The following is a 42,624-nucleotide window of genomic DNA, read 5'->3' as shown; positions in this document are numbered from 1 at the left end:
GTTGGAACGCACACGGCAAGGCGTTCGTTTGCCACCAATATGTACAAGCACTACAGGCTTCCCACATTCACCATCATGAAGATAACGGGGCATACCACGGAAACCAATTTCTTTAAATATATCAAGATGACCCGTGAGGAAAACGCACAGCTCATACTTGATACGGTGACCGCAAAAATAGAACTGGATAAGGCAGGATAACCAAAACAGAACCCACATGAATTTAAAGGATTTAAAACACCTAAATAGCCTACTTGCCGACTTCACTTGGTACGGTCGCACGTTCCTGCAAACGGGTACGGGTTTGGAATGGGATGCCATCGGCGGACAGGATTACTTTGCCACCGCTTGGATGGAATTTTTCAAGGGCATCAACGACGGCACATACCACCGATTGGCAGAGGCCATAACCGACGCACCATACATACCCCACTTTCGGGAGGAAGTACAGAAACAACTGAACCCCTTGCTTGCCGAACTGGAAGCTATGGCCGTAGAGCATGGCTTGCACAAGATAAAGGTGCGCATTGACGTGGAGAAATTCAAGCGTTACGAAACGAAGTTAAGGCAATTGAGTGCGGACGGCATTGTCTTCGACATCATACAGGACGATGACGATATCCGCGACACCTACTTCATAGACGGCGACCCCGACCAAATCCGTTCCTACCTCATGCACGGTATAAAGGGAGTTATCGACCGTTACACTTCCGCAGAGCAGGAGAAAATAAGAGGGCTTGAAAGCAGGGTAAAAGAACTTGAAACCGAGTTACAGGAAAAAAATGCCCTTTTGGCCGTGCTGGATGCTGGGCGCATGGAACTTGCCCGAACCGTAAAGGAACAGCAGGACGAGATAACCGCCGTTACGGAGCGCAACCGCACGTTGGAGGGAATACTGTCGGAATACAAAAAGGAGGAAGAAGAAGCGGACAATGGAGTAATAGACCCATCCAGCCCCATAGAGAACGGCAGGCTCCGCATGTACTTCTTTTACAAGCTGGGGTTCCTTGACAAGTCCATCTGGAACGATGGCCTGACATACGGACAAATGGGCAAGATTCTACAGAAAATCCTCGGTGGCAAACCCATCAAGGCGGACACGGCCGAACGTGATGTCAAACTGTTCAATGCGACGGGAAGTGCCAAACTAAAGGATTTTGAAGCCAAGAACGAAGATAAGGTACTTAATTATCTGAAAAGCGTTTGCCCCGATACGGATTTTCCCAAAGGCAGGTTTGTCAACGACATTAGAAAGAACACGGGCAGGAACGGATAAACACCCTTTGCACTGTTTTATTTCTGTCCGAAATTCCGTATTTTTACACTAACAAGTCTATAAAGAGAACATGAAAAAGAGAAAGATGGCAATGGTTGCCAGCCAAGTAAAGATAGACGAGGAAGACCTACGGGATATCCAGTTTTGGTTAGACCGTCCAGCTTCCGAGCGGATAGCCGAAGTAACACGCCTGCGCAGGGCATATTACAGTTGGTTGCTCGGAACATACCCCCAACACATGGAAAAAACAGTAACCCAGCGCAACGATGATATTTGAACAGGATTTTACCGACTTCGTCCAGCTTCTGAACAACCACCAAGTTAAGTACATGGTGGTAGGAGCTTATGCCCTTTCCTTTCACGGCAGGCCGAGGCACACGGGTGACCTCGATATATGGATAAAGCCCGATGCGGAGAACGCAGGCAAAATGGTCAAGGTGATAGACGAGTTCGGATTTGGCAAGCTTGGGCTTACCGAGGAAGACTTCCTACGGGAAAACTACGTTACCCAATTGGGCTATCCGCCGTTACGCATAGACATCCTTAATGCCATATCGGGTGTTGACTTCGATGAGGCGTACCATACCCGTCTTGAAACCGAAATAGACGGACTTGATATATCGTTTATCAGTGCCAATGACCTCATCCGCAACAAGCGGAACGTGGGAAGACCCAAAGACATTGGGGATATCGAAGCACTTGAAAAGCTGAAAAAGCAACAAGAGGACGAACCTGCCCAAAGAAAAAGAGGACTAAGAAGATAGCTGATATATGCCCCATATATCTTAAACAGTACCGCAGGGCATCCTATCGAACAAAAATGAAATAGTGACCAATCCCCCTTTGAATCCCCCCGAACATTGCTCCATACAAATACGTTTGATATGGCGCAGATATTCACAAGTTATTCGGACAGGGAGTTCAAGGAAATCCTATCCGAGAATGTAAAGGAGGCCGTTAGAGAGGCACTCCACGGAGAAACGGCAGAAAAGCCGACCCCACCCCCACAGAACATAGGTTACAGGACGAGAGCCGAGACACGGCTCATGCTCGGCGTGGCCTATTCCACCATGCACTATTGGGAAAAGGCAGGCATCCTCGTGCCCCGACGCATAGGCCGAAAGGTCTACTATTCGGACGAGGCCATCCGTGATGCTCTTGCAAGGAGCGGAAAGGGGGTGAAATGATGGTATATCCAAACAATGATATAGTGATATATCCAGTTATCCCCTTAGCTATTTATCCGACCAAACAGGTAAGCAGTGACCGCCATCAAGAGCAGGGTATCAGCAGGAAAGAATGGTGGAAAGACAGCAGGAAAGACCGACCATCCGCAGTCAGTTCTCCAAAGGTAAACCTTTGTCGCCCTGTAGGGAGCAAGTTTTTTTTTTGCAATGCAAAAAACCGTTCCCCTACGCTCCAGCGAGTGGGGAACGTCGGATGCTCCCGATGGTCGCAGTCCGTAAACTTGGGGAGGTTTGCCAATGAAAAAATTGGCAAAAGAAAACGGAACGGACGGCAAAAAACGCACACGTGGACGGCCTAAAAAAGCCATCACCCGAAGCGTTTCCTTAGTCGTCCGCTTGACCCCTACCGAACGGCTCGCCATAGCGAACAGGGCAAAGAGCGCAGGAATGGTTATAAGCGAATGGTTCAGAAAGACCGCCAGGACGGCGGTCGTAAGACCACGACTTTCAAAAGAGGAAGCCAGCCACCTGCGTACCCTGTCGGGGATGGCGAACAACCTCAACCAGTTGACCAAACTTGCGCATACGGGTGGGCTTGTGACAATCATGGCGGATCTACGCAGGTTACTCGGCGAAGTGGAGCGTTTAATGGAAAGGATTGGTAAAGATGATAGCTAAACTAATCGTAGGCAAGAGTTTCGGCGGATGTATCCGCTACCTATTGGAGCGTGAGCAATCAAAGGTTTTGGATTCGGCAGGCGTTAGGGATTACAGCATCAAGGCGATTACCAGCGACCTGAATGCCCAGCGCAGGATGCGTCCAAAGCTTGGCAATGCCGTAGGGCATACCGTGCTAAGTTGGAGCAACGAGGACAGGGATAAGCTCACGTTGGAGAAAATGGAACAGCACGCAAGGGAGTACATGGAAAAAATGGGCATCAAGAACACCCAATACATAACCGTACTGCATACGGATAAAAAACATCCGCATCTCCATATCGTCTACAACAGAGTGGACAACGATGGAAAGACGATAGGCAATTTCAACCACTGGCACAAGAGCCGAAAGATATGCAGGGAGATGACCGAGCGTTACGGCTACCATCTCGGCAAGGGCAAGGCAAAGGTAAACAGGCAGGCGTTGAAAGGAAACGACAAATTGCGCTATGCCATTCTTGATGCCCTTAACGACATCATGGCAAAAGCCACAACGTGGAAGCAGGTAGAAACGACGCTTGCAAAATATGGTATCGGCATCCAATACAAGTACCGTAGCGGAACAAATGAGGTACAGGGCATTTCCTTTGAAAAGGACGGTGTGAAGTTCAAAGGTTCGGCAATCGACCGCAAATACAGTTTTGCAGGGATAGAGAAACAGCTAAGCGAAAACCGAGCAATAGGAATAACGCACTCCACCACGGAAAACCGAACCCTTGCCGACGAGATACGGGAAGTACTCGGACAACAGGAACAGCGGTCAGATACATACGAAGCGGGAATGGGCTTGCTCGGTGACCTATTGAACATGCCCGCTTCGATAGAGCCCGAACCCGACCCAAATTGGCGAAAGAAAAAAAAGAAACCAGAGGAAGAAAAATCAAGAGGAATCAGCAGATAAAACACTAAAGAAATGAACGAACAGGAATTACAGACCACCCTAAAAGACCTACAGGAGGTCATGGTGAGCATGGACGGACGTCTACAGGAAATCGAAAAACAGCAGTCAGAAGCCAAGGACTATTCGGACGAACTGGCTGAAATAAGCAAAAAGTTGGATAGTAAAGTAACGGAGGAAACGCTTGTCGGGCTGAAAGACTCCATCTTACAGCACGTTAATGCAACCGACAATGTTGTCATCGCTTTGGAGGAACAGAAGAAAGAAATAAGCGAGTTGCCACAGCGGATAAAGGTCAATGTGGAGCATCGCCTAACAGGGAGACAACAACCGTATATCATTACGGGGGCAGTCCTTGTGCTTGTATCGGTATTTTCTCTTTTCGCCAGCTTTCAGCTTTGGCGGTCAAATTCGGCTCTGCACGCCAGCGATATCAAAATCCGGATGGTGAGAATATTTTATCCACCCGTATCAATGGATATTGATTCCATATACAACAGCAACCCCAAAGAACTTAAAATTTGGGTGAAGCAGGAAGAAGAAAAATTGCTTGCCATTAGAAAAGCCGAAGAAAATGCTAAACAGTCCACGGAGCAGGCAGAACAGGCTAAAGAAAAACTTGAACGGCTGAAAGAGCAAAAAGACAGGGATTAATTAAGGCATTTTGGTTTAATGGGTTTAGGATATTATATTTGTAGTGCGAATACATAGGGAGCAATCCAATGAAAACTTTAATGTTTAACAATATGCCTGACAGAGAGCAGGTGCAAGTCCTGCACATATCAAGTCTTCTTGTGTGTTCGCAGTACTGTCAGGCTACTTACTTAAAATCTTCAAAAAGTTATGCGAACACACAAGAAGAGAGTAAGCAAACGACCAGAGGTCAGGAGCTTAAAAATCCAACCAACCATCAAGTCTAACCGTTGGAGTGAAACCACGGTTCCCGTTATCAGATTAAGCGGACTATGGCTCGATAGATTGGGGTTTTCTCCCCAAAAACGAGTAACGGTCACAACAATGGACAAATTGCTCATTATTCGATTAGATGAATAATGAAATGATAAAACCGTCAGTTCAAGGGGAATTGACGGTTTTTTTATTATACCAGCTCCAACTGTGCAATAAACCTTACCCATAATCATATCTTAATGCTGAACGTCTTTTAGTTCGTCGAGGAAAGCTCTAATGTTTGACAAAAATGACGTTTGTCATTTCTATGAACGATTGTTTCTGTATATTTGACCCAAAATAATTTCCTTTTGATACGTTTTTGTGCATATATCCTATTAGTCGCTTTGACACTGCAATCATTCTATCGCAGTATCATGGCCGTGGACTATCAGATACACCTGCCCGATTACATTGCGAAATGTATCAACAAAGACAAGCCCCAGCTCCATTGTGACGGTCAATGTGTGCTGATGAAGAAAATAAGGGAAAAGGAGAAAGAGGAAACCAAAAAGAACTTGGTGGTATATGAATACAGTGCGCACTATGTTCATAAAGAACAAACCGTTTTTACCGTTTACCAACCGAACGAGGAAATCAGCGAAGAAATCTTTTCGCCCTATCTGATTGATTATAGGTTTACCTACAACAACCCTGTATTCCGCCCCCCAATCGCTTAACGCATACCAGTAGCATTAGGCTTAAATTCAATTCGACATATTTTCGTATCGTAGGGTACAGCGTTGAAATTGATATGCCGTGTTAACCCGATACGTTTCCGAATATTTCAGTAAACATCTGCGATAGGTATTATTACCGTTTGCATTCATATTTGGGTGATACCATAAACTTGTCCAAAGTGGACAACTGCCTACTGGATTTCAATCATTTTTCATCTGATATAACTTAATTTTTAAAGGTGATGAAGCTATCAGATTTCCATTCCACTACGTGGCCTGAAAATCGTGATGGTTTCACAACACATTTGTTAATAACAATGAAGAAAATAATACTTTTTCTCACCGTATTATGCTTTGTGGTGGTGTCCTGTACAAAAGAAAAAACGGACTACGAAGCGGAAATCGACACGGAAGTTACCGAACACCACGAGTTTAAAGAGGTTTATGCCATCAACAGCGATGGATATAAAATCAGCATTGAAGCCTTAAATGGAACATTCTATAAGGGCTACAACGAAATCCGCCTGAAGATTACGGACAGTCAGACCGACGCAGAAGCGGATGCAACGGCAGTAACATTCCTGCCCATCATGTCCAATGCCAATGGCGACAGAACTTCCTGCCCCCATCGGTACGATTTGGTGTATAGACAGGACGAAAGCTATTTTTCGGGATATTCGGTATTTACGGACGAGAGCGGTGCAGAAAGAACTTGGGAACTTTATATCAGTTTCACGATTGCAGGGCAAACCCATACGGTCAAACAAAATATCTCCGTTAGCGAACAGACGAACCAAAATCTGAACATGACCACGTTCACGGGAAAGGATGAACAGCAGTATTTCATAGCTTTGGTATCACCACAAAAGCCCAAAGTTGGCGAAAACGAACTGGTCGCCGGAATTTACAGGTACAATAGACCGACCAATCCCCCGTCCGGAGATTTTCCCGATGCCTCACAGTTTTCCTATACCGAGGTAAGCGGTTTTACCTTGCAGTTAGACCCACGGATGCCCGAACCATCCATGGGAAACCATTCCTCGCCCAACAACGAAGATTTGACTCAGCAAGATGATGGGCTGTACCACGGTGTTGTTAACTACACCATGACAGGGAACTGGACATTGAATTTTATCCTATTGAACCAACAGGGGCAGATACTGAAAGGCACGGTCGTGCCGACCGATTTCACGCCGGGCGTGGAGGGTTTGAAAAGCGAATTGCATATTGATATTTTATTCTAAGACTATGAAAAAAACAAGTATTGCTTTTTTGGCTCTCTTTCTTGGAATAACGGCGAATGCACAACACACGCACAGGCAGGAACAGAGCGACAGTACCAAAACCCTTGAAGAGGTAACCATAACGGCCATTGCCAAGCGGAAAATCGAGACAGAGATGAAAATGGCTGTTTCTGTGGATGAATTTTTGGCATCTTCCGACAATATCAGCTTCATCAAACGGGGTGCATACGCATGGGAGCCGTTGCTCAACAACATGAGTACGGAACGCTCCACCATTACCATTGACGGAATGCACGTTTTTGGGGCGTGTACGGATAAAATGGACCCCGTTACTTCATACGTGGAGAGCAACAACCTTTCCACCATTGATATTACATCGGGGCAAGAGGGCAATATGCATGGGGCAACCGTGGCAGGGAGCATCGACCTAAAAAGAAAGAGTACGCCGTTCGGCCTTGAAAAAACATGGAACGGAGCATATCAAACGGGATTTGAGACCAACAACAAACAGTTTTTCAACCTCGGAAACCTTTCCTATTCCAGTGATAGGTTCGTGGCAGACGGTAGTATCGCTTTCCGCAAGGCAGGGAATTATTACGATGGAAATAATAATGTGGTAAACCATTCACAATTCAATAAATTCAACACCTCTTTGGGATTGGCGTACAAAACGGGGGAACTCTCGTCGATAAGGGTTGATGCCATCTACGATAAGGCGAAAGACGTGGGTTTCCCTGCGCTCCCCATGGATTTATGGCTTTCCCGTGCTATTATCACATCGGCATCCTATAAGCAGTTGTTTGAAGATGGATTGTTGAGGGTATGGGATAGCAAGGTGTATTTCAATGCAGTGGAACACTACATGGATGATACCAAGAGACCCGAAAATCTTGTCCACATGGATATGCCGGGCTGGAGTACCACCTACGGACTGGTTTCCAAAGCTAATCTGAAACACGGCGATTACAGTTCCGAAATCCAATTGAACGTTTACGACAATCTATCCATTGCGGAAATGACCATGTACCCACAGGACAGGAGCAAGAAAACAATGTTTGCGTATAGCTGGCCTTGGGTGACGACCCGTTTTGCAGGGCTTTCGATGAACAATTCATGGGATATGTCGGATATGAGCCGAGTGAATTTCGGAGGTTCTTTGGGATGGAACTATAACCGTTCCAAATATGTGGAGTTCAACTGGATTTTCCATCCCGGCACACCGCAGGAAAAAAACAGGATATTGCCGGGCTTACATGCCAGTTACGAACTCCATATCAATCAATTTGATTTCTCTGTCGGAACAGGGTATGGGCATCGTGCGCCATCCGTTTCGGAGGGGTACGGATATTATATCTATAACAGTTTTGACCGCTACGATTACATTGGAAATCCCGATTTGAAAAATGAAATTTCCTATGAGGCCAATGCGAGTGCAGGATATAAAAACGAACGGATGGGCATAGAAGCCAAGGTAAACTATTTCCATATTGAGAATTATATCGTTGGTAGGATTTTGAGTTTGGGAAGCCCGATGAACTATCAGTCGGTCGGTGTGAAAGGTTACACATCATTGAACCACACCAAACTTTTCAACATGGCATTGAATGCCAATTACGATATACTGCCACACCTGCATTGGAAAGGGATGCTTACCTATGCACGGGCAACGGACGACAAAGGAGGCAACCTGCCTTTCATCCGTCCGTTGAGCTATCAGACCTCACTTTATTATATGCACAGGCAGTTTGGCATTCGGACTTCGGTGAACGGTGACCTTGCACAGGAGAATTACAGCCCCGAATATGGTGAAGACCTTACTCCGGCATATATGGTGTGGAACATATCTGCGGATTACACGTTCAGCTTTAGGAATTACAAAGCCGTTTTACAGGTCGGTGCGGAGAACCTGTTCAATGAGCATTACAGCACCTATGCCGATTGGGGGAATATACCAAGGATAGGGCGCAATATTTTCACTTCATTGAAATTCAATTTTTAGAATGATGAAGCAGGTTTTTAGTGTTATGATGATGGTCTTGTCCTTGCTGGTTGGGTTTCAGCAAGCCATTATCGTCATGCACTTTAAGCTGAACCAAGAGGCAATAGAACAGGAGTTTTGTGTCAACAAAAGCAAGCCCGAACTGCATTGCCACGGAACTTGCCATCTGAAAAAGCAGTTGCAAAAAACAGGGAACAGTGACCCGGCTTCCATCGGTATTTACCAAAGGGTTGACATGCTTCCTATTTCATTCACGGAGTTTGAATTAAAGAGTTTAATCATTGAATTGCGTAAATATACCCCCATTTACAAGGCAATCCACTATTCAGAACCTTACAGGGAAATCTTTGTGCCACCGCCCATTGCTTGACTTATGAACATGGACTTATTGAAAAGCAATATTAAATCAAGAACAAAATTTAACTTTTAAAAATATCATAATGAAAGCATTAACAAAATACTTCTTACTGTTCGTTTCTTTATCGGCATTGGTGTCCTGTGGCAAGGATGACAATCCTGTCGCCAATAACATTACCTTACATTTCAACAACACATTTAAAAATACGACTATCGTGCTTGGCGATGCCACATCTTCCACGGCTACGGTGAATACTTCGGCCGAGGGGCAAGCGCACCACTTTTCAGAATTGAAATATGTGGTAAGTAATATCCGTCTTGTAAAAGCGGACGGTGCAGAAATCCCCTACAATATCAACGATTTGGACAAGGGGGCAACCGTTGTAAACCATTCCAAACCGCAGACCTTGGATTATGTACTGACCAATATTCCAGTAGGTGAATACAGACAGCTGAAATTCGGTTTGGGGGTAAAGCCCGAACTGAATACATTGGATGAGGCAAGGTTCCCTGATTTTTATGCGGAGGCAGGGGCAAATGATACCGAAATGCATTGGGAATGGGGAACAGGGTATCGTTTTACGAAGATTGAGGGTTTTTACGACACGGATAACAAAACGCTATCTATCCATACCGGAAGCACCGTGGAGGGAACGAACGGCGACCCAGACACCTATACGCAAGGGGTCGATGCCTATAGGGATATTACCCTCACGCTTCCGAACAATGCAGTTGTCGGCAGTAATGCGCCACGGATTACCATCAATGCTGATTTTGACAAACTGTTGAGTGGAAAGACCAATACGATTACGTTAGGGGCAGGGAACGCAACGCCAAGCATCCATACCGCCGTCAATATGGTCAAATTTGTTGACAACTTGGGTGGAGACGGTACAAGTGACATTACGGGAATGTTTTCTATCGGTAGCGTAGATAACTAACATTGGATGGAGAGCCACCTAAATCCACGGACAACGGTGGCTCTTTTTCCGTTATATCACTCAGATACATGAAAAAGGTACTCATAATGTTGTCCATCTTATTGCTGTTGCTATCCTGCGACAGGGAGGATAACATTGGGCCGATGCCTCATGACAACCCCGAAATCCCATTGGAGATACCGTATGGTTTTCCGGCATTGAACCCATCCGTGGATAGGAACAGACCCACCAAATATGGTGTGGAATTAGGCGAAAAATTATTCCACGAGAAAAAATTCAGTGGCAATAACACGATTTCATGTGCCAGTTGCCACAACCAGTCGAGTGCTTTTGCCGACAATAATATCCAAGCCATAGGGGTTTATGGCAGGGTTGGACTTCGGAATACGCCACCAATCCAGAATTTGGCATTCATGAAGTTCTACAATTGGGATGGAAACAAACTTACACTGGAAAGCCAGCCCTTAGTTCCCATCATCGCGCACGAAGAAATGAACTCTTCCATTTTGGAAGTCATTGGAAAATTAAAGGTTGAATATGAATACAGGGAGTTGTTCAGGAAAGCATTCGGTGATGAAGACATTACCCCCGATAGGATTTACCGAAGCCTTTCGCAATATCAATATACACTAATCTCCGCCGACAGTAAATACGACAGAGTAAAACGGAACGAGGGAGAGACATTCACGGAAAGCGAAGCACGGGGCTATCACACGTTTAAAATGAAATGCGCAAGTTGCCACAGCACCGAACTGTTTACTGACCAAAGTTTCAGAAATGTAGGCTTTCCCGTGAACCCAAGGACGGACGAGGCAGGACGTGCAAGGGTAACAGGAGTACCCGATGATTTGATGCGTTTCCGTGTTCCCTCTTTGCGGAACGCCGAATATACCGCACCGTATGGGAGTTTTGGTCAGTTTCCGACCTTGAAAGCTGTTTTGGATTATTTCGACAATGGCGTTTTGTATGCTGATAACCTTGACCCCATTTTGAAAGAGAATGGCAACAGGATACCGATGACCGAACAGGAAAAAGAAGATATTATCGACTTTATTAAAACGTTAAGCGACAGTTCGTTTGTTGGCAAGTGATTTATCGGAAAGTATCTCCTACATCTAAAAGAAAAAAACAAAAAAAAGAAAGCTGTTCTACCAACGGATATTAGGATAACGAAGCACTATAAGCCCCAAAGGGTGACCCTGCGAGATACGAGCTGGGGCATTATGCGTGTGCAGTCAGCCTATATCCGCTAATTTTGCTGTCCTTTTTGTTTGTTATTTCCCCTCGCTCATTTGTGGCCTGCGAAACCCCACCGCTCTTAGCCCTTGCTGTTCTCGCTTTGGGCTGTTTACGGTGAATTTCTTTCGTGTCAGTCTTTCTCCTTTCTTTCGCCAGCCGATAAAATTAGAGGGAGTTATCTCCTTTATGTCGTCAGAAACCTGTACATTTACATCAATGACCGAACAAACATAGGGGGTACTTAGCACTGTCTAAAAAGAACCACAAAAAGAACCCCCGAATTTTAAAAATCGCTGTTTTTGTCACGATAAAGCAATATTTTGAATCCCCCTACGGGCTACTAAAAAAGCATCAGTCACACACGATTGGTGCTTTTTTTATGTAGTAGGGCTAAAAATAGGGCAAGTTTTGAAGATCAGGGATCAATTACAAAACCTGTGAACTAACCAATAACTTCCCCCCTACCGTTTCAGTTTGCTCTGTGGTAATTGCCATTAAAAACCTAAACTTCCGCCATTAGGACATACATATCGCCACCTGATATTGAGGAGGTCTGTCAGATTTTGCAGGAAAGTGAAGGGTTCCTGATTCACATATCGGTTCGGCAAGACCAGGAGATAAAACACTATATTTGCTTAACCCGCTGTGAAATCATCGGTGTCCGCGTTAAAAAAGAAAGAGTTACCTCCGGTTGCACCATTGAGGTGCTTTATTAAATATGAGTATGTAAATTTGCGTATAAAATATAATATGATTTCCAAAGACATATTAGCATACAACGATGCTAAGGACGCCACAGATAAATCCATTTGTGAATTGCTGGCCAGCGAAATCACTAAACACCTGCCCGAAGCTGAAAACAAAATATGGCATGCACACCCCGTTTGGTTTCTGGATGGCAATCCGACGGTTGGCTACAGCAAACAAAAAGCGGGCATCAGACTGATGTTTTGGAGCGGAGCAGACTTTGAAGAGGAAGCGCTGAATGTCAAGGGCAAAAAATTCAAAGACGCATCAATCTTCTACAATTCGGTCGAAGAAGTCAATGTGAAAGACCTGCAGCGATGGTTAGACAAATCCAAATCCATTCAGTGGGACTATAAGAACCTCGCAAAAAGGAAGGGGAAGTTGGAGCGCCTGAAATAAGCCGTGTAGCACGCATCTTACCGCTGGATCGCCCTACGGGAAAAAACAGATTCGTGTTAAATCTTATCTATTTTTAAAGTTCATTAAACTTCTGGCCTATCTTTGCCCATTCAACGGAAACATCCATCAGGCATGCAAGATACCACCGGCAATACTGCAATTATCAAAAAGCTTAAAACCGGCGACCAGACAGCATACAAAGAACTGTACTTACGGTATTACCCGAAACTGATTGGGATAGGACGGAAATTCAACTTCAGCTTGTTGTCTCCCGAGGATTTTGTACATGAAACATTTCTAAAACTGCATAAAAACCGCCACTTGCTGAAGGAAGATGTCTTGCTGGACAAACAAATCTTCGTCATATGCAAAAACATCATCCTGAACCATATTAAGAAGGAGAAGCGGAACACCGCCCTGGACACCTCCGATTTCCTTTTGGAAACCGACGGACGCGCCCCGAACGAAGCGTTGGAAACGGCACGCGAAGCTGCTCTGGAAAGGCTGATAAAAAAGCTACCGGAAAAACAGGAACAAATTTTCCGGATGCACAAAATAAACGGATATTCTTACAAAGAAATCGAAGCACTCACCGGACTTTCGCCGAAAACCATTGCCAACCACCTGTACCTGGCCAACAAATTTCTAAGAGCGCATGCCCAAAACGAGGCTTCATTGCGGGATCCGTAGGAACACGGTTTCAGGTCCCTTAAAGGGCTCGCTCGTGTTAACAAATTGTTAAATTTCACCAAACCATTAGGAACTTCCCGGATCCAAGTTGTCAAGTGGCTGTGATAACAATCAAAAAGCAATATGGTAGTTGAGATTTTCAAGACCGACGTGTCCGATCCCGGGCAGGCCGAAGCCCTTATGAAGTCGCTGAAGCCCTTGGCCACAAACGGCAGGGTTACATTCGATCTGGAAGACGTTGACAAAATTCTGCGTACCGAATCCGACCGGGGGATCGCCGGGCAGGTGATCCGGTTGATGGTTGACAGCGGATTTTCATGCGAGCTATTGTACAGCAAAGAAACCTCAAGACATGAAACTGAACGAGTACCTCAATAAACTTTGGCGCGCCGACTATCCCGCACCGCAACACGAGGAAGCGGAAGCTTCCTGGGAACGCTTCGCCAGCAAAGCCTTTGAAAAACCCACAAAGGTTGTTTCATGGAAAACCCATTGGAAATACTTTTCCGCGGTGGCGGCGTCAGTGATGTTGGTCATTGCGGCCCTGCAATGGGCGATAAACGCCGGAGCCGGAACCAATTTCCTGCTGGTGGAAAACACCGGCGCAACCATCCGCGTGTTTACGCTGCCCGATCATTCGGTAGTCAATCTCCTACCGGGCTCAACGCTTCATTATGCCGAAAACTTTCAACGCGATAGAACCATCAAATTGGAAGGCGAGGCGTACTTCGAAGTCACGAAAGACGCGCACGCGCCGTTCAGCGTGGCCTGCAATCGTACGATCACCACCGTGCTCGGCACCTCGTTCAACATAAAGAGCCTTGCCGGTGGCAGTATCGAGGTGGCGTTGTATGAAGGCAGCGTAAAAATGGAAGTGGAAGGCGCAGAACAAGATTGGATGCTGTCGCCGGGCGAACTTTTTGTGTACCGCGATGCCAAAGCCGAGATCCTCCCCTTCCGTAGCCGGCAACGTGCGGCTCCGCTATACGTCGATTTTGAAAAGGCGAGCCTTGCAGAAATCGCAGCCTATATACAACAGGCCTATGGCTACACGGTAATGGGCGAGTCGGGGATTCTGGAGGAGCGGGTAACCATGCGTATCCGCAAAAATGAACCGTTGGACAATATCATGAAGACCATCACTACCATTTATGATGTGCGTTCAAACATCGACACCTTAAGGAAGGAAATCACACTCACACACGAACGATAATTTTAATCACAACAGAATATCTCATAGCTCACATCCGAAAACAAATGAAACTTACCTTCGTCTGGTTGTTTTCACTCGTGTTTTTATACCACGGCCAAGCACAGGAAAACAGCATCATTTTAAACAACCCAAGTCTTCAACAGCTATTCAGTACGATTGAAGCCCACAGTGACTATAAATTTGCCTACGACAATAAGCTGGACATCGCAGAAAAAATGGGATTTACGGTCACCATCGATCCGAATGACATCGAAACGACAATCGCAGCGCTTGAAAAGAAGTCTCGCTATACGTTCGGTCGCCAAGGCCACAACATTACTGTAAAACCTATTCCCAGCCAGGGGCAGGAAACTTATACGTTATCCGGAACGATTTTGAATGAACAGCATCACCCCGTTTCCGGCGCCAATATTTCGATTAAAGAAAGGCGGACATCGGTCCCTACCGACGATGAAGGCCGCTTTTCTGTCCGCCTGCCCAATGGGCACTATACGTTACGGATTAGCCACATGGGGTATTTGGATATGGAAGACCAGGTCTGGCTCCGCAGTGATATGGCAAAAGACTACACGCTTTCAGCGGACAGTGAAACCTTGGAGGAAGTAGTGATTACCGAAAAAAGGAAAAACATCGCTGAAATCAAAAAGCCGCAGATGAGTGTGAACCGTCTTTCGATGGAGCAGATAAAACGCACCCCGGTGGTCCTTGGCGAGTCCGACCCCCTGAAGTCGCTCATGCAGCTGCCAGGCGTCACCAGCGCGGGTGAAGGAGCGTCGGGATTCAACGTGCGGGGAGGAGCAGCAGACCAGAATCTGATGCTGCTCGATGGCGCACCCATTTACGGTGATTCCCACCTGTTCGGCTTCTTTTCGGTATTCAATGCCGACGCCATCAGTGGGTTGGAGCTGTACAAAGGCGGGATCCCTTCGAAGTTCGGCGGACGGGTTTCGTCCATTTTGGACGTCCGTCAAAAGACCGGCGATTACCGGGATTTTCACATGAACGGCGGTATTGGACTGATTTCAAGCCGACTGACGGCCGAAGGCCCTCTCGAAAGGGACAAAGGATCATTTATGCTGTCAGGCAGAAGTTCCTACGCACATCTTTTCCTAAAACTTGCCAACCAGGATAATTCCGGGTATTTTTTTGACCTCAATACCAAGCTTAATTACACGCTCAACGAAAACAATTCCCTGTACCTCTCCGGCTACTATGGACGCGATGTGTTTGACATCAACGATTTGTTTTTCAGTTCGTACGGAAACGCAATGCTCAATCTACGCTGGAGGCACCGCTTTTCCGAAGACCTAACCGCTGATTTGACCACGTTCTATAGCGATTACCGCTTCGGCCTGGAACTGGATTTCGCCGACTTCATGTGGAACAATGCGGTTGAAAGCTACGGGTTGAAATACGACTTTTCACACCGCTTTTCGGACGATTTCAGCCTGCAGTACGGTGTCAATTCATTGTACTACGATTTTAACCCCGGTACACTGGAACCCAGCGGCCCGGCGTCGATCATCAATTTTATGCAGCTGGATAAAAAATATGCATTGGAACCTTCGCTGTACATCGATGCCGAACATACACTATCCGAAAAGCTGACTGTCCGCTATGGACTGCGCTACAGCCAATTTTACCGGTTTGGGCAGGAGGATGTCAACCGCTATGAACACAACCGTGCTGTAGTTTTCAACCCCGTTTTTGGAATCTATGAAAAAGGGACCCCAATCGGGTCGACAAGCTACGGAAGGGGCGAAAAAATTGCTTCCTTTAGCAACCTGGAGCCCAGGATTGGGATTTCGTACGCGCTGGATGACAACACCTCGTTGAAGGCCAGTTATAACCGGATGACGCAGTACCTGCACTTGCTTGCCAACACCCAGTCACCTACGCCGGTAAATATCTGGACGCCCAGCGGACCCTTCGCCCAGCCCCAATTGCTGGACCAAGTGGCCATGGGGTATTTCAAGAATTTTGCGGACGACACCTACACCATTGAAACCGAAGCGTTTTACAAAACCGTCCAAAACCGCATCGATTACATAGACGGGGCCGAGCTGATCGCCAACAACGCTATCGAACAGGTCATCCTGAACGGGGAAGCCCGCTCGCTGGGATGGGAGTTCCTGCTCCGGAAAAATACCGGAAGGCTTACCGGTTGGGTAGCCTATACACTGTCGCGGGCAGAACAACGGACGCCGGGCCATACGCCCGAAGAACCGGGGATTGCCAATGGCGCATGGTACCTCTCCCCTTACGACAAGTTGCACAACGTGGTCATCACCAGTGTCTATGAACTTAACGACAAGTGGTCTTTTGCAGCCAATTTCGCCTTGCAGTCGGGACGGCCGGTGACGCATCCAAACGGACAATACCAGATAGGGGGCATCACCATCCCCAGCTATGGCTCACGGAATGACAGCAGGCTTCCCGCCTACCACCACCTGGATGTCGCTGCGACTTATATCCCCAAGCCCAAGCGAAAAAAAGGTTGGCAAAGCGAATGGGTATTTAGTATCTATAACCTGTACAATCGCATGAATGCAGCTTCCATCCGGTTTGCGACCAATGAAGATACAGGTATCAACGAGGCAACCCGGCTTTCCATTTTTGGTATTATCCCCGGCATTTCTTACAATTTTAAGTTTTAAAAAGATGAACACTCAATCGTTTTTGCGCATCGCATTTTCCCTCACCTTTATGGCATTGTTTGTGGCCTGTGAAAAAGTAGTTGATATCGACCTGGATACGGCCGAACCCCGGTTGGTGGTCGATGCGGCGATTTCCTGGGAAAAAGGCACTGACGGAGCTATCCAGCGGATCAAGTTAAGCACGACAACCGACTATTATGCAACGGAGATTCCAACCGTATCCGGGGCAACGGTGTACGTGACCAACACCGCTGGCCAACGGTTTGATTTTATTGAACGTCCTGGTACGGGTGAGTACATATGCACCGATTTCGTCCCCGAACTTCACAGCACGTATGAACTCCGGGTAGTTGTCGGTGATCAGACATATACCGCTACCGAAACCTTGGTGCCCGTGCCCGAAATCAGCCGCGTAGAACAGCGGGTGTTGAACATTTTCGGAGACAACATCGAAGTCCGTTTTTACTTTAACGATGATGGCAATGCACCGAACTTTTACCTTACGGAAATAACGACCGGTTTCCTGCTGTTCCCTTCCTATGAGATATTGGACAATCAATATACACAAGGCAACGAACTGTTCCAGCCGTTTATACACAGTGATCTTGAAAGCGGAGACGAAATACGGATGAGCCTATCGGGCATCTCTCAGCAGTTTTACAGCTTCATGGGCCTGATTTTAGCGAGCGCGAGCGGAGACCCGTTCAGCACGCCACCGGCTAATATCCGCGGGAACATTGTCAACCAAACCGATGCGGGAAATTACGCCCTGGGTTATTTCAGGCTTTCGGAAACCGATACCGCCGTATATCGGGTGGAGTGATTCGGTGCGGAATTGTGGCTCGCCATATTTGCCCCGCTCACTGCACATAAAACCGAAGCGATACCCCGCCGTGCAGCCAGCGATACCGGTCATTCCGCAACCGCCCAACGGGAATCCCGACATATGGAGCTATCACGGTATTGTACCGCTGCAGGAATGGTGGCGTTACATAACCGGATAGCTGGATGAATCCCCAGTAATTATTTCCCCGGTAAATCGAGTCCGGCCGATTCGATTCGGTCCTTTCGCTGATGATGCGCCTTGTCGTATCGCCCGAAAGCATATCACCGTGCACCCATCGATTGGACTGGAACACATCGGTTCGTCTATCCCTTACCGCGCTGAAAGGCGCAAGGCCCAACGATACAGAGAAACGCTCGGTGAACGCATAGTTCAGGGAGACTGGGAGGGATACCATCCCTATCGTGTTCCGGCTTTCCACGACCTGGGAGCCGGTGGTATCCGACATGTCCGCCGCCCAGCGCTTTCCTGCTGTCATGGAGGAATAGCTTAGCCCGATTTCGGCAGACATCCGATTGGTGAATGCGATTTGCGCGGATAGCCCACCTCCCAATACCAACCCTTTGTCCGTCAAGGCAGAATTGAGGTTTGCCCCGAATTTGATATCCCCGAGATTCAACCGATTTTTGGTCGATAATCGCAGGGCCGGCAATTTGATGTCTTCAACCCGATGGGAAGTTCCGGTCTGCGGTTTCCAGCCAGGTGCTACATGCTTCGACATCGGCACGGTTTCAATTTCACCTTTGTTGATGGATGGCAGGCCATCCAGTGAGCCAGGCGTTGACGCCCCTGCATCCGTTGGTCCGGCAAACACCGGATCCCCCAGCTGCATATCGCTTACTGCACGGCTTGTCTGCGGCATCCGCGTAGGCGGTGCATCGATTTGCTCCTTATTCTGCCCAGCAGCGTCGACAGCGGGCGGTATCGAATCCACGATTACCGAATCGCGCTTATATTGGCCTGCGTCTTCCATGGGGTCAGGAGCCTGCTTCTGCACCGGCGTTTTCCTGTTATCAATTCCATCCAACAATGGAAGGTACTTTACCGAGGCATAAACCATGAGGAACAACGAAGCTGCAATGCCGGCAAGCTTGACAAAACGTGGTATGGATTTCCGTTGCTTCTTTCTGTAGCGTTGGAACTGCGCCCATTCCCGGTGGTCATATGGCTGCTCAAAATCCCGAAGGAAATCCCGGATGCCAGCTATCAATTCTTTCTTATCTCGCTTATCCATCATACCTCCCCCCGAAATATTTGATATATAATGACCGCAATTCCTGTTTTGCCTTGGTCAGGTAAACGCGGCTCGAACTGGCTGGGATCTGCAACAACTCCGCTATTTCGTTGTGCTTATATCCTTCCAATTCATAAAGGTTGAAAACGATGCGTTGGATATCCGGCAGTCCTTCCAGAAGACGGAGGATATCATCCAGTTGCAGCCTGTCATCCATTTCCACTGCGGGATGGTTTTCCAGTCGGTCAACGGCTATCGGTTCAGGCATTGTCCGCTGTCCTCGCAAACGATCAATGGCAGTATTGACGGTGATACGGATCAGCCAGGCACTGAATACCGCCGGTTTATCCGGCCCCTGCCCCCTGAAGTCAGCAAGCCTGCCGAAGGCCTTTACAAAGCTATCGTTCACGACTTCCCTGGCCGTCTCCGTATCCACCACATACCTTCTGGCCACGCCCATCAGCTTGCCCCAATATCGGCGATAAACCTGCTCCTCCAGCTGGGCGGTAAGGTTTAGCCGTCCACTCAAGATGTCGGCTAAAAGCCCGTCTTCCTTTCCGTCCACGTAAAGTAGCTGTCCTGTCTGTTTAAATCCAAATTCATATGTACCCATAGATATAGACGGAAATCTGCTGCGAAACGCTAATAAAAATATTGCTTTTTCCTCTTTTTTTTACTTTTTCCGTTAAACGGCAAGAATCGTTTAGCATTGCCATCAAAGGCTACGTCTTGATTCAATAGAAGAACATTTCTCCCTTTTTTAACCCGATTCAAATTGCCGCGCATGCAGTTATCCATCATCATCCCCGTTTTTAACCGTCCGCAGGAAGTAAGGGATTTACTCGAAAGCCTCACCAACCAAACCGATCCTGATTTCGAAGTGCTGGTTGTCGAGGATGGTTCGACCGACAGATGCGAATCCGAAGTGGATGCCTTCAGCACAAGGCTGCATATCAGATATCGCTATCGGGAAAATTCCGGTCCCGGACGGGCACGCAATGCCGGAAGCGCATTTTCCTCGGGCGATTACCTTATTTTCCTCGATTCCGACTGCGTCCTGCCGCCGCATTATGTACAGACGGTTCGGCAATCACTCTCGCAGGACTATTCAGACGCTTTCGGCGGCCCGGATAGGGCAAGAGAAGATTTCTCGCCGATGCAACGGGCCATCAACTACTCCATGACTTCGTTCTTTACCACAGGAGGTATCCGGGGCGGAAACGAGCGATTTGAAAAGTTTCATCCCCGGAGTTTCAACATGGGCTTTTCCCGCATCGTGTTCGAGAAAACAGGAGGATTTGCGGCAATGCGTTTCGGTGAAGATATCGATATGAGCATCCGGATTATCGGCATGGGCTTCACGACAAGGTTGATCAAGGAAGCCTATGTTTACCATCGGAGGCGTACGACGCTCCGGCGATTTTTCAAGCAAGTATACAATTCAGGCGTCGCACGAATAAACCTTTATAAACGGCATCCCTATTCCTTGCGTGCTGTGCATTTCGCACCCGCGGCATTCACCGTCGGCGTAGCGCTGATTTTGGTTTTGGCCGTATTGTTATCTCCTTACTTTTTGCTGCTGTTGGGTGTGCATGCGGCCTTCATCGCTGCAGATGCAGGGGCCAGGAATCGAAATCTTTTCATCGGCCCACTGGCGGTTGTGACAAGTTATACGCAGTTGATCGGATATGGACTCGGATTCATGCATGCCTTTATGGCGCGGATCATCTTTGGACAACAAGAATTTTCCATGTTCCAACGATCTTTTTACAACTAAAAAGCTCAAGAAAAAAATTTGGAAATCTCCTAAGTATATCGTAATATTGCGATATAAAAATACTACCATGGGTGCCACAAAAACAGAACACTTTACCGCGCAGCAAAATCGGATTGCGACGATTTGTAAGGCCCTTGGACACCCTGCAAGGATTGCTATCATTGAATATCTACTGAAGGTAAACCGCTGTATCTGCGGCGATATCGTAAACGAGTTGCCATTGGCTCAACCAACCATTTCGCAGCACCTGAAAGAACTTAAGAATGCAGGATTGATTAAAGGAAATATCGAGGGCAATGCTATCTGCTATTGCATCGATGATAAAACGTTTGATATCCTGAACGATTATTTCTCCAACATCATTACTACGGTGACCAACCAAAAATGCTGTTAATGCATTTTTTTTGGAAACACCCATCGCAATATTACGATAGACATTATGGCTTTTAAAAACAAACTATTTATACATGAAATTATCAGAAATAAAATCTTTGTTGCCAACATTAGCTAACGTTAATTTCCAGCTGGAAGACGGGACATTTGTTCCCGAACATTTTCACGTTACCGAAATCGGGATGGTTTCCAAACATTTCATTGATTGTGGCGGGACAATCAGGAATGAAAACGTCGTGAGCTTCCAATTATGGGACGCCGATGATCATGACCATCGCTTAAAACCCATAAAATTGCTCAACATTATCAAGCTTTCAGAAGATAAATTGGGTATCGATGATAGGGAAATCGAAGTAGAATACCAAAGCAATACCATTGGCAAGTATGGTCTGGATTTTGACGGAACAAATTTCGTACTGAAAAACAAAGCGACCGCCTGCCTGGCACAGCACGCATGCGGAATACCGCCAGCGGCACAAAGATCCTGCTGCACAACCGACAACACGAACTGTTAAACTCAAATCCAGTCAGGTATGTATCCGCAATTGTCTCAAACCATTGAAAAACTCCAACAGCAAACCATTAGCCCGGAGCGCAAAGCTATTTTACAACCGCTCATTAATTTCATTCAGCAAAAGGTAAGCGCACGAAAAAATGCAGACATCAATTTCATCTGTACACACAATTCGCGCAGAAGTCATTTGGCGCAGGTGTGGGCACAAACTGCAGCGCACTACTTTAATATCCCGGAGGTATACTGCTACTCGGGTGGCACGGAAGCTACGGCTTTGTTTCCTAAAATAGTTGAAACACTCGTTGAAGCTGGTTTTCGTATTTCGGTGATTGCCTCAACCGACAACCCCGTTTACGGCATAAAATACAGCGAAAACACATTACCCGTCATCGGTTTTTCAAAACGCTATGATGATTCGTTCAACCCCACTTCAGCGTTTGCAGCCGTCATGACCTGTTCACAGGCTGATAGTGGTTGTCCATTTATTGCCGGCGCCGGGCAACGAATTGCCATTACTTTTGAAGACCCGAAAGTTGCGGACGACACGATGGAGCAAGCACAGGTTTATGCGCAAAGGAGTTTGCAGATAGCCGCCGAGATGTTCTATATCTTTTCCATGATTGAAAAATAACCATGCAGCCGAAACTACGATTCCTTGACCGCTACCTGACATTTTGGATTTTTCTTGCCATGCTCATAGGCGTGCTGGTGGGCTATTTATTCCCCGGCCTTGCCAATATTACCCACTCGCTTGCTGTTGGTGCCACCAACATACCGCTTGCTACCGGGTTGATTTTGATGATGTATCCACCATTGGCCAAAGTAGATTATTCACTGCTGCCCAAAGCCCTCCAAGACAAACGGGTGATGTCCATTTCGCTGGTTCTGAACTGGGTAATCGGCCCTGTCTTGATGTTTGTATTGGCCGTCGTTTTCCTGAGAAACGATCCGGATTACATGGTTGGACTCATTTTAATCGGTTTGGCAAGATGTATCGCCATGGTTATTGTTTGGAATGATTTGGCAAAAGGCAACCGGGAATACGCTGCGTTGCTGGTTGCATTAAACAGCATCTTCCAGGTAATATCATACAGCTTCTATGCTTGGCTTTTCATCAATGTACTTCCGCAGAAACTGGGGCTGGGCAATTTCAATATATCAATCCCCATGCGGGATGTTGCCGAAAGCGTCATGATTTACCTGGGAATACCATTTTTAGCCGGATTCCTGACTCGTTACGGGTTGGTGAAAGCGAAGGGAAAGGATTGGTACAATAGGAAGTTCATTCCTGTAATATCGCCGATCATGCTGTATGCCCTGCTTTTCACCATCATACTGATGTTCAGTTTGAAAGGCGACCAGATTTTAGCGTTGCCATTGGATGTACTACGGGTGGCGCTACCGTTGATTATTTATTTTGTCCTGATGTTTTTCATCAGTTTCTTTATCAATAAATCGCTGAACATACCATATGACAAAAATGCCGCGGTATCTTTCACCGCCACTGGCAATAACTTTGAGTTGGCGATAGCCGTCGCAATCGCAGTTTTTGGCATCCATTCACCGCAGGCATTTGTCGGCGTAATCGGTCCATTGGTCGAGGTACCCGTTTTAATGCTTTTGGTGAAGGCAAGCCTCAGATTAAAGAAAAGTAAGCCACCCCATTCAACGTGACATTCAAACGAGGTGGTTTGATTAAAGACCTAGTCGTTATCGCTTGTGCTCAAACACCACCTGGCCGTCTTTTGTCAGCTGCAGCTCGCCATGATGTTCGGTATAGGCGTAGAACGACTACAGGAAACTGCCCACGTCTTTCCGCGAACGGGGAGCCAAGCTATCAATTTCTTCAAGAACTTCCCGTGCCGCCGGCTTTCTCGGTACCGCGTCATATTGGGATGTTCCCCAGGGATGGCCGCGGGCAAGCCGTTTCAACCTGGGAGACACTCCTTTCCACACTCCCCATTCCGTAATGGTCTCCGCCATGTACTGCGGGACAGGAGAGCACATACCTGCAAAAACGGCGGAGCAGTGGCGAATAAGTTAACCGGTTCAGTACCCCGACACCCCGCCGCATGTAACCGTGTGGTTCGAAATTCCGTAAACCTCCGTATTGGTTCGCTCTCTTTATATAGTTTGTGGAAACTCATCCTTCCAATGTGTGTATTGCCAGTCATCAGCCTCCTCTTCGGTAAGCAAGCACTTTTCCAGATCGCGCAGGTGCCTGTCTTTGTCGAGGTTCTGCCCGATAAAGACCAGCTCCGTCTTCCGGTCGGCCCATTGCGGGTGCCAACGGTCCTCAATGGATTGACGATGTTCGATATAGTCTGCATAGCGATACCGCTCGACTTCGGGTATACTGCACCACCACGATCCGGCACTTTCGATGCGGAGGCTGCCGCCGGCCTGGCTGAAACCGATGGCCATATTGGGTCGCGAAGCGATCCAGAACAGTCCTTTCGCCCGTATCATTCCGCTGGGATCCACGTAGCTGAATGTCTGCGCTACGGGGATTGGTTCGGAAATTCCCGTATTTTCGATCAGCAGGTAGTCGAACCGGTTTTCCTTTGCCAGCCGTTCAACCTCCACCATGAGGTCTTCCCGCAGGGTACAGCAAATGCAGCCGTTGCTCATTTCCGCCAGCTTCTCATCCGTGCGCGAAAGCGTATGCTCCCGTTCGACCAACTGCGCGTCGATATTCACTTCGCTCATATCATTGACGATAACCGCCACCTTGAGGTTTTCCTTGTTGTGCAATACATGGTTCAATAATGTCGTCTTCCCCGCTCCGAGGAACCCGCTTAATACAGTTACAGGTACTAATAAATACTGCGGTGGCAGCACATTCACGATCCAACTACGTTATTCATTGATTCGGTTAGGTGGAGCATTCTTTTCATGGCCAACTTTGTACCATTGTTTAATCATAAAATGTTAAAAAAGATGGATACAAAAAAAGTATGGTTCGTTACCGGGGCTTCGAAAGGGTTGGGACTTGCCCTGGTCAAAAAATTATTGCAGGACGGCTACCGTGTAGCGGCAACGACACGGAATGCACAGCCTTTAAAGGACGAAATCGGGGAAGGGTCAGACGTGTTTCTTCCACTGGAGGTAAACTTAACCGACAACAACGATGTACAACGTGCTATTGAAAAAAGCATCGCACACTTCGGCAAAATTGATGTCGTGGTCAACAATGCGGGCTACGGACAAATAGGCACGTTAGAAGAGCTGACGGACGAAGAAGCCAGGGAAAATTTTGATATCAATGTTTTCGGTGCGCTGAATGTTATCCGGAATGCAATGCCTTATCTCAGGAGTCAGAAATCGGGTCATATCTTTAACATCGCATCGGCAGGCGGCTTATTCGGAGGTTTTGCGGGCTGGGGGATTTATTGCGCCACAAAATTTGCCATGGCGGGCTTTACGGAAGCATTGGCCGCGGAAGCTGAAGCGCTTGGCATAAACGTCACTGTCGTCTATCCCGGGTATTTCCGGACCGATTTTCTGGCCAAAGGCTCGGTAAGAACGCCCAAACAAACCATTCCGGACTATGAAGCTGCCCGGCAATCCGAACAGGCACACCTGGGCAGCATCAACGGCAACCAGCCAAACGACCCCGAGAAAGCGGCAGATGTACTGATGGCCATCAGCAATGAAGACAAACCGCCTGTTCACTTGTTATTGGGTAACGATGCGTACGACATCCTGAAAAACAAGATTGACATCATCACCAAAGACGTAGAACAATGGAAAAGCTACACGTTATCCACCGCATTTTAATCGGGATTGTCTTATGGGGAAATACAGGCTGTTCGTCAAAAGCGCAACAAATGGAACATCCGGAAACCAAAGCGGCAGCGGAAATAGTAGCCGTCCGGTTTGAAAAATGGAAAAAAGGCGAAGCCGACTTTTTCGGACTGTTGGCCGATGATGTGGTTTGGACAGTCAGCGGCAAATCACCCGTTTCGGGTACTTATCACGGGAAAACCGATTTTTTGGAACGTGCCGTTAATCCAATCATCGGCAGACTCAAAACACCACTGAAGCCCGAATTGATTAGCCTTACGGCCGACAGTTTTTTTGTGTGGCTTCACTTCAGCGCAAGAGCGACCACAAAAACGGATGAAATTTATGAAAACACCTATATTTGGAAAATGCAGTTGACAGACAACAAGATAACGAACTGCATTGCGTTTCTGGACACGTACGAATTAACAGATTTGATGAATAATAAAGAAAAAACGATGAACCAAACCATAGCGGAAACTAAAGAGTACATCGGAATGTGGGTAACTAAGGACGGCTATATCCGCCACGAGCTATTGCCCAACAACCGATACGACGAAGCACGGGGCAATCGCAAAAGTGCCTATCAGGGTAGTTACAAGGTAACAGGAAATCATATTGATTACAAAGACGATACGGGATTTTCCGCAGACGGTGAGTTTAAAGACGGCGTGCTGTATCATGCCGGAATGATCTTGTATAAAGAAAAGTAATCAGGTAAATTAGCACTTATGGAAAAGGCATTCCGCTTTAACTCAATCGCTGAATTTCATGCTTTCTGCAATTTGCCCAAGCCTGAGCATCCGTTGATCAGCTTGATAGACTACAGCATGGTCTCCTATCCTGTTGAAGAACATGAGCTGAAATGGATTCAGCACTTCTATGCCATTGGCTTAAAGCGGAATGTCAATGCCAAATTCAACTACGGACAGCAGCAATACGATTTCGACTCGGGCGTGCTCACGTTTGTCTCCCCGCTCCAGTTCTTGAAACTGGAAATCAACCAGGAAGCCAAAGCGGAACCAACGGGCTGGCTGCTGCTGGTCCATCCCGATTTTTTATGGAATACACCATTAGCCAAAAAGATAAAATCGTACGATTTCTTCCAGTACGCCGTAAACGAAGCGCTGTTCCTTTCTGACAAAGAGGAGCGGGTTATCGTAGATATACTGCAGCGAATCGAGCAGGAATATCAATCCAACCTGGATAAATTCAGCCAGGACCTTATTATTGCCCAGATAGAATTGTTGCTCATTTATTCGGAGCGCTTCTATGAACGCCAGTTTATTACGCGCAGGAAATCCAACCATGAATTATTGGAACGATTTGAAAACGTGCTTTCCAACTATTTCAAAAGCGGTCAATTGCTTGAAAACGGCACGCCAACCGTGACGGCTATTGCCGAACAGCTCAATATTTCGCCCAATTATTTAGGCAGCCTTTTACGGATACATACCCAGCAAAGCACGCAACAGCATATTCAGCACAAATTGATTGAATATGCCAAAGAACAATTGAGTACGACAAATTTGTCCATAAGTGAGATTGCTTACGAGTTGGGGTTTGAACACCCGCAGTCGTTTAGTAAACTGTTCAAAAGCAAAACCAACTTAACGCCTTTGGCGTTCAGGCAGTCGTTCAACTGATAAAAAAAACGATTAACCGGGCGGCCTCCTACACGTGGTGCCTTGCCATGGTATCCTTTCCCGATTTCAATTCCGGTATCCGGCACACACCAGGCAAGTATCAGCCAGGTAAAACACGGGTAGCACACACTTGCATGACACCGTCTAAAGGTGGTTTATACGTGGCTAATACCTGACTAATACGTGGCTAACAGGCGGGACATCGGTCAATCTCTGACGTCTTTTTTGAGCACCTTTCCCTCGGCATTCAGAAATACAGTGGCATCATCGTCATCGGACGTTATATCAATCGTGTAAAACACGCCTTCCACGGCATCTTGCACAAATAGATAGTTGTCCACTTCGTAACCTGCTCCGACATACCGGCTCACCGCAGCTGCTACCTTGGCGGGCAACTTACTTTCCGGCACTGGTTTTGAAGTGCTCAGCCATTCACCCGCCATGCTTATTTCCATGACGGAACCGTCGGAGAGGACAGCGATATATTTGCCCCGCTGCTTATCAGCAATCCATTTGTTAATTTTGTTGCCGGTAGCCTTGCCTTCTGCTATGGTTTTTACCTGAGCAGGGATATTTTCCTGTGCCTCTGCATTGTTCGTGGTTAGGGCTGCTATGATCAGCAGGCCCCTTATCATCAACTTCATCATTTTTATACGGTGTTTTACTGATGACAAAGCTACAGCGAATGTTTTGTACATACGACCGTGCCGCTACGGAGCTCGCATTCTACGTATTACTACGGTAATGTGTCCGCCACAGCTATCCCATATAGGGATAGGCTGGGCCAATTAAAGACGGTAAACCAATTAAAAAATATCGAAATTTGTTCGTATCTTTGTGACTTCCGTTCAATTAACCGTATTCAACGGGAAGCTGGTGTTGTTATGCATTCAACACTTTTAAAAAGAATAATTTGCAATTTTCATCTTTCAATCTTTCTGAACCGATATTAACGGCTTTGGAAAAAGCGGGATACCATACACCCACGCCCATACAGGCGCAGGCCATCCCCATCATCATGCGAAAACGCGATGTCCTGGCATGTGCGCAGACCGGAACGGGCAAAACCGCTTCGTTTGCGCTGCCGCTCATCCAATTATTGCTGGATCACCGCATGCACAGGGCGGCGGGCCCACAGGTACTGATTCTGGCGCCCACCCGGGAGCTGGCAATACAAATCGGTGAGAATATCGACGGATATGCAGCGCTGACCCCGGTTAAGCATGCTGTTATATTCGGCGGCGTATCAATCAATAACCAGATCAGCATGCTCCGGAAACATCCAGAAATCCTTGTCGCCACGCCAGGGCGATTACTGGATCTATTGAACCAACGTGCTGTCTCCTTATCGTCTATTGCTTACCTGGTACTTGACGAGGCCGACCGGATGCTCGATATGGGCTTTATCAAAGACATCAAGAAAATTATTGGACTGATTCCTACCACCCGGCAAACGTTGTTGTTTTCGGCCACCATGCCGAAAAACATCGAGGATTTCGCCCAATCTATCCTTACCAACCCGGAGCGGATCACCGTCAACCCGGTATCTTCTACGGCAGAGAAAATCGACCAACTGGTTTTCCCGGTGGCAAAAGCAGACAAAATCGGGCTGTTGGCACACCTTATCAAGCAGGAGAAAACAGGCTATATCCTCGTATTTTCACGGACAAAGCACGGCGCGGACAAAATTGCCAGGAAGTTAAACCAAACGGGAATCACGGCTGAAGCTATCCATGGCAATAAATCTCAGCAGGCGCGGCAAAAAGCGCTGAGCCGCTTCAAGACGGGCGCCATCAAGGTGTTGGTAGCCACGGACATTGCCGCCCGTGGCATCGATGTAGACAACCTGCACTTGGTGATCAACTACGACCTGCCGAATGAGCCGGAGACCTACGTACACCGCATCGGCCGGACCGGCAGAGCCGGAGCCAGCGGCAGGGCGTGGTCTTTTTGCGATGTAGATGAGCGGGAATACCTTTGGCAGATCCAACGGCTTATCAATAAAGAAATCGACAGGAAAGATGATCACCCTTTCCCTGCCGACGGCATGCTGTCTTACATACAGCCAAAGCCCCAACGGCAAGTGGCCTCGGCCACCAGCGCCCCGAAAAAACGGAAGAAAAAGCGAAAAAACAAACCAGCTGTCTCCGCAGCGTAAAACACCAACTTCTTTAATTATTAATTAGCATAAATGGCAAAATCCCAAGAAACATTCAACAAAAAAGAACGAGCAAAAAAGAAACTTCAAAAAAGAAAAGAGAAAGAACTGCGCAGGGACGAAAAACGGCATGACCCCTCAAGCAAAGGCAAGAGCCTTGATGACATGATTGCGTATGTGGATGAAAACGGCAACATTTCTTCCACACCACCGGACCCCAAAAAGGTCAAGAAAATAGCCGTGGAAGATATCGTCATCGACACGCCAAAGGAAGCTCCGGTCGATCCGGATGCGCTGCCCACCGGGATCATCACGTATTTTGACGCGGCAAAGGGATATGGGTTTATCACAAACCAACAGTCACAAGAACGTATTTTCGTGCATGTGAAAAGCCTGGCTGAGCCAGGCGTCACCTTAGCCACCGGAGATAAAGTGGAATATACTGCAACAAAAGGTCCGCGCGGCCTACAGGCCGAATCGGTCCGAAAGATCTAGCTCCTGCCCAGACGATAGATATGCCGGAGATGGGAGGCAAACGCGTGTCCCATCGTCCGGTGTTCCAAATAGACAACACCGAATTCTTCACATGTCGCTTTTACCAGCTTGTTAATAGCTGGGTAATGCACGTGGCTAATGCGTGGGAAGAGGTGATGCTCCACCTGGAAATTCAGCCCGCCAAGTAGCCAGGATACTATCCGGCTGCCTGTTGCAAAATTGGCTGTTGTACTCAGTTGGTGAACCATCCATTCCTGTTCGATTTTTCCCGAATCCCCGTCGGCCACCGGAAATTGGGTAGACTCCACGACGTGGGCCAGTTGGAATACCACGGCCAGGCAAAACCCACAGGAAACGCCAACGATCAACCAGCCCAGTAAGGCTGACCAGCCGACCATGAAGATCGGTATCACAAGGTATACCCCGGCATAACACAGCTTTGTACCCCAGAAGATGAGGTGTTCGCGAAGCGGCATCGATTTCCTATCAGCTTTAATGCCCATTTTGCCGGAAAAATACTTTTCAAAGTCCTGAAACAATACCCAAGCGATATACGATATCCCATAGAGTACAAACCAATAGGCAAACTGAAAGCGATGGAACCATCTTCTGGGCTGATCCGCATGCATACGCATAAACTTGATGTCGATGTCGTGATCAAGGCCATCCACGTTGGTATAGGTATGGTGGCTGATATTGTGCTTTTGTTTCCAAAAATAGATTGTGCCGCCGAGCATGTTTAATGTATAGGCAGAAACATTATTGAGCCAGGCTTTCTTCGAAAAGCTCTGGTGCCCGCCTTCATGCATGATATTGAAACCGACTGTTGCAAAGGTCACCCCCAGGAGGACACAAAGCACACAAGAAACCCAAATCGGCATGGTGAGAAAAAGTAGCGCCAAATACAGCGCCACGGCTATTGACACCAACAAAATACTTTTGATATATAGTTTTCGGTTTCCCGTACTGGATAGGCCGTGAGTCTTGAAATAATCGTGCACCCGCGTGCGAAGCGTGCTGGCAAACGGTTTGTTTGTGCTGTTGAAACTGATTTTAGACATGTGAATGTGATATAATAAATAATTACCGAAGATACAGGTTTGATCTTGGGTAATGGCATCGTGGAAGAAGGTTTAACGATTTTTAACAAAGGGCACGGGCATCTGCCCAACCCGATACAAATAAAAACCATCCGGCGTAAATTACCGGATGGCTTTATACAATATCTGAAAAATGGATTAGATCAATTTGACATTTACTGCATTTAGGCCTTTCTGGCCTTGTGCGACTTCAAATGAAACATCGTCATTCTCGCGGATACGGTCTTTCAACCCTGATGAGTGAACAAAAATCTCACGTCCACCGTCATTGGGGGTGATGAAACCGAAACCCTTGGTTTCATTGAAAAATTTTACTACGCCTTCTTGCATGGCATTTTGAATAAAAAATGAATAAAACTATTAATTGCGATAAAGATAAAAATAAAATATTGAAAATCAGCCATTTTTTATCATTATTTTTCCAAACGCACATTTTCCGCGGAAATACCTCGTTCCTGCAAACAACTAAAGAAACATACCAAAAGACAAGCAAAATTCATTAGTTTTGCATGCAGACCAGCTAATTAAATTAATACATTGGTATCTTCGAAAGCACACCCGGATAACGGCGAAAACCTACCCAACTTCATTGCCCGGTTTGAAAAAGCCCTGCATGAAGCATTTTATAAAGAGGCTGACATCAATCAGCTTAGCTTACAGCGCGGATTGCCTCCGGCCGTCTGGAAGCGCATCATGGATGAGGTCCCCCTTGCTGTAGCCATACCAGAAGCCTACGGAGGGCGGGGTGCTATTGTGAAGGAATGCCTTGCTTTATTGGCATCGGCCTCGTATGAGTCGCTGCCATTATCACTTACCTTCGGCATCAACATTGCCCTGTTTTTGGAGCCTGTCGCAAAGTATGCCGCAGCTGACGTGAAAGCACCTATTTTCGATGCGTTTTTAAAACACCAGCGCATGGGCGGGTTGATGATCACCGAACCCGATTATGGAAGCGATGCGCTCAATATGCGCACGGCCTATACGCCGCATGAATCGGGTTATCATATCAAAGGCACCAAACATTGGCAGGGCCTTACCGGACAAGCCGATTTTTGGCTGGTTACTGCCCGCAAACAATTGGCAAACGGCGAGTTGGCGCGCGATATCGATTTCTTCATCAGCGACAACAACCAGCCTGCCCAACACATCAACGTAGAAAAGCTGTTTAACAACCTCGGGCTGTATATGATTCCCTATGGACTGAATAACATAGACATTGAAGTACCGGCCAACCAGCGGCTACAACCCGAAAGCACCGGCTTAAAAATGATGCTTGACATCCTGCACCGTAGCCGGATGCAATTTCCCGGCATGGGGATGGGCTTTATCAAGCGGATGCTGGATGAGGCGGTAAGCCATTGCAGCCAGCGCATGGTGGGCAGCGGTAACCTATTGGCACTGGACTCCGTACAATTTCAGCTCTCGCGTATTCAATCTGCATATACCATCTGCTCGGCCATGTGCGCCCGGAGCAGTGCAATCAGTGGTATACAATATAATCTGTCATCCGAGGGTATGGAAGCCAATACCATGAAAGCGCTGGTAACCGACCTGATGCAGGAGGCTGCCCAATTATGCTTACAGGTGTCGGGAGCCAATGGCTATAAAATCAGCCACATTGCCGGCCGCGGCATCGTAGACAGCAGGCCCTTTCAGATTTTTGAAGGATCCAACGAAATGCTGTATACACAGATCGCTGATATCCTGCTCAAGAAAATGAAAAAAGCGAAAGTAGACAATCTGTTCCAATACCTGTCTGCTGGCGAGCTCACCAAACAAGCTGCGCCCCATTTCAAGAAATCGCTTGATTTCTCGCCGGGGGAAGTACTGACGCAGCGTAAGCTGGTCGATCTGGGCAAAATTATCAGTCGCACAACAGCTGCGGGTTATGTGCTATCCCTAGCGGATAAAGGGTTCCGCAGCGATTTGGTGGAGGGATGCCTGGAAAACCTAAGCATGGACATTGCCCATTTGGTATCCAATTTTTACCTCGATAGCCGGGCGCAAGTAATCAATGACTATACTTCGGCTAGCGACTGGAAGGCATTTGTTTAAGCCTATGATCTCCCAAAAAAAACCACCCGTCACCTCATCAAGGTATACGGGCGGCACTAAGTTGATTATTAACTAAATCGGTTATTGCGCTATCGGCGGTTCAGCGAGCCGATAGGTACTTTGTTGTGTAAACGTCCTTCCAAACATATCTGTGGCGCGCACTTCAATACGATGTTCACCTACAGGCAAATTGGTCGGGATATTCGCCCGCCAAAGGTGGGTGCTATTCACCGCATTGGACGGCCGGCGCCCGGGCATCAACTCCTCCGTCGTATCCCAACGGTATAGCAACCGTACAAAATCGGGGTCCGGTGCTTCGACGTAGTTCATGGGCTTCCAATCGCCGTTGCCGACACGGTACTCCACCTTGTTGCCTTCGTGTCCCATGAAGAAGTTGGCAAATATGCCCGACGAGGTGCTACGCCCCTGTGCAACCACTTTCGGATGGAAGAGCTTAATCTGGAACTCGTTCGGCTCGTTTGCAACCTTATAATCAATGACATATTGATTGCCACTGATGCGAAGAAAAGCATACCCCTTGGGTGTACCGTCGCGCATGGTCGATACCGGCACGCCACGTTCATCGAGCTCGCCGGAATACCAATCACCCGAGGTCGTACCTGCATTATATTCGTGGTGTGGCTTGTCTTGGCGCCAGCCTGCCTCGCGGCCATAAAAATTCTGGCGCTGCAAATGCGTATGGGCCGACATGGACAACGTATAGGGGTAGTCTTTCAATAAATCGAACAGCCGTTGGCGATCCGCATCACGGAATGCATCTTCATTGTTGTGCAACAGTGGAATATGGAAGGCCAGCACAATCAGTTTATCCGTACTTACATGCTTTAAGTTGTTTTCCACAAAATCCAGTTGGTCTTTGCGAAAGCCGCCCCAGTAGCCACTGCCATCGCGCGGGTCTGGATACAGGATGTCGTCGAGTACAATGAAATGCGCGTTGCCATAATTAAACGCGTAGTTGGCCGGGCCGAAACTCGCTTCATAAGTCTCATCGGCCAACGAATCGGCAGGAGCATCGTAATCCATGTCATGATTGCCCATCAGGTTATACCAGGGAACGCCAATCTGCGCCACGGTGTTCCGGTACGCTTCGTGCATCGACAAGTTGTCGCCAACCAGATCGCCCAAGCTCAGCCCAAAGGCAACATTTGGTATAGCCTTCACTTCGGCTACCACACCCCTATTGAAGTTTTCCATATCCTCATCCGTATAAGGTTGTGGATCACCGAAAATCAAAGCGGTAAAATCGTTAGGCTCCTCCCGCTTCGTCAACGGGAAATCAACAGCTTTCGGCAGTGCTCCGGTAGCCGCTACGCCACCGTATTTCAATGCCGGCGAACCATTCGGTTTATGGATATAATAAAATTGAGGAAGGTTGTTTTCATCTACGGGCACGGCGTATCCCGACGGTTTAATTACAAAAATGATGTTATCAGCCCCTACGGGCAGCTCATAACGCCCGCTTTCATCGGTTTTCGTCACCTGCACGCCATTACTTACCGAAACGCCCGAAATACCTTGCTCGCGGCGATCGCGCCGGCCATTACCGTTTGCATCGTCATAGACATACCCCGTTACGACCGATTGGCCGTATAACAGGATACCGCAAAACAGCGAAAGAAAAGTTAGAATTAGTTTTTTCAACATGGAATCACTTTTAGTTTCTGGCAGACAAAGAAACGGCCTAATCGCCAATTAAACATTAATCTTATGCTACCTTATTGTTAAGTTACACCCCATAGCTACGCAGCGATCTGTTCGCGTGTCTAATTTACAGATGCCCGGCTCGCCCCCGCGGTGACAGCCGAATGAAAAGGCACCACAAACCGTTCGAACAATGTAGCTTCCGGCTTTTCCAGGGAGATGGCTTCCTGGGCAAGCGTATAGTATTCGCCCACCAACTGTAGGCCCTCTTCCAGCTTTTTGACACTGATTTTGAGAAAACCGTAGCGGTCATCACAGTAATTTTCCAGCCTCACCTGATGGATGGCTGGATGGCCGTCTTCCACGCGTACATCACCCAAAGGGGCAATCGGATGCAAATCGGCATAACCACCAGCGCCAGCCACGATATAAGGCAGTACGCTGCCGTCTTCATAAGACTTGGTAAACCGCTGATAGTTGTGCACATGCCCACTGAAAACGATATCAGGCCTCACGCCGGCCAACTTGAATGCATGTTCAAGAAACGCAATCATCGCCGGGCTGGACCCGTGGTTGGTATCCGCAGAATAAGGAGCATGATGCAGACAGACGATGACAGCCTTATCCGGGCGCAGGCTATTTGAATAACGAAGTTCTTCCACAAACCAATCCTGTTGCTCGGCGGTAATAGCACCGTGCTTCATGACATTGGCATAGAGCCCGATGAAATGAGCGAGCGGCGTTTCCAAAGCCCAATACACATTGGGCTGTACCATGCTTAGCCGCTTACTGCCATTCCCAAATATGACCTTGCGTGGATAGGTATCGCAAAACACATCCATAAACGCGTCCAAGCTCTGGTAAAGGAGGTCGCTGCCCGGATTGACATCGCCATCATGATTGCCCGCAATGGCAAATATCGGCCCAGGATAGTCTTCATAAGGTACGAAAAACTGCTTCGCATACTCGCGGGCCTCGCCATGATTGTACACGATATCCCCCAAGTGAAACAAAAATGCCGGCCGCTCGCAGGCTGGCCCATCGTTATGAGCCTGTTGTGTCATTGCCGAAGCAATTAACGATTGAAACGCCGAGTGCCGCACGCTACCCGTGTCGCCAATCATGTGAAAACTCATGCCTTCCGCCAACCGTTCGTCTCTACTACGCAGTACGTCACGTATGTTTAACCGATAAGGGTATACGCCCGTCGGATGGGGCAACGGCCTGAATAGATGGGAGTCATCCGGCACATGCCGCAAAAAAACAGGTCCTGTCCGTCGTACATTTGCCATATCACAAAGTTAACATGATATTACAAAGTTAACACGGGTATATTAAACCCGTGTTAACGAACGACTAAACATCTATGTCTTTGCGCGCGGTTATTGATACCCGGTATTCTGATCCAGGTTCGGATTGAGCGTGCGTTCGCTCGTGGGTACCGGGTACAGGCGCATATTAGGATTGCTGTCCGTTTTATATCCCCAGCTATCTTCAAATCTACCGAAGCGAATCAAGTCATTCCGGCGCCAGCCCTCCCACGCCAGTTCCCGTGCGCGTTCATCCAGCAGTTCGCCAAGAGATACACTTTCCACCAGCGGCGCGTGCGCCCGTTCACGGATTTTATTGACCAGTAGCGCAGGCGTTTGCAATTCGCCATTGACAGCTGTGGCAGCCGCCCCGCGGAGGATAGCTTCTGCTTTCATCAGGTATACGTCTGCCAACCGGAATACCGGCATGTCGTTGTTTTGATAGCGCGTGCTCGGATTCGCATTCTTATCGGGATAGTATTTGATGGAACGTACACCCCGCGCTTGTCCCAGCACATCATTTCCGATATCCATGGTTGCCGGAAACCGCAACGGCATTTCGGGCGTAAATTCGAGATGCCATTCGATAGGTGCCGTGCCATCGGCACCTTCATAGGTCTCATCGAGCCCCTTCTTTGTGGTGCTGATGGTGATTGGCGTGCCGTCCCAGTTGTATTGCTTACCAGCCAACCACGTATCGTTGCGCACATCGCCCTCCAGATTAAACAGCGCATAATAGTCGGCAATGGTGCTTAGCGCAATGCTTGGCCTGAAAGGCAGCTCATATTTTTCCTGAATGGCTGTGTGCAGGCCGTAGCGATTGAAGTGATTTCCTTCCGCTACGTTGGCGTCGTAAGGCACCGCAAGGATTGTTTCCTGGATTTGCGCCCCATTGTCAGGGGCAAAGATGCTCATGTAATCGGCATCAAGACTATACCGCCCTTCAGCAAGGATGTGATCACCCATTTCTACCGATTCGACGTAACGTGGCGTACCGGTGTAATACTCCGCATTCAGATACAGTTTTTGTAGCAATGCATAAGCCGCAAACTTGGTGGGACGCCCATAGGTCAATTGCCCCACCGTGGTTGACAGGTCGGGCAAGGCCGCCTTCAATTCTTCCTCGATGTAAGCAAACACCTCCACACGTGGCGCGGTTGCCGGTGCATCGGTTTCGCCAAACGCCCGGATGATGGGAATGTTGCCGAAGAGGTCCATCATAAAAAAGTAGAAGAGAGCTTTCATCGTCCGTACTTCAGCCACGGTCATCGCCTTGGTTTCGGATTCAGGGGCCGACTCAAACAAGTTGAGTATCCGGTTGCAGGTATTGATACCGCCGAACCCCCACTCCCAGACATCCTTCACAATGATGTGGTCCGGATTCCATGTATGGTAGTGCAATGTCCGGAAGCGACCGCCATCGTCGTAGTTGCCCCCTCTCGCGGGGATGATGGCTGCATCGGTCGAATGTTCCTGCAATCGCCAGTAATCCACGGCGTACCGCGAGCGAAGCTGCGTATATATGGGGCCGGTGGCTGCCACAAACGATTCGGGCGTGGTGGGGAAATTGCCGGGTGTGTATTCCGATTCGATAGGCACATCCAAATCGGTGCAGGAAGCTGCGCCCATCAAGAGCAGTGCAGCGCATATTTTCATCGATTTCTTCATCGTATTATCTCCTTAGTTATCTATTAAAAAATCACATTCAAGCCAAAAATGAACGAGCGCGTTTTGGGGTAGTAATTTCCGTTGTCAATACCGGGGGTAAGCCCGCCCATGTTGATTTCCGGATCGATACCCCGGTAATCGGTGATAACAAACAGGTTGTTACCGGATGTATAGAGCCGCAACGTGGACGCGTTTTTCAGCTTAAACGTATACCCCAATGTCGCATTGTCCAGCCGGAGGTATGAGCCGCTTTCGATATACCGATCAGACAGCAGGTAGGCATTGTTGTCATTGGCCGCTTCGTCTAAGGTAAAGACCGGTATGTTCGAAAACGTCGCTTCACCGGGGCTATTCAGATCGGCCAGCGTAGCGTTCATGATTTTATTGCCCGACACGCCCCGCAGGAAAAAGTTGAAGTCGAAATTTTTATACCGGAAGGTGTTGTTCCATCCGTAGATAAATTTCGGCTGCGCATTGCCTGCAAAAGCGAAATCGTCTGATGTCGGTGCCGTGGTCGGATTGCCTTCCCGGTCGTAGATCAATGTTACGCCTTCTTCATTTTTGCCCGCATATCGCCAGGTATAAAACGTGCCGATGGGATAGCCTTCCTGTACAATCTGCGACGAGTTGCCCGACTGGCCTTTGCCGCCGAGGTAAGCGGTGTAGATTAACGGCAGTTCGAAGTTGTCATTCGATAGCGATATCAGCTCGTTCGTATTGTGGGAAAAATTCAGGGAAGTCCTCCACGTGAAATTGCTATTGCGCAATGGCGCTGCGTTGAGCAGCACTTCCACACCGGTATTTTTCACTTCCCCGGCATTGGCGGTCAATTGGTTGACGAAATATTGCGTGGTGGATACCGGGTACGTCCATATCAAATCAGATGTCCGCTTGTCATACCAGTCTATTGAACCGGACACCAAGCCGTTAAACAAGCCGAAATCCACGCCAATATTCAACATGCCGGTCCGTTCCCACTTCAGGTCGGGGTTGGCATTCTGGAATGGCCCAATGGCATTGATGAAACTACCGTCATAATAAAATCGCTGTGCCGAGCCGTACAGCAGCGTGGCGGTGAATGCATCAAATCCCTGTGAGTTGCCCGATACACCGTAGCCGGCCCGCAGTTTCAACAGGTCTACCGCCGTTGCATCCCCCATAAACCCTTCATTGTGCAGCAACCATCCCGCTGACACCGCCGGGAAGTAGCCCCAGCGATTGTTTGTGCCGAAAGCGGAAGATCCGTCTCTGCGGATAGACGCCTGCAAGAGGTATTTATTATGAAGGGAATAGTTTGCCCGCCCATAAAATGAGATAATTCGCTGCGTTTGTATCCGCATATTGCCATAATCTACCGGAACGCCCGCCGGTGGATCACCCAGCCCGGGATTGTTGTACCCGAGGTCATCGCTCACAAACCCTTGATTGGACGTCTGGAAGCCGTCGCCGAACTTATCTTCCTGCCACGAATATCCGGCCAAGAGCTTCACCTCGTGTGCACCAAACAAGCGGTCATAATTCAGGTACGTCTCCAGTATCCGCTTGGTGTTGTTTACCGTATTGCGTACTGCCCTTCCGTTGGCATTCTGATACAATCCGGACAGGCTGTTGTAATAAATGTTGTTACTTACCTGCTCGTCCTGCGCCGAGATATTCAGTGTGTATTTCAATCCATCAAAGATATCCACTTCAGCTTGCCCGCTGGCCAGCAGGGTCTTCACCTTGCCATCAAAGCTATTGTTGTCAATAAGCGATACGGGGTTCAGGTAGTTACGCGTACGCGACCAGTCTTCCGAGTAGGTACCATCGGGCTTTTTCACCGCCACCGTGGGCAGGTATTTGAGCATATTGGAGTAGACCAGATCATGCACATCCTCGGTGTTGGTGATGCTGTTTACCAGTGAAAAATTTAGCTTCAGGCGGTCGTCAAACTGCCGGTGCTGGATATTCGTACGGAGGTTGAACCGCTCCAGGGATGTACCCCGGATAATGCCTTCGTTACTGAGGTAGTTGATGCTCGCACCGTAAGCCGTCTTGGCAGCAGTGCCCATGAACGACAGGTTATGGTTGTGCGAAACGCCCGTACGGCTCACCTCCTTCTGCCAATCGGTATCACTGCCATCGTCATCGCTGGCAGCCAGCGACCTTCCGTTCGCTTCGAGGTATTGGCGCAACTGCGGCCCGCTCAACATTTCGATGGCATTCGACACCTGCTCAGCAGCGGTATACGCACTATAAGACAGGCGGGTTTGCCCCATCGCAGCCTTTCTGGTCGTAATCATGATCACCCCGTTTGCCGCACGCGCGCCGTAAATTGCGGTAGAGGATGCATCCTTCAACACATCGATACTGACAATGTCATCCGGAGCAACCAGATCAATGGAAGCCCCCGGCACACCGTCAATCACGTAAAACGGCTCCTGGGCACCATCGCGCAAGGTAGACGGCCCGCGCAGGATAATCGCTCCACGATTGTTCGGGTCGCCACTCTTGGTGATATTTAATCCGGCAACCTTACCCTGCAAAAGTTGTCCAGGCGAGCTGAACACCCCGGTGTTGAAATCGTCCTCATTCACGGATTGTACGGCGCCGACCAGGTTTTCTCGCTTGGTATTGCCATAGCCGACCACGACAATCTGGTCCAACTCGGTGGTACCCTCCTGTAGTTTTATAGCCAAGGAGATACGTTCGCCCCGGACGACACGATAGCCTTCGAGCCGTTGCGTCTCATACCCCAACGAGGAGACGACAAAAGCATACGGACCGCCCTCTGGGAGTTGTTCGAATTGAAACAGCCCCTGTTTATCCGTTGATGTCTGGCGATCGATGTTTGCTGCCTCATTGACCACCCTTACCGTTGCTCCAGCGATCGGTTCGCCCGTAGCGTCCTGCACAATGCCATTGACCATCGCTGCTTGCTGTGCAATGCCCCAATGGCTTGCCATTGACAGGATAAGCAGCATAAAAAATTGTCTCATCCTGCATTTTTGTTTTTGTTTTTGCATACGAATCGTTGTTTATAATGATAAAATTGACCATACTCTTCCCCGTACGCCCCAACTGAGGCGTTTGTCATCCTTGCTACCGGATAGCTTATTGAATAATTATGCGATAATGCTGTTCGTCTGTCCGTTCGAGTTTAAGGTGGTTGAGTGCACATATGATTTGCAACACCTGCTCCAACCGTTCCTGTTGTATATCTACCGTACCTGTGTAAGACACTTTGCCCAAGGCCTGCCGATCGAAATCAATATGGGCATCGTACTCCTTGGCAAGACGCGTTATCACATTGTCCAGTGCCATGTTATGAATAGCCAGCACCGTCCCATTGCGCGTGATCGACGGACGCGTATTATTGTTCTTTGGTCTGCTCACCGCAGGCTTCGAGATGCCGTGTCGCAGGTCGAAGGCACCACGGGCACCCGGTGTCGACAAATACTGTTCCTCATGATGCTCATCGGTGTGCCAAAGCTTCACCTTTCCGCTGTGCAGCCACACTTGCACCCGGCCATCCACTGCCGAAGCATCCACGGTAAACGATGTACCCAATGCCGTCGTAGCAAAGCCGCCCACCAAAACCGTGAAAGGCCGCGCGGTATCACGGGCTACATCAAACCGGGCTTTCCCCCGTAGCTGGATATCGCGCCGATCTGCATCAAACGGTTCCTTGAAGCGTATATTGGCTCCTTTGTGCAACGACACCTTGGATCGATCGGCCAACACAACATGCATCACGGTGGCCGTATCATTGGATACGGTTTTCCAAGCGGGGATTACCGGCAATTCCATGGCCGCCAAGCGTTGTTGTTCGCGTATTGCCCATCGATGTGCCTGTATTTTCCAGAAAAGTGAGAGGCCGCCCACGACCAGCAGCATACTCGCGACGGCATACCAGCCCGGAAGATAAAACTGAAAAACTTTACCGCGCTGTTGGGATATCCCCTGTTTTACCGCATTGGCTATCCGTACGCGTGTCGCTTCGGGCAAGCGGTCCACTTGCTGAAATGATTCCCAATCATCTTCTCCCAGCAAATGGTCGCCAAGCGGCTGCTTTTCGTCCAGCAGTGTACGCAGCAGTTTTTTCCGCTTATCGGCCGGATGCCTGCTCAGGTTATCCTGTTGTTCTTCACCGTTCATACCGATAATACGGCTGTCGAGGCCTTATCCCCTACCGGTTAATAATTAGTTAACACAGGTGTCAAAGCAAGAAGGTCAACAACGATTCTTTGAGGTGGCGCAAGGCCTTGGCAATGTGGTTTTCGACAGTCTTAGGGGATATGGAAAACAAGTCAGCAATCTCTTTATGGGTGAGTCCCTGTTCGCGGCTGAGGTTGAAAATTGTTTGCTGCATATACGGCAATGAGGCAATGGCTTGCTGGATGTGACGCAGCAAGTCTTTATTTTCTATCGCGTCGATAAGGCTATCGGTAAACGGAGTATGTGCTGATTCCTGGGCGTATTTCAACCGGGCCTGCTCCTTACGGAGCTCATCAATAAGTACCGACTTGGCGATCTGAAACAACTGGGATGCCAGTGGAATGGCCGGATCCAGTTTGCTTCGCCGTTGCCACAGGCGGATGAAAGTCAGTTGCACCACTTCCTCGGCCACGAAATCCGAACCAATCTGTTTCTGGATATAGTAATAAAGGCGCTCGTGGTATTGTTGAAATACCTTCTCGAAGACCTGCTCGTCTCCCTGAACGATAGCCAAAGTCGCTTCCATGCAACTGCAAAAATTTAGAACAGCTATTTGGTTAACGCGAAGTTGATGTTATGAAATTGTTATATAG

General features: G+C 48.2%; 45 protein-coding genes. 32 read left to right on the top strand and 13 right to left on the bottom strand.

The genetic code is table 11. From position 1 onward, the window contains the following. From JHJ32_RS21410 to JHJ32_RS21310, 21 genes are all read left to right on the top strand, one after another. Nucleotides 1-201 (top strand): hypothetical protein (locus JHJ32_RS21410; RefSeq protein WP_200122513.1); only part of this gene is annotated, 201 nt, incomplete at its 5' end. Between the two features lie 16 nt (nucleotides 202-217). After that, nucleotides 218-1,276: a hypothetical protein gene (locus JHJ32_RS21405; RefSeq protein WP_200122511.1), complete on the top strand. Its 1,059-nt coding sequence runs from the start codon at nucleotides 218-220 to the stop codon at nucleotides 1,274-1,276. 70 nt (nucleotides 1,277-1,346) lie between these two features. Beyond that, nucleotides 1,347-1,553, top strand: coding sequence for a hypothetical protein (locus tag JHJ32_RS21400; protein ID WP_200122510.1), 207 nt, complete (start codon nucleotides 1,347-1,349; stop codon nucleotides 1,551-1,553). Then, complete coding sequence (locus JHJ32_RS21395; RefSeq protein WP_200122507.1) at nucleotides 1,543-2,040, top strand: nucleotidyltransferase; 498 nt, start codon at nucleotides 1,543-1,545, stop codon at nucleotides 2,038-2,040. The genes JHJ32_RS21400 and JHJ32_RS21395 overlap by 11 nt, the downstream gene beginning before the upstream one ends. 120 nt (nucleotides 2,041-2,160) lie before the next feature. Next, complete coding sequence (locus tag JHJ32_RS21390; RefSeq protein ID WP_200122505.1) at nucleotides 2,161-2,463, top strand: MerR family transcriptional regulator; 303 nt, start codon at nucleotides 2,161-2,163, stop codon at nucleotides 2,461-2,463. Nucleotides 2,464-2,760: 297 nt separating this feature from the next. Continuing rightward, a complete protein-coding gene (locus JHJ32_RS21385; protein ID WP_200122503.1) occupies nucleotides 2,761-3,141 on the top strand; it encodes a MobC family plasmid mobilization relaxosome protein in 381 nt (126 codons plus the stop codon). Continuing rightward, complete coding sequence (locus JHJ32_RS21380; protein WP_200122501.1) at nucleotides 3,131-4,081, top strand: relaxase/mobilization nuclease domain-containing protein; 951 nt, start codon at nucleotides 3,131-3,133, stop codon at nucleotides 4,079-4,081. The genes JHJ32_RS21385 and JHJ32_RS21380 overlap by 11 nt, the downstream gene beginning before the upstream one ends. A gap of 12 nt (nucleotides 4,082-4,093) precedes the next feature. Next, entirely contained in the window at nucleotides 4,094-4,732 is a 639-nt protein-coding gene (locus JHJ32_RS21375) for a hypothetical protein (RefSeq protein ID WP_200122494.1), read from the top strand. A gap of 189 nt (nucleotides 4,733-4,921) precedes the next feature. Beyond that, nucleotides 4,922-5,131, top strand: coding sequence for a SymE family type I addiction module toxin (locus JHJ32_RS23270; RefSeq protein WP_200122492.1), 210 nt, complete (start codon nucleotides 4,922-4,924; stop codon nucleotides 5,129-5,131). 272 nt (nucleotides 5,132-5,403) lie between these two features. Then, a complete protein-coding gene (locus JHJ32_RS21365) occupies nucleotides 5,404-5,706 on the top strand; it encodes a hypothetical protein (RefSeq protein WP_233632792.1) in 303 nt (100 codons plus the stop codon). 317 nt (nucleotides 5,707-6,023) lie between these two features. Next, nucleotides 6,024-6,950 carry a hypothetical protein gene (locus tag JHJ32_RS21360; protein ID WP_200122488.1) on the top strand — a complete coding sequence of 309 codons (927 nt, stop codon included), beginning with the start codon at nucleotides 6,024-6,026 and terminating at the stop codon, nucleotides 6,948-6,950. Between the two features lie 4 nt (nucleotides 6,951-6,954). Further along, nucleotides 6,955-8,949, top strand: coding sequence for a TonB-dependent siderophore receptor (locus JHJ32_RS21355; RefSeq protein ID WP_200122486.1), 1,995 nt, complete (start codon nucleotides 6,955-6,957; stop codon nucleotides 8,947-8,949). Between the two features lies 1 nt (nucleotide 8,950). Then, nucleotides 8,951-9,319 (top strand): hypothetical protein, encoded by a 369-nt coding sequence (locus JHJ32_RS21350; RefSeq protein ID WP_200122484.1) that lies wholly within the window; start codon nucleotides 8,951-8,953, stop codon nucleotides 9,317-9,319. Between the two features lie 70 nt (nucleotides 9,320-9,389). Continuing rightward, the gene (locus tag JHJ32_RS21345; RefSeq protein WP_233632791.1) at nucleotides 9,390-10,247 is read left to right on the top strand and encodes an MbnP family protein; all 858 of its coding nucleotides are present in this window, start codon (nucleotides 9,390-9,392) and stop codon (nucleotides 10,245-10,247) included. A gap of 68 nt (nucleotides 10,248-10,315) precedes the next feature. Next, a complete protein-coding gene (locus tag JHJ32_RS21340; RefSeq protein WP_200122482.1) occupies nucleotides 10,316-11,338 on the top strand; it encodes a cytochrome-c peroxidase in 1,023 nt (340 codons plus the stop codon). A gap of 898 nt (nucleotides 11,339-12,236) precedes the next feature. Further along, nucleotides 12,237-12,632, top strand: coding sequence for a DUF1801 domain-containing protein (locus tag JHJ32_RS21335; protein ID WP_200122480.1), 396 nt, complete (start codon nucleotides 12,237-12,239; stop codon nucleotides 12,630-12,632). Nucleotides 12,633-12,764: 132 nt separating this feature from the next. Then, entirely contained in the window at nucleotides 12,765-13,322 is a 558-nt protein-coding gene (locus JHJ32_RS21330) for an RNA polymerase sigma factor (protein ID WP_079715132.1), read from the top strand. A gap of 123 nt (nucleotides 13,323-13,445) precedes the next feature. After that, nucleotides 13,446-13,700: a hypothetical protein gene (locus tag JHJ32_RS21325; RefSeq protein ID WP_200122478.1), complete on the top strand. Its 255-nt coding sequence runs from the start codon at nucleotides 13,446-13,448 to the stop codon at nucleotides 13,698-13,700. Beyond that, entirely contained in the window at nucleotides 13,675-14,535 is an 861-nt protein-coding gene (locus tag JHJ32_RS21320; protein ID WP_200122476.1) for a FecR family protein, read from the top strand. The genes JHJ32_RS21325 and JHJ32_RS21320 overlap by 26 nt, the downstream gene beginning before the upstream one ends. A gap of 44 nt (nucleotides 14,536-14,579) precedes the next feature. After that, complete coding sequence (locus JHJ32_RS21315; RefSeq protein WP_200122474.1) at nucleotides 14,580-17,192, top strand: TonB-dependent receptor; 2,613 nt, start codon at nucleotides 14,580-14,582, stop codon at nucleotides 17,190-17,192. Nucleotides 17,193-17,196: 4 nt separating this feature from the next. Beyond that, a complete protein-coding gene (locus tag JHJ32_RS21310) occupies nucleotides 17,197-18,015 on the top strand; it encodes a DUF4249 family protein (RefSeq protein ID WP_079715125.1) in 819 nt (272 codons plus the stop codon). 37 nt (nucleotides 18,016-18,052) lie between these two features. Here JHJ32_RS21310 and JHJ32_RS21305 read toward each other — a convergent pair whose 3' ends face one another. Further along, complete coding sequence (locus JHJ32_RS21305) at nucleotides 18,053-19,273, bottom strand: hypothetical protein (RefSeq protein WP_200122472.1); 1,221 nt, start codon at nucleotides 19,271-19,273, stop codon at nucleotides 18,053-18,055. After that, nucleotides 19,263-19,883 carry an RNA polymerase sigma factor gene (locus tag JHJ32_RS21300; RefSeq protein WP_200122470.1) on the bottom strand — a complete coding sequence of 207 codons (621 nt, stop codon included), beginning with the start codon at nucleotides 19,881-19,883 and terminating at the stop codon, nucleotides 19,263-19,265. Before JHJ32_RS21300 ends, JHJ32_RS21305 begins: the two co-directional genes overlap by 11 nt. A 171-nt stretch (nucleotides 19,884-20,054) precedes the next feature. Here JHJ32_RS21300 and JHJ32_RS21295 point away from each other — a divergent pair, with 171 nt between their 5' ends. The 5 genes from JHJ32_RS21295 to arsB all read left to right on the top strand — a co-directional run bounded on the left by JHJ32_RS21295 (nucleotide 20,055) and on the right by arsB (nucleotide 23,628). Then, nucleotides 20,055-21,047 carry a glycosyltransferase gene (locus JHJ32_RS21295; RefSeq protein WP_200122468.1) on the top strand — a complete coding sequence of 331 codons (993 nt, stop codon included), beginning with the start codon at nucleotides 20,055-20,057 and terminating at the stop codon, nucleotides 21,045-21,047. A 67-nt stretch (nucleotides 21,048-21,114) separates the two neighbouring features. After that, complete coding sequence (locus tag JHJ32_RS21290) at nucleotides 21,115-21,441, top strand: helix-turn-helix transcriptional regulator (RefSeq protein WP_079715120.1); 327 nt, start codon at nucleotides 21,115-21,117, stop codon at nucleotides 21,439-21,441. Nucleotides 21,442-21,514: 73 nt separating this feature from the next. After that, nucleotides 21,515-21,955 (top strand): DUF6428 family protein, encoded by a 441-nt coding sequence (locus tag JHJ32_RS21285; protein ID WP_200122465.1) that lies wholly within the window; start codon nucleotides 21,515-21,517, stop codon nucleotides 21,953-21,955. Between the two features lie 18 nt (nucleotides 21,956-21,973). After that, nucleotides 21,974-22,585 carry a low molecular weight phosphatase family protein gene (locus JHJ32_RS21280; protein ID WP_200122463.1) on the top strand — a complete coding sequence of 204 codons (612 nt, stop codon included), beginning with the start codon at nucleotides 21,974-21,976 and terminating at the stop codon, nucleotides 22,583-22,585. Nucleotides 22,586-22,587: 2 nt separating this feature from the next. Further along, nucleotides 22,588-23,628, top strand: a complete 1,041-nt coding sequence (gene arsB / locus JHJ32_RS21275; RefSeq protein ID WP_200122461.1) for an ACR3 family arsenite efflux transporter — start codon at nucleotides 22,588-22,590, stop codon at nucleotides 23,626-23,628. A 117-nt stretch (nucleotides 23,629-23,745) separates the two neighbouring features. Here the strand turns inward: arsB and yidD are convergent, their stop codons facing one another. Both yidD and JHJ32_RS21265 read right to left on the bottom strand, forming a co-directional pair. Next, nucleotides 23,746-23,961, bottom strand: coding sequence for a membrane protein insertion efficiency factor YidD (yidD, locus tag JHJ32_RS21270; RefSeq protein ID WP_079715113.1), 216 nt, complete (start codon nucleotides 23,959-23,961; stop codon nucleotides 23,746-23,748). Nucleotides 23,962-24,078: 117 nt separating this feature from the next. Continuing rightward, complete coding sequence (locus JHJ32_RS21265; protein WP_370584558.1) at nucleotides 24,079-24,801, bottom strand: GTP-binding protein; 723 nt, start codon at nucleotides 24,799-24,801, stop codon at nucleotides 24,079-24,081. Nucleotides 24,802-24,894: 93 nt separating this feature from the next. On the opposite strand from JHJ32_RS21265, the gene JHJ32_RS21260 reads away from it, so the two are divergent. The 3 genes from JHJ32_RS21260 to JHJ32_RS21250 are packed head-to-tail and all read left to right on the top strand — an operon-like array spanning nucleotide 24,895 to nucleotide 27,386. Then, nucleotides 24,895-25,734: an oxidoreductase gene (locus tag JHJ32_RS21260; protein ID WP_200122459.1), complete on the top strand. Its 840-nt coding sequence runs from the start codon at nucleotides 24,895-24,897 to the stop codon at nucleotides 25,732-25,734. After that, complete coding sequence (locus JHJ32_RS22945; RefSeq protein ID WP_233632790.1) at nucleotides 25,701-26,453, top strand: Atu4866 domain-containing protein; 753 nt, start codon at nucleotides 25,701-25,703, stop codon at nucleotides 26,451-26,453. Before JHJ32_RS21260 ends, JHJ32_RS22945 begins: the two co-directional genes overlap by 34 nt. An 18-nt stretch (nucleotides 26,454-26,471) precedes the next feature. Then, nucleotides 26,472-27,386 carry an AraC family transcriptional regulator gene (locus tag JHJ32_RS21250; RefSeq protein WP_200122452.1) on the top strand — a complete coding sequence of 305 codons (915 nt, stop codon included), beginning with the start codon at nucleotides 26,472-26,474 and terminating at the stop codon, nucleotides 27,384-27,386. A gap of 206 nt (nucleotides 27,387-27,592) precedes the next feature. Here JHJ32_RS21250 and JHJ32_RS21245 read toward each other — a convergent pair whose 3' ends face one another. Next, nucleotides 27,593-28,033 (bottom strand): PepSY-like domain-containing protein, encoded by a 441-nt coding sequence (locus tag JHJ32_RS21245; protein WP_200122450.1) that lies wholly within the window; start codon nucleotides 28,031-28,033, stop codon nucleotides 27,593-27,595. A gap of 266 nt (nucleotides 28,034-28,299) precedes the next feature. Between JHJ32_RS21245 and JHJ32_RS21240 the strand changes: the two genes are divergently transcribed. Further along, entirely contained in the window at nucleotides 28,300-29,544 is a 1,245-nt protein-coding gene (locus tag JHJ32_RS21240; RefSeq protein WP_233632789.1) for a DEAD/DEAH box helicase, read from the top strand. Nucleotides 29,545-29,577: 33 nt separating this feature from the next. Further along, a complete protein-coding gene (locus tag JHJ32_RS21235) occupies nucleotides 29,578-30,039 on the top strand; it encodes a cold-shock protein (protein WP_200122448.1) in 462 nt (153 codons plus the stop codon). On the opposite strand, the gene JHJ32_RS21230 is transcribed toward JHJ32_RS21235, so the two are convergent. Together JHJ32_RS21230 and JHJ32_RS21225 are read right to left on the bottom strand one after the other, a co-directional pair. After that, nucleotides 30,036-31,100 carry an acyl-CoA desaturase gene (locus JHJ32_RS21230; protein ID WP_079715107.1) on the bottom strand — a complete coding sequence of 355 codons (1,065 nt, stop codon included), beginning with the start codon at nucleotides 31,098-31,100 and terminating at the stop codon, nucleotides 30,036-30,038. The two genes, JHJ32_RS21235 and JHJ32_RS21230, sit on opposite strands and share 4 nt — an antisense overlap. A 177-nt stretch (nucleotides 31,101-31,277) precedes the next feature. After that, on the bottom strand, nucleotides 31,278-31,469 hold the full coding sequence (locus JHJ32_RS21225; protein WP_079715105.1) for a cold-shock protein: 192 nt from the start codon (nucleotides 31,467-31,469) through the stop codon (nucleotides 31,278-31,280). Between the two features lie 207 nt (nucleotides 31,470-31,676). Between JHJ32_RS21225 and JHJ32_RS21220 the strand changes: the two genes are divergently transcribed. Beyond that, complete coding sequence (locus tag JHJ32_RS21220; protein ID WP_200122446.1) at nucleotides 31,677-33,194, top strand: acyl-CoA dehydrogenase family protein; 1,518 nt, start codon at nucleotides 31,677-31,679, stop codon at nucleotides 33,192-33,194. A gap of 81 nt (nucleotides 33,195-33,275) precedes the next feature. Here JHJ32_RS21220 and JHJ32_RS21215 read toward each other — a convergent pair whose 3' ends face one another. From JHJ32_RS21215 to JHJ32_RS21190, 6 genes are all read right to left on the bottom strand, one after another. Beyond that, nucleotides 33,276-34,859, bottom strand: coding sequence for a calcineurin-like phosphoesterase family protein (locus tag JHJ32_RS21215; RefSeq protein ID WP_079715102.1), 1,584 nt, complete (start codon nucleotides 34,857-34,859; stop codon nucleotides 33,276-33,278). 119 nt (nucleotides 34,860-34,978) lie between these two features. After that, nucleotides 34,979-36,148 carry a metallophosphoesterase gene (locus JHJ32_RS21210; RefSeq protein ID WP_200122444.1) on the bottom strand — a complete coding sequence of 390 codons (1,170 nt, stop codon included), beginning with the start codon at nucleotides 36,146-36,148 and terminating at the stop codon, nucleotides 34,979-34,981. 90 nt (nucleotides 36,149-36,238) lie between these two features. Next, nucleotides 36,239-37,834, bottom strand: coding sequence for a RagB/SusD family nutrient uptake outer membrane protein (locus JHJ32_RS21205; RefSeq protein WP_079715099.1), 1,596 nt, complete (start codon nucleotides 37,832-37,834; stop codon nucleotides 36,239-36,241). Between the two features lie 23 nt (nucleotides 37,835-37,857). Continuing rightward, nucleotides 37,858-40,812 (bottom strand): SusC/RagA family TonB-linked outer membrane protein, encoded by a 2,955-nt coding sequence (locus JHJ32_RS21200; protein WP_200122442.1) that lies wholly within the window; start codon nucleotides 40,810-40,812, stop codon nucleotides 37,858-37,860. Nucleotides 40,813-40,927: 115 nt separating this feature from the next. Next, nucleotides 40,928-41,971: a FecR family protein gene (locus JHJ32_RS21195; protein WP_200122434.1), complete on the bottom strand. Its 1,044-nt coding sequence runs from the start codon at nucleotides 41,969-41,971 to the stop codon at nucleotides 40,928-40,930. Between the two features lie 61 nt (nucleotides 41,972-42,032). Then, the gene (locus JHJ32_RS21190; RefSeq protein WP_079715096.1) at nucleotides 42,033-42,557 is read right to left on the bottom strand and encodes an RNA polymerase sigma-70 factor; all 525 of its coding nucleotides are present in this window, start codon (nucleotides 42,555-42,557) and stop codon (nucleotides 42,033-42,035) included. Nucleotides 42,558-42,624: the final 67 nt, after the last annotated feature.

Source organism: Parapedobacter sp. ISTM3 (assembly GCF_016533505.1).
In the GTDB taxonomy this organism is placed as follows: Bacteria; Bacteroidota; Bacteroidia; order Sphingobacteriales; family Sphingobacteriaceae; genus Parapedobacter; species Parapedobacter luteus.
This window is presented reverse-complemented; position numbering and strand designations above follow the sequence as displayed.

Coding starts and splice junctions, on each gene's coding strand:
- JHJ32_RS21250 (WP_200122452.1), top strand. CDS start 26,472: ATGGAAAAGGCATTCCGCTTTAACTCAATCGCTGAATTTCATGCTTTC.
- JHJ32_RS21290 (WP_079715120.1), top strand. CDS start 21,115: ATGGGTGCCACAAAAACAGAACACTTTACCGCGCAGCAAAATCGGATT.
- JHJ32_RS21400 (WP_200122510.1), top strand. CDS start 1,347: ATGAAAAAGAGAAAGATGGCAATGGTTGCCAGCCAAGTAAAGATAGAC.
- JHJ32_RS21380 (WP_200122501.1), top strand. CDS start 3,131: ATGATAGCTAAACTAATCGTAGGCAAGAGTTTCGGCGGATGTATCCGC.
- JHJ32_RS21395 (WP_200122507.1), top strand. CDS start 1,543: ATGATATTTGAACAGGATTTTACCGACTTCGTCCAGCTTCTGAACAAC.
- JHJ32_RS21355 (WP_200122486.1), top strand. CDS start 6,955: ATGAAAAAAACAAGTATTGCTTTTTTGGCTCTCTTTCTTGGAATAACG.
- JHJ32_RS21320 (WP_200122476.1), top strand. CDS start 13,675: ATGAAACTGAACGAGTACCTCAATAAACTTTGGCGCGCCGACTATCCC.
- JHJ32_RS21315 (WP_200122474.1), top strand. CDS start 14,580: ATGAAACTTACCTTCGTCTGGTTGTTTTCACTCGTGTTTTTATACCAC.
- JHJ32_RS21325 (WP_200122478.1), top strand. CDS start 13,446: ATGGTAGTTGAGATTTTCAAGACCGACGTGTCCGATCCCGGGCAGGCC.
- JHJ32_RS21285 (WP_200122465.1), top strand. CDS start 21,515: ATGAAATTATCAGAAATAAAATCTTTGTTGCCAACATTAGCTAACGTT.
- JHJ32_RS23270 (WP_200122492.1), top strand. CDS start 4,922: ATGCGAACACACAAGAAGAGAGTAAGCAAACGACCAGAGGTCAGGAGC.
- JHJ32_RS21340 (WP_200122482.1), top strand. CDS start 10,316: ATGAAAAAGGTACTCATAATGTTGTCCATCTTATTGCTGTTGCTATCC.
- JHJ32_RS21205 (WP_079715099.1), bottom strand. CDS start 37,834: ATGAAGAAATCGATGAAAATATGCGCTGCACTGCTCTTGATGGGCGCA.
- arsB (WP_200122461.1), top strand. CDS start 22,588: ATGCAGCCGAAACTACGATTCCTTGACCGCTACCTGACATTTTGGATT.
- JHJ32_RS21295 (WP_200122468.1), top strand. CDS start 20,055: ATGCAGTTATCCATCATCATCCCCGTTTTTAACCGTCCGCAGGAAGTA.
- JHJ32_RS21230 (WP_079715107.1), bottom strand. CDS start 31,100: ATGTCTAAAATCAGTTTCAACAGCACAAACAAACCGTTTGCCAGCACG.
- JHJ32_RS21345 (WP_233632791.1), top strand. CDS start 9,390: ATGAAAGCATTAACAAAATACTTCTTACTGTTCGTTTCTTTATCGGCA.
- JHJ32_RS21310 (WP_079715125.1), top strand. CDS start 17,197: ATGAACACTCAATCGTTTTTGCGCATCGCATTTTCCCTCACCTTTATG.
- JHJ32_RS21215 (WP_079715102.1), bottom strand. CDS start 34,859: ATGTTGAAAAAACTAATTCTAACTTTTCTTTCGCTGTTTTGCGGTATC.
- JHJ32_RS21210 (WP_200122444.1), bottom strand. CDS start 36,148: ATGGCAAATGTACGACGGACAGGACCTGTTTTTTTGCGGCATGTGCCG.
- JHJ32_RS21405 (WP_200122511.1), top strand. CDS start 218: ATGAATTTAAAGGATTTAAAACACCTAAATAGCCTACTTGCCGACTTC.
- JHJ32_RS21235 (WP_200122448.1), top strand. CDS start 29,578: ATGGCAAAATCCCAAGAAACATTCAACAAAAAAGAACGAGCAAAAAAG.
- JHJ32_RS21305 (WP_200122472.1), bottom strand. CDS start 19,273: ATGATGGATAAGCGAGATAAGAAAGAATTGATAGCTGGCATCCGGGAT.
- JHJ32_RS21190 (WP_079715096.1), bottom strand. CDS start 42,557: ATGGAAGCGACTTTGGCTATCGTTCAGGGAGACGAGCAGGTCTTCGAG.
- JHJ32_RS22945 (WP_233632790.1), top strand. CDS start 25,701: ATGGAAAAGCTACACGTTATCCACCGCATTTTAATCGGGATTGTCTTA.
- JHJ32_RS21385 (WP_200122503.1), top strand. CDS start 2,761: ATGAAAAAATTGGCAAAAGAAAACGGAACGGACGGCAAAAAACGCACA.
- JHJ32_RS21245 (WP_200122450.1), bottom strand. CDS start 28,033: ATGATGAAGTTGATGATAAGGGGCCTGCTGATCATAGCAGCCCTAACC.
- JHJ32_RS21260 (WP_200122459.1), top strand. CDS start 24,895: ATGGATACAAAAAAAGTATGGTTCGTTACCGGGGCTTCGAAAGGGTTG.
- JHJ32_RS21390 (WP_200122505.1), top strand. CDS start 2,161: ATGGCGCAGATATTCACAAGTTATTCGGACAGGGAGTTCAAGGAAATC.
- JHJ32_RS21365 (WP_233632792.1), top strand. CDS start 5,404: ATGGCCGTGGACTATCAGATACACCTGCCCGATTACATTGCGAAATGT.
- JHJ32_RS21375 (WP_200122494.1), top strand. CDS start 4,094: ATGAACGAACAGGAATTACAGACCACCCTAAAAGACCTACAGGAGGTC.
- JHJ32_RS21225 (WP_079715105.1), bottom strand. CDS start 31,469: ATGCAAGAAGGCGTAGTAAAATTTTTCAATGAAACCAAGGGTTTCGGT.
- JHJ32_RS21195 (WP_200122434.1), bottom strand. CDS start 41,971: ATGAACGGTGAAGAACAACAGGATAACCTGAGCAGGCATCCGGCCGAT.
- JHJ32_RS21360 (WP_200122488.1), top strand. CDS start 6,024: ATGAAGAAAATAATACTTTTTCTCACCGTATTATGCTTTGTGGTGGTG.
- JHJ32_RS21200 (WP_200122442.1), bottom strand. CDS start 40,812: ATGAGACAATTTTTTATGCTGCTTATCCTGTCAATGGCAAGCCATTGG.
- JHJ32_RS21335 (WP_200122480.1), top strand. CDS start 12,237: ATGATTTCCAAAGACATATTAGCATACAACGATGCTAAGGACGCCACA.
- JHJ32_RS21330 (WP_079715132.1), top strand. CDS start 12,765: ATGCAAGATACCACCGGCAATACTGCAATTATCAAAAAGCTTAAAACC.
- JHJ32_RS21350 (WP_200122484.1), top strand. CDS start 8,951: ATGATGAAGCAGGTTTTTAGTGTTATGATGATGGTCTTGTCCTTGCTG.
- yidD (WP_079715113.1), bottom strand. CDS start 23,961: ATGTGCTCTCCTGTCCCGCAGTACATGGCGGAGACCATTACGGAATGG.
- JHJ32_RS21280 (WP_200122463.1), top strand. CDS start 21,974: ATGTATCCGCAATTGTCTCAAACCATTGAAAAACTCCAACAGCAAACC.
- JHJ32_RS21300 (WP_200122470.1), bottom strand. CDS start 19,883: ATGGGTACATATGAATTTGGATTTAAACAGACAGGACAGCTACTTTAC.